Raw genomic sequence first — 55,498 nt, 5'->3', positions numbered from 1 at the left:
TGCGACTGGGCACAACCGGTACAACATCGGAGTAACTATGCTGATTCGGCAAGGCGCGCTGACGAAGTGGACCAAGTCCTCATACTCAGCAGTGAACGGTGACTGCGTAGAAGTCAAGGCACGAGGAAACAGCACGATCGCGGTCCGCGATTCGAAGGCACCTCAGCGCCCTGCCCTTGGCTTCACCGCGGAGACATGGTCGGCGTTCATCCTCGACGTAAGTCGTGGGCAGGACTGACCGAACCACGCCGACCACGTCACACCGCAGCCAGAGTCAAGCCCTCTCGACTGGTCCGCCGTCCTGGCCGAGAGGGCTGGTTGCTGCCCGGTCGCTCTCGAAGTCCTCGATGAGGCGGCGGGTCTTCAGCGCCACCGGCGCTGGTCATCCCCAGGACTCGCCCGCACAGCGGCAGGTTCCTGCGGGCATGGTTCTCGGCCTCGGCTCGTTCTTTCGCGACAGCCGAAGATGCAGCCAGATTGGTGCGGTCGGGAGCGAGGTCACACAGCACGCGAGCCGCGTCCTGCACCGGCAACACCCCGACAGGATGCAGTTCCGCTCCTCTCCACACGTGCGACGTGCCCTGCCGTGTGGTGACGATGACGGTGCCTTGAGGGCTCGACCGTAACCAGGTGCCTTCGTCGAGCGCCGACGGGTCGTCGGCGTTGTCGAGAACGAGGGCCCATGGTCGGGGCGAGATGTCCAGGCAGCCCCAGGCGAGGTCGCAGGCGGCGCGCTGACCCGCGTGTGCGGAGACCGACTCGGTCTGCTCCGCTTAGCGATCAGCTGCCACGGCGAGCATCCCGGCGGCGGGGCGCGGCCATCGATCCGCCTGTCGGCTTGGCGTGCGCGATCACTGAACTTCGGACAGAGCCGAGCGGAACACCTCTCCCAATCTGATGCTCCGTCAGCTAGACCGGACCCATGACAGACGACGCGACGCACACAGACGAAACCCGCAGCCACCTGTACGCCGAACTGGCCGCCGTCGGCCCCTATGGAGCCGACCTCGGACACGCCCTCATCACCATGGTCGAGCCGCACCTCGGCCGGGAGCGCGAGTACAATCGCTGGTACGAAGACGACCACTACATCGCCGGCGCGATGGCCATGCCGTGGATGTACGCCGGACGCCGGTGGGTCGCCACACGGGACCTGCAGCTCCTGCGCTACCCCGAGAAGTCTGCCCTCGCGCAGCCGGTGACCGCGGGATGCTACATATCCGTCTACTGGATGACCGCCGGCCGCTATGCAGACCACATGCGGTGGACCGTCAGCATCAACAAGCGCCTCAACCGCGACCACCGCGTCTTCCAGGACCGTACACACATCTTCACGGCTTTCCAGGACCACGCGGGGACCGTCTACCGCGACGGCGACCGAGGCCCGCGCGACATCCACGCCCTCGACCACCCCTACGCCGGGCTCGTCGTCCAGGTCATCGACGCCGACTCCCCCGGCAGGCGTGGGGAACTGCTCGCGTGGCTGCGCGACGACCACCTTCCGAAACGGCTGGCGGGCTCCCCTGCGGCCATGGTGACCGTCTTCACTCCGACGCCGCTGCCCCTGGACCGGATGACCTACGTCAAACAGGTCGAGGGGGTCCGGACCCGACTGACCCTGCTGTGGTTCCTCCAGCACGATCCCCGAGACCACTGGCGGGAGCACTTCACGGACCTGGACACGGCAGTGGCGGCTTCGGGACTGGGCTGCGTGCAATTCGTCGCACCGTTCATCCCCACCGTGCCCGGGACGGACCGTTACGTGGACGAGCTGCGGTGAGCCTTCGGGCGACTGTCGCCGCCAGAAGCCGTCACGCCGGCACTGACCCGTGACCGGTCCACACGCCGGGCACAACTGGCCGGGGCACTTCCACCTCGAACCAGCGCCTGGCGTCGTCGAACGCCACGATCCCCGCCGGCCGCTACGGCGAGCCCGCCGAATTCGGCGCCGCCGCCCTTCTGCGCAGCGCCCAGGCGTCCGGTCACAGCGCATGCCGGCCGCGGGCAGTGATGACCGAGGACCGGCCACGGCACCACCTGGCGGCATGGACACCCCCGCTTCTCGGGACCGCCGTCTGCGAGGTTCCCGGCGCCCACCCGGACCCGGTCGGCGCCGGCGCCGTTTCAGGCCACCTCGGCCTGGACCCGGTCTGCTGCCGGCTCGTCCAGCGCGGCGGCCAGTTCGTTCAGCCCGGGGCTGGTGTGGGAGGTCACGTCGGCGAGCATCGCCGTCCGCGCGAGGGCGACGACGTCGTGAGGCGAGAGCGCCGACAGCCGGTCCTTCAGATGCGCCAGCATGCCGGCCGCCCGGGCCAGGAGCGCGTCGTCGTCGACCGGCCGCGACTCGATGCGGTATCCCTCCAGCAGAGCCTGCTGCAGCGCCTCATACAGGTGGACACCGCCCACTTCCCTGACAGCCAGCGACAGGTGAACGGACAACCCGCGCTCCCCCGTGGCGTAGTGCGCGAACCCACGGGGGACATAAAGAACCTCGCCGGTCCGCAGCACCTCGGACAACAGCGGCAGCCCGTCGTCCTCGGTGAGGCCGGGGATCCAGTCCTCGTCGGTGGGTCCGGCGTGGACGCGCCAGTTCTTGCTGCCGTTGAGCTGGACGACGAAGACGTCCGCATCGTCCCGGTGGACACGCAGACCCTGACGGCCGGGTGGGGTGATGATCAGGGCCGCGTCGGCCCTGAGACCCAGCTCGGAGGTCAGGGCACTGGTGAGGGACGCCGTCGCGGCATGCCACTGCTCGAGGCCACGCAGCACGAGTGTGCCGCCGTCGCGGACCAGGTCCCGGATCTTGCCGCCGTCCGCGAAGTCGTGGTGCACGGTCCCGTTGAAGGTACGCGAACTGCAGTACGCCTCCGGCGTGATGACCTTGTCCGCGCGTTGGACCCCGACATACCCCGCTTGCAACGCGCCGAACGCGAGCACGTCGTCGATGTCGGCCACGGTCAACGGCGGCTCGAAGGCCACCTCGGGACGCAGGATCGCCGGGGTACGCCGCCAGATGTTGGCCCGGAAATCGGCGACGTCGCCGACGAGGCCGGCCAGCTTGGAGACAGACATTTGCTCCTCGTTTCTACGGACAGAGCGGATGGACGCCTCATCGGTCATCGAAGGTGAACAGACCGGTGATCGAGGATTTCGGATTGCCGGCGAAGTTGATCACCGCGCCACCGCCGAAAGGCGCAGTCCGAACGTGCCCGCCGTTGTAGCCATTTTCCGAGAAGAACACGCCCCACGCCGGCACGACGTGCTCCAGGCGGCCGCTGTCGGGGTCGACAAAAGGTTCGGGGGTGGGATTCACACGGTACTGGAGGAGGAACGGCCCGCCGGCGCTGCGGCGCAGTAATTTCTCCCAGACATCCCTTTCGGTCTCCCAGCCCGCCACGACACCCATTCCCGATAAACCCGCACCCGGCTTGAGAATCAGATTCTGCTGATTTTCGACCGAGAAGCTCATGAGATCGACTCGCTCATCGTTGAACCGGGTCCAGCCGTCACGCACGAGTCGCGTCCATGGCAGCAACCGATCGATCAGTTCCCGCTCCGCCCCGGAGAATGACTGCCGGTACTCGCCGTCGGACAACAGGGCCAGAGTCGCTTTATCGTCGAAGAGGTCGCTCTGGAGCGGGGTGTGCAGCACGACCTGACCTTGCTCGTGCGCCCGGCAGATCATTTCATTTGCCGCCTGCCCGTGCGCGTCGTCGACGATCTGGTTGAGGTTGTAATACCGCAACACGAGATCGAGCGGCTTGCCGTCGAGATGGATGCGCCCGTTCTTCCGCTTCAACTGGCCGAGTTCTCCGAGTGCAAGCTCTATGCCATATCCCGCCACCGAGCTCTGCATGGAGCGAAAACCATCCCCATAGCCCTCGAGCGCCCCGTCCGCCTCGATGAGGGCGATGACGGGCTCGCGGCTTCCCGATACCCTCGCGGCCGCATCGCGGAACTGCCCCGCCCTTATCGCCATGATGTCGGTGTATGCGAGATTGAATTCTCTCGCGAACTCGGCGAACGGTTCCGCCGCCATCAAGGCACGGCACAACTCAACTATGTCCGCGCCACCGCTGAACCCTGTGTTCACGTTGAACTCGAGAAGCTTGAAGTCCGTCCCGTCCCGATACAGGTCCGCACGTCCGGCGCGCGGCGGCTCGACATCACGCAGCCGGCTGATCAGCGCCGCGCGATGCTCCGTGATTCCTATGGAGGCGCAGAACCTGCCGAGGTCGCCGTCGAACAACCGGTCAGGCAAGGAGACAACGATGTCGAAAAGGCTCTTGACATCGGCACCCAGGGCATCCATCGACTTCCGGTCGGCGAAGATCGGTCTCGGCAGATGCCTGCCTTTCCACGATCTTTGGAACGATGGCGGCAGGTGACTGGTCAACATCACCGACCGCAACCGCTGATCGGCGTGACACCGCCTCATATATTCGCTCGTGACATGATTCATCGTCATGTTCTCCACCGTTCACTCCGGGGTGATTGACACACTGATCCCGCTCTTGACCTCAGCGAGCCGGTCAACGACCTCACGTGAGTCCCTGCCGCAGACGGTCGCGATCGCGACGGCGTCCACGGACTGCGTGGACGGCTTGACGAGGTCACCCGGGCGGTAAGGCGTCGTGAGCTCAAGCAGCCAGTCGGCCTGCGGAAGCGCGTCGTACCCGCGCCAGCGGCCCAGCAAGGGCGGGTAGATCATGGACCAGCCGGTGGCCGCCTGGTCCCTGCGCGCCTGAGTGCCGCCGTGCGGTACGTCACGCCCGACCTGGGGCAGGACGCTGGCCAACAGCAGCGAGATCCCGTGGCGATACTGGAACGCGGCCTTCACTCCGGCGCCGCCGGGGCGGCCGGCCAGCTCGCAGAACACCGGCCGGCCGTGGTCATCGAGGAACGCCTCGAGGTGCGCGGCGCCGCTGAACCACGGGATGCACCTGAGTACGGCACGGTTGAATCCTTGCAAGAGCTCGAGGTCCGGACCGTCGTCGAGGGTGTGGGACCGGATCTGCCCGTCCAGCGGAAAATCTTCGTGCGAGTCCAGATACTGCGAGACGGAGACAGCGACCGCCACGCCGTTGCTGACCACGCTGTCGATGTGGAACTGGCGACCCGCGATGAACTCCTCGGCCTCATACCGGTCGAAACCGGTGAGTCGCCGCCGCTGCAAGGCGATCAGCTCGTCATGGTCACGGACGATGTGCACATCGACGGAACCGGCGCCGGCCACCGGCTTGATCACAATGCGGCCGAACTTGTCGAGCAGCTCCGCCGCCTGGAGGGGTTCGGAAATCTCCATGAACTCCGGAACCCGGATTCCCCGCGCCGAGAAGTGGCGCTTCATCGCCACCTTGTCACGGAGCAGCAGCGTGTGCTCCGTGCCCATGCCGCCGGCGCCGAGGGCGTCGCGCAGACGCGCCGCCGCCAGCAGCATCCGCTCATGGGTCGCCACCACCCAGTCGAATCCGGCGCCGCCGACCAGTTCGGACAGCGACGCCGTGAACTCCACGCGGTCGTCGATGTCCACAGGGATGCAGCGGCTCACCTGGCCGGGAGTCACCCGAGCGATATCACAGGGTCGTGCGAGCAGCGTGATGTCGAATTCGTCCGGATGCAGGAAGGGGCTGCCATCACGATGGCAATAAGTTTCGTAACCAACGTGACTCACGAAAGCTACCCGTTGGCGAGTCATTCCTCCTCCACCTTCACGGCGCGATGGATATCGATTGCGGTACACCTGTTTTGACATCACTGGCCCGGTGCGGACGAGGACTTCATCGAGATCAGCGGACCGGTTCAATCACGAGTTCCACGGTGTCGCGGACCGTGGCAAGCCGCTGGACCAGTTCCTCGCGGTTCGGCGCGGACACACTCACCATGACCGGAATGGTCCGTATGCTGTCCGTCGTCGGCACCAGGTCGCCCGTCCGGTAGCTCACCACCAGCTTGTCAACGCCCGGTAGCCGCTCGACCGTGTCCAGCCCGCGGATCTCCACCAGACGACCGGCCGGCCCGTCGTTGCGAATGGCGTTGGCACCGCAGAAGCTGTCGAACCTCACCGGTGCGCTCGCGATCTTCGGTGCCTCGCCGAGCCGACAGGCCAGGGTCTGGCGGTGCGGGTCCAGATCGCTGTGCGCGAGAAATGCGTCGATCATGGGGTAGGCGGGCAGACGAGCGCCCACTTCAATGAGGTACGCGTCGCCGGCCGAAATCTTGATCTCGGTGTGACTGGGGCCGATACGCACACCGAACGCGTCGAGCACCTCCCGGACGTAGTCGGTGGCGGTCTGCCAGTCGGGGTCGTCCGGGGAGATCTGCGCCCACTCCCAGTAGGGGAATGAATAGTCCCGGCTGTCGGGCTGCCGGTACTCCCAGACGTCCACGACGTGGTGGAGGCCGTCGTGCGAGAAGGCGTTCACGCCTAGCTCGCGGCCACGCACGTACTGCTCGACCAGCCACGCCTCCACCGGCTGTCCGAAGTGGTCCGTCCGGTGCAGGGCCGAGAGGTCCTCGGCATCCTGGGGCCGGCTCAGCAGCCGGACGCCGTGCGACCCGCCGCCGGTCGTCGGCTTGACGAAAGCGGGGAAGCCCACCTGACGCGTGGCACCGGCGATCTCGGACACGTCCTCGACCTGCACATACCGGGGAATGCGAACCCCCGCGAGCGCGGCGGTCTCCCGCATCACGGACTTGTCCCGGCGGGCGAGGGCGCGCCGCGCGCCGTTGCCGGGCAGGGCGAACTCCTCGGCCAGAGTGTCTGCCTTGTCCACAGACGCGTCGGACGTGGGCACCACCGCACGGATGTCGGCGCCCAGCTCGGCGAGTCGCGCCCGGATCTCGCCGAGTTCCGCGGCGTAGATGCTGACCGTGTCACCCACCGCGTGGTCGGGCCACCGGGTTCGGACGTGCCCGGGAGGCATTGTGTAAACGGAGATCACGGCCATTCCACGCTCGTCCACCTGGGGTTTGAAACCGGTGTTCGGCCCAAAGGGATCCATCAGCACGACGGCAGGTGTTCCGCTCAGTGACCTGGTCATGAGGCTCCTTGTAGCTTCTCGTGCAATGCCGAGGGGTCAGGGGTGCCGGTGCCGGTGTCGGTTCACATCGAGGCGACCAATTTCTTCTCGGAGGAGTGCAGAAGCAGGGGGGTGGATGAACACCACCGGTCCGGCGGACCCCTGGCAGTCGACGATCGCCGAGTCGTCCGGTCCCACGTCAGCCGGAGACGAGACCTTGCCCACGAAATGGCCCGCCGGCTCGTGCTGGAACAGGCCGTGCCATATTCCGTCGACGACACAAAACCCGTTCTCGCGAAAATATTCGATCTGGCTCTGGCCGAGGATGCTTCCCATGGGCCCCTTTTACACACTGGCCTCGCGGTTCCGTGAAGTTGGCCCTCCCATTCGTACACGTCGCCGTCGCATGCCCGCAAGACATGCCTCGCCGTTCGGGGAGGCAGTTGAGCCATTCATTGCCCAACTATTCTGCCGGTCTTCTGCCGCCGGCGGACTTCGTGATTCCCGTGCCGCACGTCGCACCGGAATGCTTCGCATCGACTTGACCGACGAGGTGAGTGCCGCGGCGGGTCGGACCTCGCGGACCTGTCTGATTCCGAGGGCGACTGCGACAGGGCGATGGCGGTCGGCTACAAGACGTTCTCGCGACTCCCCGACGACGAATGGGGACTGATCCTGGACTTCGGCCGGCACGCCGACGTACCTGGCGTGGCGCTCGTCGGCGATCTGCCCGTCGATCCGATCCTGCCGCCGACCCCGTCGAACGGCAGCCCGTGCACCGGCAAGCCGAGTCACGTGGCGGAAGGGGGTGCTGCTCGGGCTCGCAGTGCTGGGTGGACCCGTCTTTTTCAGGACGGAGAAGGACGGGACGGCCGGATCGTGCACGACATCATCCCGACCGGAACCGGGGCGAAGACCCACGGTGCAGGCGCTGCGTTGCGGCCGCGGCGCGCTCCACCGCGCTGCGGCCTCTCGGCCGTGGTCCTGCCGGACGTGTCCGCGGGGAAGAGCTCCGGCCCTCCTCGGCCTCCGACGGCGACGCCCGGTGCCACCGCGGCCCGGTCGGCAGGCTAGGGGGTGTTTCGAAAGTCCTGTGCGGTGCCCGCGGTGTCCGGTGCGTGCTCTCGGCGTGCCGGACGAAAGCCCTCGTACTGGACGTACTCGGGGTTTCGGCCGGTGCGGCGAGTGGGGGTGCCCCCTGCTCGAAGAGCCTGGGGGAGCGTGCCGGACACCGCGGGTGCTGTGCGGGACTTTCGAAACACCCCCTAGGCCGAGTCGGGCGCGATCTCCAGGCGGAGCCTCTCTCGCGCCATGGCGAGGGTGCGGAGCACGGTCACTCTGTCCGGGCCGTGCACCGAGGCGCTGACCGGGAGACGCAGGTTGTCACGGGTGATCGGCACGTGGTCCCCGGGCCGGAACCCCACTTCCACATCTGCGACGCCAGGCAGGCTGCTCAGCTCGTCCAGCCCGTGTATGGCCACCAGCGTGCCGGGGGTGTCGTCGTTGCGGATGACAACGGAGCCGAGCACGGACCTGAACCCGTGGTCCCCGTCGATCACATGCGGACGGCGGCCGAGGTAGCACTCCACGGCGTCGTGGAACGGCCGCAGGTCGGAGTGCCTCGTCCACATCTCCACTGCGGGCCCGCCCGAGAACCGGGCTGCGAGCTCGATCAGGTAGACGTCGTCTCCGTCGCCACCGCATTTGACCTCGATGTGGCTGGGCCCCCGACGAATGCCGAACGCGTCGAGCGTCTGCCGGACGAACTTCTCCACCCGGACGTAGTCGGGATGATCGCCGCCGATCTGGATGATGTCCCACAGGGGGAAGTCGTAGTCGCGGTCGTCGGGCCGCCGGTACTCCCAGATGTCGACCAGTCGGTGCGCGTCGTCGGCGCTGTAGAAATTCACCGCGTACTCGCGCCCGCGTATGTAGCGCTCCACCAACCATTCGGTGACCGGCCGGCCGAGCATGTCCACTGTCACCACCTTGTTCGGCTCGTCCAGAGCCGCCGCGTCACCGATGACCGAGACACCGTAGGACCCCGTTGCCATCGTCTGCTTCACGATGACGGGAAAACCGATGTCCCGGGCAGCCTCGGCGACCTCTTTGACGGAGTGGACCAGCCGGAACTCCGGAACCCGGACCCCCGCCCGCGCGGCCCTGGCCCGCATCGCGGCCTTGTTGCGCCGCGCCAGGCCCAAAGTGGGGTCGTTCCCGGGCAGGCCGAGCCGCGCCGCGATCTCGTCGCCCACGTGGAGGCTCGTCCCGTTGGCGGGGACGACTGCTCGCAGGTCGAACTCGGCTGCACGGATCTGCCGGATGGCGTCGTCGACGTCGCTGGCTTTCAGCCACCTCTCGCCGTTGGGTTCGGTGGGGGGCTTCGCGCCTCTGGAGAGACCCGTGAACAGAGAAACCACGCCGAAACCAAGATCGCGTATGGCGTTCTTGTAATCGCGCCCGGTCCCGGTGACGGTAGGAGGGTCGATCAGCAGAATCACTGGGTCTCTCGGTTCCAAGGAGACTCCTCTTGGTCAGGCGTGCGAACGGTCAGGGGCGGGCGAGGACGAGCAGTCGCGCTCGCGAGGTCACCGACGTACGAAGCAACGAGAACCAGTGCCCCGGCAGGCGACGTCTGCCCGTCGAGGAGCGGCGTCGTGGCGGCACCGCCCGCGCGAGCGCGGCCGGGCGTGGGGGAGCGCGCTCTTTGCGTGCCGGCGGGCACCGCACAGGACTTTCGAAACACCCCCTAGCGCGCGTCCATCGCGCTCGCGGTTTCCATCACCATGTCCTCTGCGGGATTCACCCGGTCGATATCGGCGACTGCGTCCATCAACTCGAACACGTCGACATTCGCGATCCGGGCACACTTGCTGATCAGCGGAAAGAAACTGGAGTGCATTCCAGTGACACCACCGACAAGCTGATACGTGCGGTCGTCATGCAGCCGCTCCAACGGGCGGACGACGGACTCGCTCAGCTCCCCAAGAGCCCGGAAGTCGTATCTGCCGCGATCGCCCAGAGCGTAGAGGGTCGCCGCAAACGCCTCGGTAACGGTGTTCCCTGCTCCCCGACCGATACCGTCGAGCGTCGTATCGACGAACTGTGCTCCGCTCGTCGCCGCCGCCAGCGAGTTGGCATTGGCCAGGCTCAGGTTGTCGTGCCCGTGGAAGCCCAGCGGGATCATCACCGACTGACCGACCTTCTCGAACAGCTCAGTGACATCCGACGGCAGGTAACCACCCACCGAGTCGACGAGGTAGACAGCGTCAGCACCGTACTCCACGCACTGCCGGACCGCGTCCGTGACACCGTCGACACCGAGCACGTTCGTCTTCATCAGATTGGCGAACGCCCTGATCCCGAGATCCTTGGCGAGGGCGATGAAAGCCTCGGCCGACGCGACGTCGGAGATGTTCACACCGACCCGGACGAACCGCATACCGGACGCCACCGCCCGCCTGAGGTGATCCAGCTCGGCGATTCCAGGGATACAGAACATCCCCCAACTCGCGCTCGACAGCACCTCGGACGCGATACGGAAACACCGCGCGTCGGAAACACGAGTGGGATGCCCCGTGCGCTCGGCGGCGTTGAGCCCCAATCCGTGACCCAGCTCGATGAACCGGATACCTGATCCCTCGAGACCGCCCAGGACGCTCCTGATCGCACCCTCGGTGAACTGGAAGTCCACGGCATAACTACCGTCGCGCAGGGTGCAGTCCAAAATTTCCACTGCGAATGGTCGCTGGTCCTCGGCGGCCACCGGCGATGTCTCTGACATTGAACACCTCAAGCAGACAAGTATCAGGAAAACGCTGCCTCGACACTAACCGAGAAGCGCACATCAGCCAGCGGCAGAAGCCCGGCAGAAGAGCGCACATTGAACGGGCTCAACTGCCTCCCCAGGCAGTGAGTTTCAATTCAGCCGAGGCCAACACCGCGCAATCTGCCCTTGCGGCCGTGCTCATCAAGGACTGACACATCACCGCCCGCCGTCAGCAGCCCCGGTGGCCTGCCGACGGCGGGTACAACCCCCGCAAGACCAGTGCGGCGCCGCACCAGGAACAGCCCTCAGCCGTGGTGAAGCAAGGAGGTTCTGCCTCTCAGGCCAGCACGGCCAGTGCCCGTGCGGGCGCCCCGTCGCCTCCGCAGACGTTGAGCACACCGACGAACAACGTGCACCACTGGCCCGAGATCTCCCGCAGCACGAGGTTCTCCACGATCGGCGTGCCGGCACCCAGCAGTGTGCGGTGCACATCGTAGGAGAAGTTCGGCGGACGCATGCTCATCGGCAGATCAGGGCTGAGGGTGTCCATGCCGATGAGCCGAAGTCCGGTGGCCACAGCCCATTCGGCCGCGTCGACCGCGAGGTACGGATGTCTGTCCACATAGGCCGGTTCCGTGTAGCGGTCGTCCCAGCCGGTGCGGATCAGCAGCGCGTCACCGGGTTCGAGGTCAACGGCGGCCTTCAGGTCGTCCGCCGTGATCGGATCGGGACCATCCCGCAGTACCTCAAGGCAGTACGCCCGGCCGACCAGCGCCGACAGCGGCAACCGGTCGACCGTGGCACCGTCCTCGACGAAGTGCGACGGGGCGTCCAGGTGGGTGCCGATATGGGTCGGCACATCCAGTCGCATGACCCGCATCCGGTGTTCCGCCCATGTACTGGTGGGCGTGAACCGGGGGGCCGGGACCGTGCGCGCGTGCGGCATCCCCGGTTCCAGCGGGCGTGAGAGATCAACGGTACGTGGCATGCGGTGCCCCCTCCTTCGACTTGACGGACGTGCTCGGCGGTTCGGACTCCCGCAGCACAAAGGCCGGCCTCGGTTCAATGGGCTCGTGCATCGCCCTGTACCCCGTAGATCCGACGCAGCCTGCGGCTGGCGGTGGACTCTTGGAACGGTCGGCGGCCGTGGAGCATCCGCCGGTTGTCCCACAGCAGGCCGACGCCGCGTTCGAGGAGCACGTCCGCCGCGCTTTCCGCCGCGGAAGAAGAGACCTTGTCGAATTCGTCCAAGGCCGCAAGAAGCCCGGGCGGCACCGGCGTGTCCTCGGCGGCAAACCCCTGTTCAATGTACATGCGGACGTAACGCAGGTCGTAGCCGTTGCCTGTGTGCGTGAACACGGGCTGCCGTTTGACTTTGACTCCCGCCGTCTGGCCCTTCACGTCGAATGGTACGGGTTGACTCAGTTCGTCGACGTGCGCCGGGTTGATCTCGGCAAGCTGCTGAACCAGGCTGTTGACGTCCATCAGCAGCGTCTCCCCACCAGTCGCCGCGGACAGACCGAACAGAAATGCAACGTCGGGTAGTTCCGGCAGCAAGGTGCCGTCGGTGTGATAGCCACCCGCTTTGCTCGAATTCGAGTAGTGACTGGTCTCCGCGGCCCCGGACTTGACCTCGACGGGATAGATGAGTTCGCCGGAGCTGTACTGCGGGACCGGGTGGAAGAGCGCCGTGAAGAAGTTCCAGTAGAGGGTGGAGATGTCGTGGTCGTCGAGTCCTTCCGGGGCGACGCGTACGACGACGCCGCCCGAGTCCCCGCGGATGGCTGCCAATATTTCGTCACCCAGCGTCGAGATCTCCGGGTCAGCCGTCCGGAACGTCTCTGTCGGCCATTTGTCCAGTGGAGTGTCCGCGGCTACGCTCCGTGCCAACAGCGCTGAGGCCGCCGTGTTGGGGATCGTGAATTCCGGGAGCTTCAATTCATTTGCCATCTTGACTGTCCATTTCTGAGACGAGATGAGGTACGAGAGTGTCCGTCGCGATCGCCTCGGCCAAGAGTTCCCGCGGGTGGATATCGTTCACCCATCGAGCGGCCACTTCTGATAATGACCCGACGGTATGCGCAGCACGTCACGTTCGACGAGCTGCCAGTCGCTTCGCACGGGTGGTTCCTCGGTCCTGCGACGTTCGCTCATCCGGCTCCGGTGGAATTCGATCACGTCGGAGCTGAACCTGAGCCGGCCGGTGTTCAGGTAACGCACCGCGCCCCGGACGTCCCGGGCCGTCAGCACCTCGCCACGGTTGTAGACGCTGGGCGAGAAGGGAACGTCCAGGTAGCCGAGAGCGAATGCCTTCATCACGCCGTCCGTGAGGCTGCCGCCGCCGGCGACCAGAACGCTCTCGAGGATCTGATCCACCTCCGCCCGGAGGATGGTGGCCTCCTCGCGAACCGCTCGCTCGTCCACCTCGATGCTGTTCGCCTCGCTCGCGCCCAGCCGGCTCAGGCGCAGCCCCTCCTGGTTGTCGGACACCGACGGAATGGTGGTTGCCTCGACCGGTGTCTTGACGATCAGCCGTGAAGCCCCCGACAGCCGGCCGGTGGCGGCCGAGGCCACGATCAACTGCTTCGCCCGCGCCCGCTCTTGTGGAAACGCGGCCATGTGCTGGTGGAACACGATGTTGACCTGAACTCCTGGATATCCCAGGCCTGCCAAGTACTTCTGGCCCAGTTCGCGCAGGACCCTGATCGCCGCGATGTCCTGGGATCGATTGCCTTGTTCGGCGTATCCGAGTGAAACCGAGCCAACACCCTGATTGGCCGCCAGCATCGCCTCGATCACATTGACGACGATCGCCAGACTCGGTGGGATCAGGACCGCGGTGAGGGTGCCGAAGAACTCACGGTCGATCACCACGCCGAAATTCTCCCGGTAGAGGCCGACCAGTCGGTCGACGTACTGCCACCTTCTGAGCGACTGGGCCAGCGAGTAGTCCTTGAAGTAAGGAATGTTGTACGTAATGGCGCCACCCTCGTAGCCGGTGACGCCGCCGGCACTCGAGATCTCGGCGAGGAGTCGTGGGTCGCGTGTACTGTGGCGGGTTTGCAGCGGCGTCCGCACCTCTGAGATCATCTGCCGGAGGACGTCGACCCCGTGATTCACCATGGGGAATCCGTTGAGCCTGGAGGCACCGCGTTCCCGGCTCTCCGCGATCGCGTCGCCGGCCTTCTGGTAGTCGTTGTTCCTGGTGAGAGAATCGATCTGGTAGGAAAGGACGTCCGCGCCGGCCCGACGCAGAGCCATGAATGCCGTGCGCTGCTCGGCGGCGAGCGCCACGCCTGAACGCGGCTGCACCAGGAACGGTGGTTTTGCCCGGCGCCGCGGTGAGTGCGCGTGAGCGAACGACGGTTGCCGGTGGAGAAACGCCGCGTTGTCCGCCAAGTCCCTCGCCCGCGCGCCGGTTGGCCACGATTCCAGAACCGCGGGTCGCTGCCGCTGCAATTCGGCCACGGTGAGCCGCTGGTCGGGCGGCGCCGTGTCCGTCTGGGTGGGCCAGGGGGAGGCAGTGGGTCTGCCGCGTATCGCGGGTCCCCTGGTCAGGAGGTCCTCGGCCAGGACCGAGAGAACGGTCGGAATGTCGACATACGTCGGGAAGACCCGCCGAAAGCCCAGGCGGCGCGCCTCACCGCGTATTCGTTCGGAACTGCCCACATCGAGGTTGCCGCCGGCATACCAGATCGCATCGATGTCGGGATACCTGAGCATCAGGTCGGGAAACGCCTTCAGATAGTGGCACAGATGGCCGTCCATACACGAGATCATCACAACATCAGCGCCGGCCGCATGCCTGAAGAAGTCGTCGAGGTTGTTCTGCGTGCCCAGGAAGTCGACCACGTGGCCTGCCTCGCTGATGGCGTGTTTCAGCAGGGTCAGACCGACCGAATGAGCGTCGGCGCCGATGCCGCCCAGCACGATCGATCTTGGCGTCGGCAATCTCATGGTTCTTATCCGTTACCTTTCGGCAGTGCGTGAGCGGCGGCAATCACCGCACCTGAGCAGTACCGGCGTGACACGTTCGCTCGACGGCAGGTGCAGTGCAGTGATCCCAATTCGGGATCGCGTCGGCACTGAGCTCCCCGGACACCGGTGCCACGCGGCGCAGTCCGTCGCAGCGACACGGCTGCGGCGAAAACGCACACCGACCCGGACCGGATACTCGTGACACGACCGGTCATTCACCGGCGGCACCATGATGGCGGCGAGGAATCAGGGGCCGCATATGGGGTCCACCCATCACAGAGGTGCGCGAGACGATTCGTGCCTGGTCCTCGATTCACCGATCGTGCACCATTCCGCTGGAGGGTTGTGATCGGTCTGCGGCCAGATCGAGTACTGCCTCTCGTGGTTGATGACCACGACGTATTCGGACTCTTCTGAACGGACCGCCGGCGAGGTGCGCACGCCCCCGATTGTCAGTCGGAGCTCATACTGCAGTTCCACGAGGCGCTGCGGAAGATCCGCGAGGCTGTCTCGGCGACGCAGGAAAACGCAACCATAGGCGGTGGCTTCGACATTGAATACCTCAAGCGGGGAGTATGGGCAAGCGTTGTATCGACACTAGCCAAGAAGTGCACATCCGCCAGCGGCAGAAACCCGGCAGAAACCCGGCAGAAGAGCGCACGTCGAGTGGCCCAACTGCCTCTGTGGACGGCTAGGCACGCCTTGCAGCAGGTGACGGTGACGTGTACGAATTGGAGCGCAAGATTCTGCGGGAGCCAAATGGTCACTGACTGTACGGAAGGGGTATTCGATGGGCGGCATCCTCAGCCAGAGCCAGGTCGATTTCTACCGTGAGAACGGGTTTTGCGTCGTGGCCGGGATATTCGACACCGAGCTGGTCGAGAAGGCGCGATCCGTCGTCGACGGCCTGCTTTCCTCCGCCGACCTGACCAGTGTGGCCGAGGCGGAGCCGGAGGACGGCACCAAGGCTCGCCGCATCTGGGCTCCGACCTCGCGGGACGAGATCTTCGCCGGCATCGCGGAGGACACCCGGCTCCTCGACGCGGTGGAGCAGCTGATCGGCCCCGACATCGTGCTGCAGTACTCGAAGCTCAACGTGAAGGCGCCGCACGTGGGCAGCCCCGTCGAGTGGCACCAGGACTTCGCGTTCTACCCGCACACGAACACCGGCCTGGTCGCCTCGCTGATCTATCTCGACGACGCGACCCGGGAGAATGCCTGTTTGCGGGTCGTTCCCGGCTCGCACCGGCACGGCCTGTTCCAGCACGAGTCGGCGGGCCATTTCGTGGGTAAGGTCCCGTCGCCGGCCGACGTGGGTCTGGATGAGTCGGCGATCGTCGACTGCCAGGGGTCAGCGGGATCGGTGGTGTTCATCCACCCCCTGCTTCTGCACTCCTCCGAGAAGAACCTCTCGGACATGTACCGCCGCGTCTTCATCCCGGCCTACCGGGCGGCCGACGCCCTTCCCGTCTACTACGGACCGCACGCCGCGCACAACGAGCCGACAGCGAAGCTCGTGCGCGGCAGTGCGGCCAGGACCGTCCGCAGCGAGGCCGGCCTGTGGCGGCTCCCGATCGCGGCGGCGGAGTTCAACTCCCTGTACCAGGTTCAGGAAGGTTCCCACGTCGGCGACGGCACGAAGTCGTCGACCGGATACTTTTCGCACGAGGAGGGCGTGAAGGACACCTCGGGCGCCAGCGCCTCGATGTGAGCCGACGTCGGCTGCCGATGACGGGACCTGCCGGGGCAGTCGCGCTGCGGCGTCGGGCACGCCGCAGGAGCCGCCGGGACGCATCCGCGATGCGGGAGACCTCCGCGAACGCAACGAGCTCCTGTCGCTCTTTCAGCGACATCCTCGGTGAGTTTCCATGGCCGGTAAATGGATCGGGGTGCCCTCGGCGACGACACGGCGACTGCCGTCCTCATTGGTGGTGCGGGCCGACCCGGCGAAAGTTGCGGAATGCATGAAGTTCTTGTCCTCGTATCGACAGCTCTTCTCTCTGCCGAAATTCGGCTCATCTCTGTTCGCGGGTGTCGCGGGTAAGCTGAAGCTGGGAATCTCCTCGGTCGCCCTCCTGCTCGAGGTCGCGCATCATCGGGGTTTCAAGCAGGCGGCCATCGTGGTCTCGGTGTCCGCGCTGGCCGGAGTCACCGCCCCGCTGAGGGGCAGGCTCATGGACCGCTACGGCTATGCCCTGGTGATGTGCCCGTCGCTCGTGGCCTATCTGGGCGCGCTCACCGTCCTGGTCCTGAACGAAAGCGCGCATGGACCGTTCGCCACCACAGTCGTCTGCGCGTTCGTCGCATCGACGTCGATTCCCCCCATCCAGATCGTGACCCGGCTGATGTGGGGCGCGATGACCACGGGCAGGCTCCGGACAACCGTCCTGTCGCTGGATGCCGTGTTGACCGACGTGGGGTACATCGTGGGGCCGACCGTCGCAGCCTTCCTGGTGGCGGCCGTGGCGCCCTGGGCCGGCCTGGCCGCTTCCGCGCTGCTCACCACCAGCGCGACCCTCCTGCTGCTCTCCCGCAAGCTGCCGCACCAGCGCGGACAGCCGCGGTCCGCAGAGCGCCACTGGCTGGGCTCGCTGCGCAACCGGGCGTTGCGCACGTTGATGGTTGCGGTGGTGTGTTTCTTCATGGCGGTCCGCGCGATCGAGCTGGCCCTTCCCGCCTGGGCTCAGCAGCACAAGTCACCGCTGATGGGTGGAGTGCTCCTCAGCTGTATGTCGGTGGGAAGTATGGCGGGCGGCCTCATCCTGGGAGCGTTGCCGACGCGGAGGTCGGCCCGGGCCACGTTCCCAGTCACGCTGGCCGTGCTCTGCCTGGGGACCTCTCTCGTGGCGGCGGCCAGTTTCGTCTGGACGGCCGTCCTGATCGTGGCCACGGCGTTCATGGGAATCGCGGTGGGGCCCAGCTTCGTGGCCCTGTACGCGACGGCCGGCGATCTGGCTCCGGCGAACATGGCCGCGGAAACGCAGTCGTGGATCGGTTCCTCCGTGTCGTTGGGCGGAGCAGCCGGGGCAGCGGTCAGCGGTGTGGTCATCCAGGCATGGGGGCCAGGGGCGTTGCTGGTTCTCGCGGCGGCGTCGTCCGCCGCCGCGTCCGGGCTGGCATGCGGGGCCGTCAGAGCCGGACCGGTGACATCGGAACAGGTCCGGGAATCGATACCCATCGCGCCGTGAACACGCAGATGCAGTGACTCATCGGTGAGCCCCGGGGTTGCGCAGGCGAATCCGGCTACCCGGCCCAGCCACCACTCCGATGTGGGCCGGGTAGCGGCCCTGGGGCAGGCAGGACGCTCGGCTCCGGATTATTGGGCGGGCTTGAGCCTGACGGTGTTGCAAAGGTCGCCGACGCCCTCGACACGGGCTTCCACGGTGTCCCCGTCGTGGATGACGCCGGCACCGGGGGTTCCCGTGGCGATCACGGTGCCGGCTTCGAGGACCATGCCGCCGGAGAAGTAACCGACCTGCCAATAGGGGTCGTACATCATCGCAGACACCTGGTTGGACGCGATCGTCTTCCCGTTGACGACGGTGGAGATCCGCACTGCGGAGAGGTCGGGGATCTCGTCGGGGGTGACGACCCAGGGGCCGATGCTGCAGAAGGTGTCGAAGGCCTTCGCCCAGGGAATGTGGCGGGGGTTGACCCGGATCGCGTCCTCGGCGGTCATGTCCAGGACGGTGGTATAGCCGAAGATGACGGACTCGGCGTCCTGAGGTGACACGTCTCGGCAGGTGGTTCCGATGACCACGCCGAGCTCGGCTTCGGCGGTGACGCGCTGGGACTGGCTGGGGAGCAGGATGTCGTCGCCGTGTCCGATCACGGCGGAGGGCGGCCGCAGGTAGGAGCCGGGGGCGTCGGTCGGCTGTCGTACGCCCAGGTCGTCGGCGTGGCGCACATAGTTCAGGCCCACACCCCACAGCTTCGGCGGACACCGGTAGGGCGGCCCGAATACCGGCCCGCCCCGCGAGGCCGGCACGCCGGGGTCGGGCAGGGCGGCAACCGTCGCCGCGAGCGCGACCGCCTCGCCCTTCAGGATGATGTCCAGCATCGTGGGGCCGTACGAGGTTCCCGCGGTCGCATTGATGAGGCTCAGTGTGGCGATCCCGCCAGGGACCGACACGCCGACATCCTCACCGGTCTCGGTGCGAAGAGTGCAGAGTCGCACTGTTTCATCCTTCCTGGTGGTACTTGGGTCACGCGGCTGCGTTCTGTCCGGCGACGCTGACAATGTTGAGCACCCTGAACATCGCCACGTCGTGGTGGTCGACACGGCGAAGGATGCCGAGGATAAGGAGGTGGTAGATGTCGTCGGCGCATTCCGCAGCCGTCAGGCCCATCTTGTCCGCCACCCCCGGCACCGACCAGTAGCCGTCCATTTCGCCGGACGATCCATGGGACATGGTCGCCAGCAGGTCGCGTTGGCGGCTGCTCAGTGCGGCAACGGTGTCGTGGACCGACGCGTAGGCGTCCGGCTGCCGATGGCCGCCGTGGGGGCGCCGCGCGACGGTGAGCGGCTCGGTGGCGATTTGGTGGGCGAGCTCCCGCAGGGAGTAGATCAAGCTCCAGTGGGCGGCGGATTCGAGAGCAGCGGGAAGGCCGTCGAGTGCGCGGCAGATCCGGGCGACGTCCGCGAGAACATGCGGGTCGGGACGGAAGGCCGGCTGAATTCGCTTCGTCTGGGCGAGCAACAGCGCCACCGACGCCACTTTGTCCAAGTCCGCCGGCTCGGTGTCGGATGGGGGCACGGGAAGCGGTGCCAGGGGGAAGAGGGTGTCGAGGGGCATACCGCCGGGGTTTCGCGTCGTGACGAGAATCCGCAGCCGGGGGCATGCGGCCAGGAGATGGGCTGTGATGTCCACCAGCTCGTCCTCCGGCCGGGCACCGTCGAGGACGAGGAGGGCGTTCGACCCCCCGATGGTCTCGACGAGACGCCGACGGCTGTCGGGCCCGGAGTGCACGACCTCACGCAACCACGTGGGTTGCCCCGGAGCCCCCACCAGCGCCCTTCCGCTCCGGAGCTGGCCGTCGTCGGGGGGCAGCCAGAGGGCCGTCCAGTGCTCGGCTGCCTCGAGTGCGCGCGCCACCTCCAGTGCGAGCCGTGTCTTGCCGACACCCTCGATCCCGATGATCGTGACCAGGCGGTGGTGTTCGGCGCCGAACATCGTGGTCAGCGCCGCCAGCTCCTGCTCCCGGCCGATGAACGGGCCGCTCCCGGCCGGCTCGGCCGTCCCCGCCAGGAAGCCGAGCGCATGGTCGTTCGCCAGCCGGTTCATCTGGGGGGCGCTGAGACCAAGGGCGTCGGCGAGCAGGCGCAGGGAGTCTGCCCTGGGCTGCCGTACCCTCCCGTTCTCCAGATCGCGTATCGCACGGACACTGAGCGTGCTGGAGCGCGCCAACTGCTTCTGAGACAGTCCCATCTGCAGTCGCAGGTTGCGGAGTCGTCGGCCGAAGGGCGCAGCCCCAATCCCGCCGCCGTCGGCCCAGTTCTGAAGGAATCCGGTCGGAACGTTCTGCCTGATCGACTCGCCGGCGGCGACAATCGGTTCGCGGCGCAGGGGCATCGGCGTCTCCCGCCCCGAAAACCGAGTGGGGATCCGGCCAGCCTCTGACACAGATGGTGTTTCCATGGCATGCTCCTCGGGGCGGCTGCCGCGACCCGGTACAGGGCCGCAGCAGCCAGATACTCAGGGGCGCAGCAGGTCGAACATCTCGGCCCGGAGTGCGGCGTCCTCGCCGAAGGCCCCGCGGTAGGCCGTCGAGGTCATCTGGGCTGCCGCCTTGATGCCGCGCATCGTCATGCACATGTGCTCGCCCTTGGCGACGACGGCCACATCCTTCGCCCCGCTGAGCACGGCGATGTCGTCGGCGATCTCGGAGACCAGCCGCTCCTGCACCTGGAGCTTGTGCGCATGCCGGTGGGCGATCCGGGCGAACTTCGACAGGCCCAGCAACTGGTTGGCCGACCGATAGGCGATCGTCACCGAGCAGTTGAACGGCAGCAGGTGGTGCTCGCAGAGGGACCAGACCTGGATGTCCGAGACGATCACCAACTGTTTGGTGCCGACCGACTCGAACAGGGTGCCGACCGAGCCCGGCTCGTAGTTGATGAACTCGCGCCACCAGCGGGCGAACCGCGCCGGCGTATCGCGCAGCCCGTCGCGGTCGGGGTCCTCCCCGATCTCCTTCAGGAGCTGTCGGGCGATTCCGACCAGTGGGTCTTCCTCCCGCGGCTTCTCCGAGTCGACGTCACCCTCCTGCACATACGTCGTCACAGGCATACAGACACCTCTCCAGTCCGACCGGCACGGCCGTTGCTCGATTCCGATGAACGGGCGGCTGGCTCCTCGCCAGCCGGCCGGCGTTTCAGGGCCGGTACTCGGCCCATGTCTTGGGGGTTTCCGAGATGCGCACGGATGTCAGCTCCGGGAACTGCTTCGACCAATGCTCGTAGAGCCACACCGCCAGGTTCTCGGCGGTGGGATTCGTGTCCACCAGGTCATTGAGGTGACGGTGGTCGAGCGTCTGGTCGAGCCATGACTTGAAGGGGGCCAAGTCGCCGTAGTCACGCACGAACCCCGTCGGAGGCAGTTCCGTCAGATCGGCGCTCAGCTCCAGCTCGACGACATAGTTGTGGCCGTGCAGCCGAGCACACTGGTGCCCTTCGGCCAGGCCGGAGAGCTGGTGGCTGGCAGAGAACTCGAACTTCTTCGTAATGCGCAGCGTCATGTCTCCGATTCACCTTTCTCGTTGGATTCAGCCACGCGTTCAGACACCTCGTGTGTCGCCCCACAGCAAGGTGTGCAGGCGTGTTGTGAGATTCCAGCCTCGTGCGATCACCGCATCGGCCAGCTCGGCCATGTGCCGGCTCACCTCGGCGCCCGTCTGCCCCTTCGGCATGATCCAGACCGAGCCGAGGCCGAACTCTTCGACCAGTCCGGCCACCTCGTCCAGGTCGCCGGTGTTGCGGCAGACGAACTTGAACGTGGTGCCTTCCGTCACCGCGAGGCTCTTCAGCGCGTCCGGCACGATCCGCCGATGTTCCGGATCGCCCGAGTGGGCCAGCTTCGGCGAGACGTTGAAGCGGACTCCGGCCGAGACCAGTGCCGGGTCCGCGGCGTGCGTGCCGTTGGTCTCGATCTCGATTTCCAGGCCGTGCGCCGTCAGCAGCTCGACCAGCGGGACCAGTCGGCTCTGCTGGCCGAGCGGCTCGCCGCCGGAGATGACGATCAGCTCTACGCCGAACGAGAGGAGCTTCTCGGCCACCTTGCGGACGTGACAGCGATGCAACTCCCTGCGGGGGTCGTACCTGACTCCGGATTCACCCGCTCCGGTCCAGTCCCACGTGTAGGGCGTATCGCACCACGTACAAGACAGGTTGCAGCCACCGAGCCGCAGGAACGCGCACCTGCGGCCCATGGACCGGCCCTCTCCCTGGACGGTCGGGCCGAAGATCTCGTTGACGACGAGTTCCGGTTCCACGCGGCACCGCCTCTTTCCGTGTCGGGGCCACCCATGAGGCGGCCGGCACCGGTCACTGCGGTCTCGGTGCTTCGCGATAGACCGTCGGGTCCGTGATGCCCAGGTCCGCGAACGCCCCGCGCCGCTCCGCACACGCCGCACACGCACCGCAGTGGATGTCCTCACCGCGGAAGCACGTCCACGTCTGGTTCCAGGGCACACCGAGCTTCTCGCCGAGAGCGACGACTCCGGTCTTCGGCAGTTCGATCAGCGGCGCGAGCAGTTCGACCCCGGGCGCAAGCGAACCCTTGGTCGCCACCCGCTCCATCTCGAGGAACAGCCGCAAGAACTCCGGAGAGGTGTCGGACGGACCGACGTCCTCGGCCATGACGCCGAAAGCAACGGCGTCCGCCTGCACAGTGACCGCCAGCGCGAAGGCCACCGACAGCAGCACGGCGTTACGGTTCGGCACGATGTTCGGGTTCCGGCCGCCGACCAGACGGTCCGGGCGGGGCACCGCCACGGACGGATCCGTCAGCGACGATCCGCGCATGACGCTCCGCAGCGAGCGCAGATCGACCTCCTCGTACGGCGCACCGAGCCGTTCCGCGGCAGCAGCGGCGAACTCAAGCTCCTTGCGGTGGCGCTGACCGTAGTCGATGGACAGCACCTGAACGTCGTGGCCCTCGGCGGCGAGGTGATGCGCCATGGTCACCGAGTCGATCCCGCCGGACACCACAGCAACGGTCCTGCGCATGTCTCAGACCCCCAGGAAGGAGTCGGGCGTGACACCGAGCTTCTCGAGGACCGTCCGCCGCGCATACGCCGGCGACAGCCCCCGGCCGCCACCGACCGGTGCGGCCAACGGCTCGATCAGCGTGTCGGGGTCGGTCTCGAAGAAGAAGACCAGCGACAGCAGTTCCTCGTCCGGAGCCACCGGGCTGGGCGGCAGCACACGGTGCTTCAGCGCCCGCCAGCGCCCATCGGTCCACAGCTCCATCAGGTCACCGAGATTGACGACGAGCAAGTCCGGGCGGTACGGCGGCGAGAACCAGCCGTCCGCCTTGTTCCACGCCTGCAGCCCACCCACACCTCGCTGACGGCTCAGCAGTGTGACGGTGCCCAGGTCGGTATGCGGCCCGTTGCGGAACTGGCCGCGAGCGACCTCTCCGATGCTCGAGTACGACGGGTACCAACTGGCATTCTGCGTCCACGTCGCCATCCGCGCCCGCGAGGTGAAGAAGTCCTCCGGCAGCCCCAGCGTGACGGCAAGCACCTCGTTGACCGCCTGCACCACCCGCAGCATATGCGTGGTGTACGCATCCGCGGCTGCCCGCAACTCCGGCAGCTCGACCGGCCAGCGGTTCGCCGGATAGTTGAACCGGTCCCGCTGCTCGTCGCCGGTACGGAGACCAGGCCCCACGTAGAACGACTCGTGAAGATCCGGTGCGCTCGGGGCCTCCTCGCCCTCGCGCACCGGCACCCCGACCCCACCGGGGGGATGCATCTCCAGCCACCCGCCGTCGTACGCGGCCTCGATGGCGTACTGAGCCTTGACCTCCTTCCGCAGGGCGAAGAACCGCTTGGCGGTGGCCCGGAAGTCGTTGATCACGGCTTGCGGCACACCGTGCCCGGACACGAGGAACATACCGGTGCTGCGCAGCGCGGCGTCCAGCTCCGCGGCGACGGGGGCGCGATCAGCCCCGGATGCCTTGCGCCATGCCTCGAGGTCGACTTCGGGAATTGTGCCTGGCACAGCGGTGACCTCTCACTTGCTCCGCGCGAGCACCGCGCCCACGCACCGACGGATGATGTCGAGACCTTCGTCCAGGTCGTCGTTGCTGATGGTCAGCGGGGGCAGCAGCTTCGCCACGTCGGCAGCCGCACCGGACGTCTCCATGAGCAGGCCGCTCTCGAAGGCCGCGACGCACACCGCGCGGGCCGCGCCGGGCGTGGCGAACCGCAGTCCGGCCGCGAACCCCCGGCCCCGGACCTCCAGGCCCGCCTCGGAGTGATCGTCGGCAATGGCGCCCAGGGCCGCCGCGATCCGCTCCCCTCGCTCTCGGGTGGACTTCTCCAGCGTCCCGTCGCTCCAGTAGGAGCGCAGCGCCTGCGCTCCGGTCACGAAAGACGCGCTGACACCGCGGAACGTCCCGTTGTGATCGCCCGGTTTCCAGACGTCCAGTTCCGGTCGGATGAGAGTGAGAGCCAGAGGAAGACCGAACCCTCCGATGGACTTGGACAAACACACCATGTCCGGAGTGATCCCGGCGTCCTCGAAGCTGAAGAACGGTCCTGTGCGGCCGCAGCCCATCTGGACGTCGTCCACGATGAGCAACACCTCGTGCCGTTTGCACACGTCGGCGAGCTCGCGCAGCCACCCTGCGCCGGCGGTCCTCAATCCGCCCTCGCCCTGAACCGTCTCCACGATGACGGCAGCGGGCCGGTCCAGCCCGCTGCCCCCGTCCGACAACAGCCGGTCGAGATGGCGCGGACCGGTTTCCCCGATGCCCGGATAGCCGTCGTAGGGCATCGCGGTCGTCAAGGTCAGAGGCACCCCGGCGGCCGCCCGTTTCGTCGCATTGCCGCTGACCGCGAGGGTGCCCAGAGTCATCCCGTGGAAGGAGTTGGTGAAGCTCACCACCGACTGCCGTCCAGTAACCCGCCGGGCGAGCTTCAGAGCCGCCTCGACCGCGTTCGCACCGCCCGGACCGGGGAACACCACCTTGTACTGCAGCCCTCGCGGCGTCAGGAGAACGTCCTGAAAGGTCTCAAGGAAGTCCCGCCTCGCCACGGTGAGCATGTCCAGCGCGTGCGAGACCCCGTCCCGGACGATGTAGTCCAACAACGCCTGCTTGAGGAACGCGTTGCTGTGACCGTAGTTGAGCGCACCCGCGCCGGCGAAGAAGTCCAGGTAGGTCCGACCGTCCTCGGAGAACAGCCGGCTGTTCTCCGCCCGGTCGAACACGACCGGCCACAGCCGGCTGTAGCTGCGGACCTCGGACTCGAGATCGGAGAAGATCGTCATGCCGCCGTCCTCGCCTGAACCACGAACCAGTGCCGGTCAAGCCGGACACCACGGTCACTGCCGGCCGATGCCACATAGCGCTCGAACAAGTCCCGGTCCGCCACAGTGTCGTAGTCCTCGAAAATCGGCACCTGGCGCAGGAACCTGTCGAGCTCGACCGGAGAGTGGTAGAACTCCACGGTCCGGAAGGACTTCTCCAGCACCACCGTGAAACCGGACCCGGTGAGTTCTTCCACCACCTCGTCCATCACCGGCCTGCCGTCCCAGCGGCCGAAGAACTGGCCCCGGCCGAAGGTCTCCTTCAGCTCGCGGACATCCGTCTCACCGATGCCCATGTAGATCAGGTGACCGCCGGGTCTGAGCACCCTGAGGAACTCTCCGGGGAACAACGGCCCACGCCGGGACGTGAGCACGTCGGCCTCCCCGTCGGGAAGGCCGGTCCGGGAGGCATCACGCCGCTCGAACCTGACGTTGCCCAGCCCGACCTTCTCAAGCCTCCGCTCGGCGGACTCCAGCATCGACGGCGACATGTCGATGCCGAGCACGCTGCCGAACACCGGGGCGATCCTCAGCAGGCTGCGTCCATCGGCGCAACCGACATCGACCAGCCGGCCATCCGGATCGCCCAGACCCCTCGCCAGCTCGTCGAACGCAGCCTCTGGATCACCGTCCGGGAAGACGTCGGTACGCAGCCCCCCGCTGGTATATTCGCCGAACTCGTCGGCGACCCGCGAGTAGAATTCCGGGTTCATCATCACCTACCTCGGTTTCGTCGATGCGGGAGATACGTACGGAATCCGTCCGGCATGTAGGTCGCATTGCATCCGACCGCCTACGGAAGAACCGTTCCAAGGCGTTACCGGCCACACCCTGTAGTTACGCTTAGCGATTTTTGCCAGGACCGGCATCGTCAACAATGTCCGTCCGTACGGACCTCTCGTGCAAGGCACAGCCCAGGCTGGTGCAGGTGACCTGTGCCGCAGGGGCAACTGCCCAGGTCCCGGGGAATGTTCGCGCTCGCCGGGACTCGGATCGCGCATCTGCAGCGCGGTACGACCCACACCCCGCGCTCACTTCAGCCGACCGACGAGAGCACCGCCGAACTGACCGTGCGGGTCGGCTTCGACCAGGACCCCGCGACCGAGGCCACCCACGCCTCCGACCGGATACGCGGCCCGCTCGCCCCGTTCCACCCCGGCCCGGAGCGCGCCCTTGGCCCCCGTCCGGACCATCAGGCCGTGTCCTGGCTGCCGGAACGCCACGGCGCGGTCAGGACCGCCACGCGGTAGGCCTCACGGAGGGCCGGGGTGCGCCCCGGCCGTCGAGGTCGGCGATGGGGGAACGCGCAGGCCCTGGGTGCCGGCGCACACACGCGGCCGGCATCGACGGACGGAACACATGCGGCGGGTCCGCCGCCCGTGTCGGAGCATCGATATTGAGACAGACCACCCCTGGGATGTATCAGATGATAACGATGTCAGACGGCAACGGTCCTGTCTCCTGCGGCAGTCGAGGCGTGACGGGCGAAGAGCGAGAGGACCGAGTTTTCCTCAACAATTGCCACCATGAATCTGGCGACCAATGGGCTGATGTCCCATTCGGCTCGTGCTTTCAAAGGCCGCCCGGGGCGTGATCCGGGCGAACCGGCGAGGTCCACCGAAAACCACCCTGTTTCGGCCACCTGTTCACAAGGGGTCGGTTAATGTGGCGCGGAGCCGAACGAACATAAGCGCTCGAGTCCGGCAGCACTTGCGATCACCGGGCACTCATAGGGAATCTCGCCCACAGCAAAGGACACCCATGGCACGGCCCAGCCCCTCGCTGCACGACCACATCCCGGAGCGGCCCGTACCGGAGCCGACGGCACAGGTGCCGCCCTTACCGCACGTGCAGGCGCCCGGCCTGACTGTCGCCTTGTACGGCGGCGATCCCCTCACCCGGGCGGGCGTCACTGCCCAGCTGGCCCAGCACCACGACATCGAAGTGATCCCGCGAGCGGAGGATTCGCCGGACTTCACCAAGGACGTCGCCATCGTATTGGTCGACCAATTGGACGTAGAGACGGGGGTCCAGCTGCGCAAACTGGCGGCGGGCTACAAGAGACGCGTGGTGCTGGTGGTCGGCGAACTCGCCGACCACCAGCTGACCCTGGTCCTGGAGGCGGGGATCTCGTCCGTCGTCTGGCGCCACCAGGCCAACTCGGACGGGTTGGTGAAGGCGGCCCGCGTGACGGCCCGGAACGAGGGGGACATGCCCGGGGACCTGCTGCGCCGGCTCCTCGCCAAACTCGAACGCCGGGACCGTGGCACGGTCATGAGCACGGTGCAGCACGATCCGCCCACCCGGCGCGAACTCGATGTCCTGGAACTGGTGTCACAGGGACTCGGCACCAAGGAGATCGCCGATCAGCTCAGCTACTCCGAGCGGACCATCAAGGGGATCCTGCGCGACGTCATGATGCGCCTGAACGTGCGCAACCGGGCCCATGCGGTGGCCCACGCCATAAGGGAGGGTTACATCTGAGGCGGTCGCCGTCTCGCCTCGATCTCGTACACGCCGGGGAAGTACCGCTCAGTGAATGGAGTAGCAGCGATGGACCTCGGCATCACCGGCAGAACCGCAATCGTCTGCGCGTCCACGTCCGGCCTGGGCAGGGCCACGGCCGAGGCGCTGGCTGCGGAAGGCGCCCGGGTGATCGTGTGCGGTCGCCGCGCGGACGTGGCCGAAGAGGTCGCGGCCGGCCTGCCGCGCGCGGTGGGAGTCGGCGTGGACCTGCTCGCCGCGGACGGGGCCGACCTGCTGATGCGGGTCACGCGGTCCGCATTCGGCCCTGCGGACATCCTGGTGCTCAACGGGCCGGGGCCACGACCGGCCCGTGTGACGGAGATCGATGAGCCGGAACTCGGCACCGCTGTCGAGTCACTGGTGACCGCCCAACACCGCCTGGTGTCGCTGGCCCTGCCGCACATGCGCGAACAGCGATGGGGGCGGGTTCTGGCGGTGGGTTCGGGCGCCGTCGTGGCCCCCATCCAGGACCTGGCGCTGTCCGGCATCGGGCGCACCGCGCTCGCCGCGTACCTCAAGATGCTGGCGACAGAGGTCGCGGGTGACGGCGTCACCGTCAACATGCTGCTGCCCGGGCGCATCGCCACGGACCGGGTGCGGCGGATCGACGCCGCCCGCGCCGCCGAGTCCGGCGCCACGGTGGAGGAGGTGACCGCCGCGTCTGCAACGCGGATCCCCCTCAACAGGTACGGCGAGCCGGACGAGTTCGGCGCGGTGGCCGCGTTCCTGTGCAGCGAGCGCGCCTCCTACATCACCGGCAGCGCAGTGCGTTGCGACGGGGGCCAGAGCCCCGTTCTGTGACGCGCGGACCGCGGCGCGCGGAGCGAAGTGGGCCTTCCCCGCCGTGGGGAATCACCGTCCCCGTCGCGGACGCAATGCTCACCCCGGCCGCCCACCCCGGCCGCCCACCCCGGCCGCCGCCGTCAGCTCGACCATCGACGTCCGCCACCCCGGCGCAGTGGTGACCAGGCCACGAAGGCGCCAGCCGGGGCGTGGTGAGGCGAGCACGTCGCCTACCGTCGCCCCGGACGGCCGCCCAACCGATGGGCGACGGCCGCCCGCCATGTACCTCCGAAAGGAACCATCGTGCCGCACGCCACGGCCTCGGACGGAGTCCGCATCGCCTACCAGGTCCGCGGTGACGGCCCTCCGCTCGTGTTGCTCGCCGGCCAGGCGAACAACCATCACTGGTGGGACGGGGTCCGCGACGACTTCGCCGGCTCCCGGAGCACGGTCACGATCGACTACCGGGGCACGGGCGAGAGCGACAAGCCCCACCTGCCCTACTCCACCGAGCGATTCGCCAACGACGTGGTCGCGGTCCTCGACGCACTGGCCGTGGACCGGGCGGACGTGTACGGCACGTCCATGGGCGGGCGCGTCGCCCAGTGTCTGGCCGCCCGCCACTCCCGGCGGGTGCGGGCCCTGGTGCTCGGCTGCACCTCGGCCGGCGGTCGGCACAGCGTCGACCGCGGCGGCGAAGTCCGCAGATCCCTGAGCCGGCCCAATCCGGTCGAGGCGCGACAGGCTCTGCTGGAGCTGATGTACACCCCGGCCTGGCTCGCGACGCACCCGGTCCCGCACCACACGCTCGGCGACCGGAGCATGCCGGCGCATGCCCGGCGTGGCCACCTGGTCGCGAGCGACGCGCACGACGCGTGGGACGCGCTGCCCGGCATCGTCGCCCCGACCCTGGTGCTGCACGGCACCGACGACCTGCTCAATCCCGTCGCCAACGCACCGCTGCTGGCAGCCCGCATCCCGGGCTCCCGGCTGGAGCTGATCGAGGGCGCCCGGCACGCCTACTTCGAGGAGTGCCGCGACCTCGCCAGCCCGCTCGTCCTCGATTTCCTCGACCAGACGGTGCTCTCCCGGTGACCCACGCCGGTGATCTCCCCGTTCGGGACGAGCTGCGCGGCCAGACCCCTTACGGCGCTTTCGAACTGGCGTCTCCGGTACGCCTGAACGTCGACGCGAACCCCTGTCCGCCGCCGGAGCCGCCGGTGCGGGCGATGGCAGAACGGGTGCAGGAGGTGGCGGGTTCCACCGCTGTCCGGACCGGAACGCACGGGAGCTGAGGCAGGGCCGGCCGGGCCCGTGACACGGGCCACGGTCTCCCGGTGGACGCCCGCCCGAGTGCGGCGGGAACGCAGGCGTCGAGGCTCTCGCGGGCGATGATGCGCCGGCCGAGGACGAAAGCCGCCTCCGGAATGTCCTGGGGACGTCCCGGCCCCTGAGCCTGCGGCGTTCCGTCGCTGGGCGCCGAGCCCGGGCCGGGGTGCGGCTCGTGTCCGCCGCCCGGTGCTCCGGTCGCGGCCGGGAAGGCCGTGCCGGTGCTCGGTACGACTGCCGCCGTGGCCCGGACGGCCGCCGTAGGGCCCCACGGCGGCCGGTTCCGCGTACACCTCGCCGCGCGTGTCCTCATCCATGCCGTTCCCTTCCGTATCCATGCCGTTCCCCTTCCGTCCTCGGCCGGTCACCCATAACCTGACGCTCCGTCAGGCAATGCGCCAGAGCCGGGCCACGGGGAAGGGGAGGTGTCCGATGACGCTGCTCCAGGGCAGGACCGTCGTCGTGTCGGGGGTCGGCGCGGGGCTCGGCCACCGGGTCGCCGCAGCCGTCGTGCGCGACGGCGGCAACGCGGTGCTCGGGGCGCGCACCCGGGCGCATCTCGCCAAGACCGCCGCCGCACTCGACCCGGACCGCGCCCACACGGCGTACCGGGCGACGGACATCACCGACGAGGCGCAGTGCGAGGCGCTCGCAGCGCTCGCCGTCGACCGGTTCGGGGGGATCGACGCGGTGGTCCATGTCGCGGCCTGGGACAGCTACTTCGGCGGACTGGAGGACGCCGACTTCGCCACCTGGCAGTCGGTCATCGATGTGAACCTGCTGGGCAGCCTGCGGATGACGCGGGCGTGCCTGCCGGCCCTGAAGACGTGCGGCGGCTCGGTCGTGTTCATCGGCACGCAGTCGTCGGTGGCCGCGCCCTCGCAGGTGCGGCAGGCGGCCTACGCCGCGTCGAAGGGGGCGCTGACCAGCGCGATGTACTCGCTGGCACGGGAACTGGGCCGGTACCGGATCCGCGTCAACACCGTGCTGCCCGGCTGGATGTGGGGGCCGCCCGTCGAGGCGTATGTGCGCTTCACCGCACACGGCGAGGGCGTGCCGGAGGCGGAGGTGAAACGGCGGCTGACCGAGCGGATGGCGCTGCCCGACCCGGCCACGGACGGCGATGTCGCGGACGCCGCGGTGTTCCTGGCCTCCGACCGGGCGCGGGCGGTCACGGGCCAGTCCCTGCTCGTGAACGCCGGCGAACTGATGCGGTAGCCCGGCCGGCCCGCTCCGCTCCAGCCCCTTTGGGGTCTGACGGCCTCCGTGCCCGCGGGCACGGCCCCTACGCCCGCGAATACGGCCGCTACGCCCGGGGATACCTGGCCAGCCACCCCGGTGAGGACCCGCTCGGCCCGTGCAGCGCGGCGCCCTGCGTCATCTCGATGGCGAAGTCGTCGGCCAGCACCAGCATCGTGGGACGGCCCTCCAGTTCGGCCAGCCAGGCCGGCGGGAGGGCCGTCTCACCGTGCAGGGCACCCAGCAGCCCGCCGGTCAGCGCGCCCGCCGCCGCCGACGGCCCGCCGTGGTTCACGGCCAGGCGCAGCCCGTGCCGGACGTCCTCGCCCACCAGCGCGCAGTACACCGCGACGGCCAGCACGTCCTCCGCCGTGCCGTCCCCGGCCAGCTCCTCGATCCGCTCGGCCGTGGGCATCCCCTGCCGCACCGCGCCCAGCGCGCGCTGCAGCGCGTCCGCGACCGGCTGCTGCCCCGGCCTCGGCGCGAGCAGCGCCAGGGCCCGCTGCACGGCCCCGTCCAGGCTCTCGCCCCGCGCCAGCGCGTGCACCACGACCGCGTACGCGCCCGCCGCGAGATACGCCGTGGGGTGCCCGTGCGTCTGCGCCGCGCACTCGACCGCGAGCTGCAGCACCAGCTGCGGCTCCCATCCGACCAGCAGCCCGAACGGCGCGGAGCGCGCGGCGGCCTCCGGCCCCTGCTCGCCGGGGTTCTTGGGCGCGTCGAGCGTGCCCATCGTGTCGTCGCCGAGGCCCAGCAGGCACGAGCGGGGCGGGGACCGGCGGGCGTACAGCCACTCCTCGCGGGCCAGCCACCCGTCGTCCTGGCGGCGTTCGTCCGGCCCCCAGTCCCGCTGTGTGGCCGCCCAGCGCAGATACGCGCGGTGCACATCGGTCGGCGGATGCCAGGCGCCGGTGTCGCGGCGGACCTGCGCGCGGACGAGCCCGTCGAGGGAGAACAGGGCGAGCTGGGTCAGGTGCGTGATGGCGCCGCGCCGGCCGCACCCGGACCCGAGGCCGACAAGCCCCTCGTGACCGTGCGCCGCGCGGATCTCCGCCAGTGCGAGCCCGTCCAGGGGTGCGCCGAGGGCATCGCCCACGGCCACACCGAGCAGCGTTCCGCGCACCCTGCTGCGGAAGTCCTGCTGCTCGGCCCGGCCCCAGACGGCACCGGCTGTCGCACCCACCCATGCCTCCTCATGGCACCGTTCGCACGTCCGTCCAGCACTGTAATCGAACGGAGACGCTGAGTTGAGGGGGACACGTCACGGTGGCGTGGAAGCGGCGTGCAGGCAGCCCCTAGGGGGTGTTTCGAAAGTCCTGTGCGGTGCCCGCGGTGCCCGCGGTGCCCGCGATGTCCGGTGCGTGCTCCCGGCGTACCGGACGAAAGCCCTCGTACTGGACGTACTCGGGGTTTCGGCCGGTGCGGCGAGTGGAGGTGCCCCCTGCTCGAAGAGCCTGGGGGAGCGTGCCGGGCGCCGTGGGTGCTGTGCGGGACTTCCGAAACACCCCCTAGTCCTCCAGCACCGGCAGCAGCTCCGGCAGATGCCCGTCCGAGGCCGCCGCCGCGCGCCGCCGCTCCTGGGGGACCTCGCCGTACAGCGTCGTACGGGGCCTGGCGGGACGGCCGGCCGCCTCCGCCACCGCGACGAGTTCCTTGACCGACTTGTACGAGCCGTACGACGAACCCGCCATACGGGAGATGGTCTCCTCCATGAGGGTGCCGCCCAGGTCGTTGGCGCCGGAGCGGAGCATCTCCGCCGCGCCTTCCGTGCCCAGCTTCACCCAGCTCGTCTGGATGTTGGGGATGTGCGGATGCAGCAGAAGCCGCGCCATCGCCGTCACCGCGCGGTTGTCGCGCGTCGTCGGCCCCGGGCGGGCGATGCCCGCCAGATACACCGGGGCGTTGGTGTGGACGAACGGCAGCGTCACGAACTCCGTGAAACCACCCGTCTCCTGCTGGATGCGGGAGAGCGTGCGGAAGTGGCCGAGCCAGTGGCGGGGCTGGTCCACATGGCCGTACATCATCGTCGACGACGAGCGGATGCCCAGTTCGTGCGCGGTCGTCACCACCTCGATCCATGTCGCCGTCGGCAGCTTGCCCTTCGTCAGGACCCAGCGGACCTCGTCGTCCAGGATCTCGGCCGCGGTGCCCGGGATCGTGTCGAGGCCGGCCTCCTTCGCCGCCGACAGCCACTCGCGGACCGACAGGCCGGTGCGGGTCGCGCCGTTGACGACCTCCATCGGCGAGAAGGCGTGGACGTGCATGCCGGGCACGCGCTCCTTCACCGCGCGGGCGATGTCGAAGTACGCCGTGCCGGGCAGGTCCGGATGGATGCCGCCCTGCATGCAGACCTCCACCGCGCCCACCTCCCACGCCTGCCGGGCGCGGTCGGCGACCTGCTCCAGGGAGAGCGTGTACGCGTCGGCGTCCGTGCGGCGCTGCGCGAACGCGCAGAAGCGGCAGCCCGTGTAGCAGACGTTCGTGAAGTTGATGTTCCGGGTGACGATGTAGGTGACGTCGTCACCCACCACCGACCTGCGCACATCGTCCGCCACCCGGCACAGCGCGTCCAGCGCCGGCCCGTCCGCGTGCAGCAGCGCCAGCGCCTCCCCGTCCGTCAGCCGCGCCGGGTCGTCCGCGGCCGTCCGCAGCGCCGCCCGGGCGTCCGTGTCGATGCGCTCGGGCGCCATCCCCGGGGCCGCCGCCTCCCTGAGCGCCTCCCAGTCGCCGTACACCTCGTCGAAGTCGTCCCGGCGGTCGCCCGTGCGGCCCTCGGTGTCGATCGTGCGGTGCAGGTCCGTGCGGCCCGAGGACCGGAACGCCTCCTCCGGCTCCTGCCACGGGTGCCCCTGAACGACCGCGTCCTCGCGCGCCAGGCCCGTCTCCCCGTCAGCCAGCGCCCGCACGTGCGGCAGCAGCCGCGGATCCAGCCACGGCTCGCCGCGCCGCACGAACTCCGGGTACACACACAGCCGTTCACGCAGCTCGAAGCCCGCCGCCGCGGAGCGCTCGCGCAGCAGCTCGATCTGCGGCCAGGGGCGCTCGGGGTTCACATGGTCGATGGTCAGCGGCGAGACGCCGCCCCAGTCGTCGATGCCGGCGGCGATGAGCCGCTCGTACGCGTCGTCGACCAGGTTCGGCGGCGCCTGGAGGCAGGCGCTCGGGCCCATGATGTGCCGGGCCACGGCCACGGTGGCCACCAGGTCGTCCGGTTCGGCGTCCGGCGTGCCGCGCATCGCCGTGTCCGGCTTGGCGCGGAAGTTCTGGATGATCAGCTCCTGGATGCCGTGGTAGGCCCGCGCCACCTTCCGCAGCGCGAACAGGGACTCCGCGCGCTCCTCGTACGTCTCGCCGATGCCGATCAGCAGCCCGCTGGTGAACGGGACCGAGGAGCGGCCGGCGTCCTCCAGGACACGCAGCCGCAGCGCCGGTTCCTTGTCCGGGGAGCCGTGGTGCGGGCCGCCCGGCTCGGACCACAACCGGGTGGCCGTGGTCTCCAGCATCATGCCCATCGAGGGGGCGACGGGCTTGAGGCGCTGGAAGTCCGTCCACGACATCACCCCCGGATTGAGGTGGGGCAGCAGGCCCGTCTCCTCCAGGATCCGGACCGAGACGGCCCGCACATAGGCGATCGTGTCGTCGTACCCGTGCGCGTCCAGCCACGCCCGCGCCTCGGGCCAGCGGTCCTCCGGCTTGTCGCCGAGGGTGATCAGGGCCTCCTTGCAGCCGAGGGCGGCGCCCTTGCGGGCGACGTCCAGCACCTCGTCCGGGGACATGAACATCCCGTGCCCGGCCCGGCGCAGCTTTCCCGGCACCGTCACGAAGGTGCAGTAGTGGCACGTGTCACGGCACAGGCGGGTGAGGGGGATGAAGACGCTCTTCGAGTACGTGATGACACCGGGGCGGCCGGCCGCCGCGAGACCCGCGTCCCGCACCCGGACCGCGGACGCGGCGAGGTCCTCCAGGTCCGCGCCGCGGGCCTGCAGCAGCACCGCGGCCTCGGTGACATCCAGGGCGACGCCGTCACGGGCTCGTTTGAGGGCTCGACGCAGGGAGTTCTCGGTGGGGCCGGTTCCGGAGGTCGCGGAAGTCGTCATCCTCCGAGCATACGTTCGCAGTGATCAGGTCATACAGGGCCGACCTGTACGGGCGCCCCCGTGCGGCAGCCGCAACCCGTCGTTACCCCGACGCGTGGCTGCCGATCGGCTTCCCTTGCGCGGCAGTTCACGGCTCAGTACCAGAGTGCCACGCACCACCCCTGCACCACCCCTGTCATCCGACACCTTGGGAGCGGCAGCATGTGCGAGGACGACCACGGCATCGGCAGACGCGCACTGTTCGTGACGGGAGCGGCCGCCGCGCTTACGTTGGGAACCGTGAGCTTTGCGAGCGGCGCCTTCGCGGCGGACGGGGCCGGCCAGGACACGAGGACCGTGCGCGGCACCCTGCCCCCCGGCTCGCCCGATTTCGTCTACCTCCCCGTCGAGGTCCCCGAAGGCGTCCGGGAGATCAGGGTCGCCTACACCTACGACAAGCCGTCCGTCCCGGCCGGCACCCCGGGCAACGCCCTCGACATCGGCATCTTCGACGAGCGCGGCACCGAACTGGGCGGCGAGGGCTTCCGCGGCTGGTCGGGCGGCGCGCGCCCCGAGTTCTTCGTCCGCGCCGACGACGCGACCCCCGGCTACATCCCCGGCCCGGTGGGCCCCGGCACCTGGTACGTCGCGCTGGGCCCGTACACGGTGGCGCCGCAGGGCCTGGCCTACGAGGTCACCGTCACGCTCGCCTACGGCGACCCGGGCGAGACCCCCGCTCCCGTGTACCCGCCGTCGCGGGCGAAGGGCCGGGGCCGCGCCTGGTACCGCGGCGACTGCCATCTGCACTCCTGGTACTCCGACGGCCGCCGCACGCCCGCCGAGATCGCGGCGCTGGCCCGGGCGGCCGGCCTCGACTTCATCAACACCTCCGAGCACAACACCCACTCCTCGCACCCGCACTGGGCCGACCAGGCGGGCGACGACCTGCTGATCATGCTGGGCGAGGAGGTGACCACGCGGAACGGTCACGTGGTGGCGCTGGGCACCGACCCCGGCACGTTCGTCGACTGGCGCTACCGGGCCCGCGACAACCGCTTCGGCCGGTTCGCCCGACGCATCCACCGGGCGGGCGGCCTGGTCGTGCCGGCCCATCCGCACGCCACCTGCGTCGGCTACGGCTGGAAGTTCGGCTTCAACGACGCCGACGCGGTCGAGGTGTGGAACGGCCCGTACACGCCGGACGACGAGGTGGCCCTGGCGGAGTGGGACAACACGCTGGTGGCGTCGGTGCGCGACGGGCGCGCCCGGTGGCTGCCGGCGATGGGCAACAGCGACGCGCACCGCGACCCCGACGCCGTGGGCACCCCGCAGACCGTGGTCCTCGCCGACGACCTGACCCGTGAGGCCGTCCAGGAGGGCATCCGCGCGGGCCGTTCGTACGTCGCCGAGTCGAAGAACGTCTCCCTGGCCTTCACTGCGTCCGGCGGGCGCGGCGAACACGCGGGCATCGGCGAGCGGCTGCGGGTGGACCGCGACACCCCGGTCACGGTCCGCCTTCGGGCGCAGGGGGCGCCCCGCTGCACCATCCGCCTCGTCACCGACCAGGGAGTGCTGTTCACCAGCGACCCGCTGCCGGTGTCCGGGGCAGGCACCGCCGAGTGGCACACGACACCGGCCTACGCGGCGTACGTCCGGGCCGAGCTGCGGCACGAGACGGCGGTGGGCCCGCTGCCGGGGGCGCTGGCCGCGTTCACCAACCCCATCTTCCTGGGCGGGGCGTGAGGCGATGTGTGAGGCGCGTGTGAGGCGGCCGGTGCGGCCGCCCGTGCGGGGCTCGTGCGCCCGCGCCCACCCGTCCGGCCCGCGTGACGGCCGCACCGGCCGGCCGCCGGCCCCGCCGCACGGACCCGCGCCGCCTCCCCCGCGCCGCGCCGTGGCGCGTCCCCCGGCGGGTGGGATCCTGCAGGCAGCCCGGAACCGACACAGAGGAGTACGGGAGACCATGACACGCAACCCCGACCTCAAGTACCGCGTGGTCTCGGCGTTCCAGCGCCGGATCGGCAATCCGCTGCTGCGCCGGATGCCGCTCCAGACCCTCCTGGAGACGACGGGCCGCGTCTCGGGCCTGCCGCGGCCCACACCGGTGGGCGGCCGCCGCGTCGGCGACTCGTTCTGGCTCGTCTCCGAATACGGCGAGAGGTCCCAGTACGTCCGCAACATCCTGGCGAACCCGCGGGTCCGGGTCCGCATCCGGGGACGGTGGCACACGGGCACGGCCCATCTGCTCCCGGACGACGACCCCCTGGCCCGGCTGAAGACCCTGCCCCGCCTCAACAGCACGGCGGTGCGGGCGCTGGGCGCCGGGCTGCTGACGGTGCGGGTGGACCTGGACGGCTAGGGCGGCCTCCCTCACCCCGGCCACACGATCGCCTGCAGCTCGCTGTAGGCGTGCAGGGCGTAGGAGCCGACGTCGCGGCCGACGCCGCTCTTCTTGAAGCCGCCGAAGGGGGCCTCCATGTTGCGGCCGACGGTGTTCACGCCCACTCCCCCGGCCCGCAGCCGCCGAGCCACCCGGAAGGCGCGGGCCACGTCGCCGGACCACACGTAGTCGATCAGGCCGTAGTCGCTGTCGTTGGCGAGGGCGATCCCCTCGTCCTCCTCGTCGAAGGGGACGACCACGACGACGGGGCCGAAGATCTCCTCGCGGACCACCCTCATGTCGGCGGTGCAGTCGGCCAGGAGGGTGGGGGCGACGTAGAAGCCACGGTCGAACCGCGGGCGTTCGCCCCCGGCGACCACCCGTGCCCCCTCCTTGCGGCCCAGTTCGACGTACGACTCCACGCGGTCGCGGTGCGCCGCCGAGATCACCGGGCCCACCACCGTCGCCCGCTCGCGGGGATCCCCGACCGTCAGACGGCGGGCGTAGGCCGAGAGCCGGGTCACCAGGCGGTCGTACACGCCGCGCTGCGCGATCACGCGTGTCGGCGCCGTGCAGATCTGCCCGCTGTAGAAGGAGAACGTGGTCCCGATCCCGGCCACCGCCGCGTCCAGGTCGGCGTCGTCGAAGACGATCGCCGCGCCCTTGCCGCCCAGTTCCATCAGCTGCCGCTTCATGGACCGGCCGCACACCTCGGCGATGCGCTGCCCGACGGCGGTGGAGCCGGTGAAGCTGACCATGTCGACGTCGGGGCTGTCCACGGCCGCCTCGCCGGCCTCGGGGAGGGATGCGCTCACGACGTTCACGACACCGGGCGGCGCCCCCGCCTCCTGGAGCGCCTCGGCCATGCGGTAGACCGACAGCGGGTCCTGCGGCGCCGGTTTCACGACCACCGTGTTGCCCATGGCCAGCGCGGGGGCGACCTTGCCCGCCGGGTTGGCCCACGGGTTGTTGTACGAGGTGATGCAGGTGACCACGCCGACCGGCTGGCGCACCGCGAGCGCGCCCATGACGGCGGCCGGGCCGAACGGTCCCGCCTCGTTGATCTGCGGCGGCAGCGGCACCTCGGCCGGTTCCACCCGCGCGTACCGGCTGAACCGGGCGGCCGCGACCCCGACCTGCATCCCGCGCGCCGTTTTGGTGGTGGCGCCGCTCTCCGCCCGGGCGAGGTCGGCGTACGGCACCAGGTTGCGCCGCATCACGTCCGCCGCGCGGGCGAGGACGGCGGCGCGTTCCTCCGGTGCCGTCCGCGACCACGGCCCGAAGGCCTCGCGGGCGGCGGCGCAGGCCGCGTGCACCTGCTCCCGCGATGCCTCCGGCGCCCACCCGACGGTCTCCTCGCTCGCCGGGTCGACGATCTCGTAGTGGCCGCCGTCGGGCTCGACCCACGCGCCGCCGACGAACAGCCGCTGCCGGTCGCTCACGTGGTGCTCACCGTCCTGGTGTCCCGCCCGGAGCGCAGCACCTTCCCGGGCACCGCCCCGGTGACCAGGTCGTCCCGGATCGCCTCGACGCCGTTGACCCACACCGCCCGTACGCCGATCGCCCGGGAGTCCAGCCGCGGGCTGTCCCCCGGCAGGTCGTGCACCAAGGTGGCCGGACCGGCGTCGATCCGCTCCGGGTCGAACAGGACGAGGTCCGCGTGGAACCCCTCCCGCACCCGGCCGCGCCCGCGCAGCCCGAACAGCCGGGCGGGATCGTCCGTCAGCATCCTCACGGCCTGCTCCAGCGGCACCAGCCCGCGTCCCCGCAGGCAGTCCCCGAGGAAGCGGGTCGTGTACGGGGCCCCGCACATGCGGTCCAGATGCGCGCCCGCGTCCGAGCCGCCGAGCATGACGTCCTCGTGCCGCCAGGTCTCGGCCCGCAGCGCCCAGGAGCCGGGGTCGTTGTCGGTGGGCATGGGCCACAGCACCGTGCGCAGCCCGTCGTCGGCGCAGATCTCGACCAGGCACGCGAAGGGGTCCTGGCCGCGTTCGGCCGCGATGTCCTTCACCACCCGGCCGGTGAGGCCCTCGTTGCGCGGGCTGTAGGTGTCCCCGATGACGTACCGCCCGAAGTTCGCCAGCCGCCGGAAGACGCCCGCCTCCTTGGAGTCGGCGCGCCGCAGCATCTCGGCGCGGACGCCGGGATCGCGCAGCTTCCCGATCCGCTCCGGCACGGGCAGGCTGAGGATCGGCCCCCACCCGGGGATCAGGTTGAGCGCGCAGAACGTGCCGAGCGACATGTTCATCGGCGTGAGGATCGGCATGGTCAGGGCCACCACCCGGCCTCCCGCCTTCCGCGCGCGCTCGCTCGCGCTCAGCTGGCGCGGCACCCGCTCGGGGACGGCCGCGTCGATGGTCAGGACGTTCCAGTTCAGGGGGCGTCCCGCCGTCGCGCTCATCTCGACGAACAGGTCGATCTCCGCGTCGCTGAACTGGTCCAGGCAGCCCGCGACGATGGCCTCGATCTGGGTGCCCTCGTGCTCGCCGACGGCACGCGACAGCGCCAGCAGTTCCTCCGGCCGCGCGTGCCGGGAGGCGACCGGCTCGCCGTCGCCGTCGGAGTGCGTGGAGGACTGGGTGGTGGACAGGCCCCAGGCGCCCGCGTCCATGGCCTCGTGCAGCAGCCGGACCATGGCGTCCAGCTGCTGCGGCGTGGGCTGCCCGCCGACCGCGTCCGGTCCCATCACGTACCGCCGCAGCGCGCAGTGCCCCACCATGAAGCCCGCGTTGACGGCGATGCGCCCCTCCAGCGCGTCCAGGTAGTCGCCGAAGGTGTGCCAGTTCCAGGGTGCGCCCTCCTCCAGGGCGACCAGGGACATGCCCTCCACCCTGGCCATCATCCGGCGGGTGTAGTCGGCGTCCTCGGGCCGCGCCGGGTTGAGCGGGGCGAGGGTGAAGCCGCAGTTGCCGGCCGCGACCGTGGTGACACCGTGGTTCAGGGACGGGGTCGCGTACGGGTCCCAGAACAGCTGGGCGTCGTAGTGGGTGTGCGGGTCGACGAAGCCGGGGGCGAGGACGAGGCCGGTGGCGTCCTCGCTGCTCGCGGCCTCCTCCGTGATCCGGCCGACGGCCGCGATGCGGCCGTGGCGTATCCCCACGTCCGCGGTTTGGGCGGGCGCGCCTGTCCCGTCCACGACGGTCGCGCCCCTGATGACGTGGTCGAGCATGACGCCTTCCTCCTTCGGCCGCTCTGCGCGCCGCTTGTCGGTTCTCCGGTCTCCGGCCCGCCCGGCCGAATCCGGCTCGGTCCGCCTGTCTCCGTCCCGACCCGACGAACCCGACTCGATCGGCTCGGCTCGCGACCGGCTCGGGTCAGCGGGTCAGCGAAGGCCGGTGCCGTCCGGCAGCGCCCCGAAGGGGCACGGGGCGGGGTCGGTGTGCGGCTCCGCCCCGCGGGCGCGACCGGCCTCCCCGAGCTCTCAACCACGTTCGGGCAGGGAACACCCCCATCGGACCCGCGGGTGATGCACCGGACTTCCCCCGGAGCGCTCAGGCGCTCTGGCGGAATCGGGTCGTGCGGTGCACCGGGTCCGTGTCGATCTTCGGGATGACGTGCTCGCCGATCAGCCGGATCGTCTGGAGGGTCTCTTCCTTCGGGATCCCGACCGGCAGGCCGAAGCTGAGCTGGTCGGCCCCCGCCTGCTCCCACCTCTTGCACTGGGTGAGCACCTCGTCCGGGTCGCCGCAGACGAGCAGTTCCTCCTCGATGAGCAGTTCGAGGAACTCCTCGGTGTACTCGGGGAGCGTCTCGGGCCAGACGGGGAAGCCCTCGGGGCGCGGGAAGGTGTCGTGGTAGCGGAAGACGAGGGACGGCAGGTAGTGCAGTCCGCCGTTCATCGCGATCCGGATCGCCTCCTCGTGGGTGGGCGCGCAGACGGCGGTGGTCGTCACCATCACGTTGTCGTTGACGAAGTCCCCGACGGGTTCGGCGTCGACGACCGCCGTCTTGTACTGCTCCAGGACCCACTCCATGTCGGAGACCTTCTGCACGCTGAAACCGAGCACCCCGAGGCCCTTCTTCGCGGCCATGGCGTACGAGGGCGGCGACCCGGCGGCGTACCACATCGCGGGGTGCGACTTCCCGTACGGCTTGGGCAGCACCTTGCGCGGCGGGAGCGACCAGTGCTTGCCCTGGAAGCCCTGGTACTCGTCCTGGAGCCACATCTTGGGGAACTCGGCGATGGTCTCCTCCCAGATCTCCTTGGTGTGGTTCATGTCGGTGATGCCGGGGAGGAAACCGAGGATCTCGTGGCTGCCGGCGCCTCGGCCGCTGCCGAACTCGAAGCGGTTGCCGGAGAGGTGGTCGAGCATGGCGACCTTCTCGGCCACCTTGACCGGGTGGTTGACCTGGGCGAGGGGGTTGAAGATCCCGGATCCCAGGTGGATGCGCTCCGTCGCGTGGGCGAGGTAGCCGAGGTAGACGTCGTTGGCGGAGAGGTGCGAGTACTCCTCCAGGAAGTGGTGCTCGGAGGCCCAGGCGTACTTGAAGCCGGACTTGTCCGCCTGGATGACGTACTCGGTCTCCTCCATCAGCGCCTTGTGCTCCGCGAGCGGATCGGTCTCGGCCCGCTTGCCCACGTATCCCTGTACAAAGAGCCCGAATTCCAAGGAGGTTCACCGTCCCCACGAGTTTTCGAGTTTCTGACGTATCGTCAGATTCAGCTGCCGCCGACTGTGGCACCGCCCGGTTGGAGCGTCAATAGCTGACGCCAAGTCAGATGACGGAGACGCCGGCCAGCCATCCGCCGTCGATCACGAACGGCTGCCCGGTGATGTAGGAGGAGTCGTCGGAGGTGAGGAAGAGCGCCAGCCTCGCCACCTCCTCCGGCCGCCCGACCCGGCCGAGCGGCACCAGCCTGCGGTACAGCTCGTCCAGGGCGCGGGAGGTCTCCTCCGGGTCCGCGTCCGGATCCAGCCGGGACGGGTTGGACATCGGCGTGTCCACCGCTCCCGGGCACATGGCGTTCACCCGGATCTGCTGCCGTGCGAGTTCGAGGGCGGCGACCCTGGTCAGCCCGAGAATGGCGTGCTTGGTCGCCGCGTACGTGCCCACCGCCGCCATCCCGGTCATCGCGGTGTACGAGGCGGTGTTCACGATGGTGCCGCCGCCGGCCGCGGCGATCTCGGGCGCCACGGCCCTGATGCCGAGGAAGCAGCCGACCTGGTTGACCTGGACGACGCTCATGAACTCCTCCAGGGGTGTGTCGAGGAGCGCGTTGAAGCGCAGGATCCCCGCGTTGTTGACCAGCCCGTCGATACGCCCGTACGCCTCCTTCGCGGCGGCCACGGCGGCCGTCCAGTCGGCCTCCCGCGACACGTCGAGGTGGACGTACGGCTGGCCCAGCTCCTTGGCCAGCGCCTCACCCTGGTCGTCGAGCACGTCCGCGACCACGACCCGGGCGCCCTCCGCCGTGAACAGCCGTGCCTCCTGCTCGCCCTGTCCGCGCGCCGCCCCGGTGACGATGACGACGCGCCCGTCCAGCTTGCCCATGGCTCTCCTCAGTCCAGGTGGGGGGCGACCTCGGCCCCGAACGCTGCTATCTGGTCCGTGAGTTCGGTGCGGCCGCGGCTGCGGAACCGCACCTGGATCTGGTGCACGCCCATCGCGCCGTACGCGCGCAGCGACGCGGCGACCGCCTCCGGGGCACCGCTGAGCGTCCGCCGCCCGACGTCCCAGCCCGGCTCGCCGACGTACAGCGGCTCGGTGATCGCGCCGACGGTGAGGGGCTCCTCGATGCCCGCCTCGTCCCGCAGCCGCCGCAGCCGGCCGATCTGCCCGGGCAGGCGCTCACGCGGATCGCCCTGCGGCAGCCAGCCGTCGCCCTTGAGCGCGGCCCGGCGCACCGCGGCGGGCGAGGACCCGCCGACCCACACGGGCACACGGGGCTGGGCGGGCCGGGGCCGCTGCCCCAGTCCCGCGAAGTCGTACTCCTTCCCGTGGTGTTCCGGGAACTCCTCCGGTCCCAGCGCCGCCCGCAGGGCGTCGATCGCCTCGTCGAGCACCGCCCCCCGCCGCCCGAAGTCCACCCCGAGCACCTCGAACTCCTCCCGCACGTGCCCGGCCCCCACACCGAGGACGAGCCGTCCGCCGGAGAGGTGGTCGAGGGTCGCGTACTGCTTGGCGGTCACCAGCGGATGCCGCAGCCCGACGATCGCGACATGGCTGAGCAGCCGCACGCGCTCGGTGACGGCGGCGAGGTGGGCGAGGGTGGCGACCGGGTCGTACCAGACCGTGCCCATGGCGGGCGCGAGCCGCCGCGGGACGGCCACGTGGTCGCAGCTCGCGATGTAGTCGAACCCGGCACGCTCGGCGGCCCGGGCGACCGCGACCAGTGCCTCGGCACCCGCGGCCGCCTCCCAGGGCTCGGCGTACATCGTGCTCTGGGACTGGACGGGCAGCTGCATCCCGTACCGCAGAAACCCGCTCACCGGGGACCGCCCCCGGCCGGCCCGGCCCACAGGCCGTCCTCCGTCAGCCCCAGCAGCTCGATGGCGTTGCGCCGGACGATCCGGTCGACGACGTCCGCGTCCAGATGCCCCATCTGCGCCTCCCCGACCTCCCTGGACTTGGGCCAGGTGGAGTCGGAGTGCGGGTAGTCGGTCTCGTACAGCACGTTGCCGGCCCCGATGGCGTCGAGGTTGCGCAGGCCGAAGGCGTCGTCGAAGAAGCAGCCGTAGACGTGCTCGGCGAACAGCTCGGACGGCGGGCGGTGAACCTTGTCGGCGACCCCGCCCCAGGCCCGGTTCTCCTCCCAGACGACGTCGGCGCGCTCCAGGATGTACGGGATCCATCCGATCTGGCCCTCGGCGTACATCACCTTCAGGTCCGGGAAGCGTTCGAACTTACCGCTCATCAGCCAGTCGACCATCGAGAAGCAGCAGTTGGCGAAGGTGATGGTGGAGCCCACGGCCGGAGGGGCGTCCGCGGACGTCGAGGGCATGGTGCTGCTGGAGCCGATGTGCATCGCGATCACGGTGCCGGTCTCGTCGCAGGCGGCGAGGAACGGGTCCCATGCGTCGGTGTGCACGGACGGCAGCCCCAGCCGGGGCGGTATCTCGGAGAACGCGACGGCGCGCACACCGCGTTCGGCGTTGCGTCGCACCTCGGCGGCGGCGAGCTCGGCGTCCCAGAGCGGGATGAGGGTGAGCGGTATCAGCCGGCCGTGCGCCTGGGGCCCGCACCACTCCTCCACCATCCAGTCGTTGTAGGCGCGCACCCCGAGCAGACCCAGCTCGCGGTCCCCGGCCTCGGTGAACGTCTGGCCGCAAAAGCGCGGGAAGGTGGGGAAGCAGAGGGCGGACTGCACGTGGTTGACGTCCATGTCGGCGAGGCGCGAGGGGACGTCGTACGAGCCGGGCCGCATCTGCTCGTAGGTGATGATCTCCAGCCTGATCTCGTCCCTGCTGTACCCGACGGCGGTGTCCAGGCGGGTGAGGGGCCGGTGCAGGTCCTCGTACACCCACCAGTCGCCGAGCGGGCCGTCGTCGCCCGGTCCGCCCATGACGGGAGCGAACCTGCCGCCGAGGAAGGTCATTTCCTTCAGCGGCGCGCGGACGATGCGCGGGCCGACGTCCCGGTACTTCTTCGGGAGCCGGTCCTGCCAGACGTTCGGGGGCTCCACCGTGTGGTCGTCGACGGAGATGATCCGGGGGAAGGCAGCGTTGGTCCGTGAGGTCTCCATGCGGGTCACGGTAGCGCTGATCTGACGACCCGTCAGCTCCCTGTCGGCTACCCGCTCGGCTGCCCGCTCGGCTAGGCGATGCCCTCGGCTTCCACAGGGCCCGCAGGGGGCGGGTAGAGCATGTGTGAACCTTGTGACGCACCGCACGGCGGCCTGTGATCGCCGTCTCGCACAGCTGACGTATCCGCCATGAACAAGGCAAACTGGCCTCTTGGTTGTGAAGGTCTCGGCAGGGTGCCAGGGGGCAGCGATGGACGGTGTACCGCGAGTGCCGGAGCAGCGGGGTCCCGAGGAATCGGCGACGCTGCGCTTCGGCCTGCTCGGACCGGTGCGCGCCTGGCGCGGGGAGGAGTTGCTGGCCACCGGCTCACCGCAGCAACGCGCCCTGCTGTCCGCCCTGCTGCTGCGCGAGGGACGCACGGCGACGGCGTCCGAGCTGATCGACGCGCTGTGGGGCGACGAGCCGCCGCCACGCGCGCTCGCGGCCCTGCGGACCTACGCCTCCCGGCTGCGCAAGGTCCTCTCCCCCGGGGTACTGGTCAGCGAGTCGGGCGGATACGCCCTGCGGCTGGACGACGCCCGCGCCCTGGACTTCGCCGCGGCCCAGGACCTGGCCGCCGAGGCGGAGAAGGCCAAGGACTCCGGGAACCTGCGCCACGCCCGGCGGGCGCTGAACGACGCGCTGGCCCTGTGGAACGGCGAGCCGCTGGCCGGCGTGCCGGGCCCCTACGCGGACACCCAGCGCACGCGCCTGGAGGAATGGCGCCTCCAACTCCTGGAGTCCCGCCTCGACATGGACCTGGAGCAGGGCTGCCACGCGGAGGCGGTCTCGGAACTGACCGCCCTGACGGCGGCGCACCCGCTGCGCGAACGCCTGCGCGAACTGCTGATGCTGGCCCTGTACCGCTCCGGCCGCCAGGCGGAGGCCCTGGCGGTGTACGCGGACACGCGCCGCCTGCTGGCCGACGAACTCGGCGTCGACCCGCGCCAGGGGCTGAAAGAACTCCAGCAGCGCATCCTGCGGGCGGACCCGGGCCTGGCGGAGCCCTCGGCCCCGGCCCCCGAGCCCGCCTCGGCCCCCGTCCGCCCCGCCCAGCTCCCCGCCACCGTCCCCGACTTCACCGGCCGGGCGTCCTTCGTCGCCGAGCTGAGCGAGGCCCTCGCCTCCGCCGAGGGCCGGGTCATGGCGGTCTCGGCGCTGGCCGGCATCGGGGGCGTCGGCAAGACCACCCTCGCCGTCCACGTCGCACACCAGGCCCGCGGCGCCTTCCCCGACGGCCAGCTGTACGTGGACCTGCAGGGCGCGGGCGCCCGGGCCGCCGAGCCGGAGACGGTCCTCGGAGCGTTCCTGCGCGCCCTGGGCACCGCGGACTCGGCGATCCCGGACTCGCTGGAGGAACGCGCCGCCCTCTACCGCTCGGTCCTGGACGGCCGCCGGGTCCTGGTCCTGCTGGACAACGCCAAGGACGCCGCCCAGGTACGCCCGCTGCTGCCGGGCACGGAGGGCTGCGCCGCCCTGATCACCTCCCGGGTGCGGATGGTGGACCTGGCGGGCGCCCACCTGGTGGACCTGGACGTGATGTCCCCGGACGAGGCGCTGGCGCTGTTCACGAAGATCGTGGGCGGGGAACGGGTGGCCTCCGAACGCGAGGCCGCCCTCGACGTGGTGGCGGCGTGCGGCTTCCTGCCGCTGGCGATCCGCATCGCGGCCTCCCGCCTGGCCGCCCGCCGCACCTGGACGGTGTCGGTCCTGGCGGCGAAGCTGGCGGACGAACGCCGCCGCCTGGACGAACTCCAGGCGGGCGACCTGGCCGTGAAGGCCACCTTCGAACTGGGCTACGGCCAACTGGAGCCGGCGCAGGCGCGCGCCTTCCGCCTGCTGGGACTGGCAGACGGGCCCGACATCTCCCTGACCGCGGCCGCGGCGCTCCTCGACCTGCCGGTGGAGGACACGGAGGACCTGCTGGAGTCCTTGGTGGACACCTCCCTCCTGGAGTCCGCGGCCCCCGGCCGCTACCGCTACCACGACCTGGTCCGGCTCTACGCCCGCGCCTGCGCGGAACGCGACGAACACCCGCCGAGCGAGCGGGATGCGGCGATGTCGCGGCTGCTGGACTTCTATCTGGCGACGGCGGTGGGGGTGTACGCGATCGAGCGGCCGGGGGACCGGCTGGTGGACCACCTTGCGGAAACGACGTATCCGGGGATGAAGTTCCCGGGCCGGAAGGTCGCGCTGGACTGGCTCTATACGGAAGCGAACTGTCTGCTGGCCTTCACCCGCCAGTGCGCTGGCACTCCGGAGGCTCTCCGGCGGGCCATCGATCTCCTGTGGGCCGCACTCGACATTTCGGAGTCGGGAGCCAACTCCAAGGAGTACGAGGCCACCGCGCAGGCACTGCTGGAAGCCGCACGGCAGGTCGGTGTGGAGCAGGTCGAGGCCCGTGCGCTGATGACGCTGGCCCATGCACATGTAGACGGGGGCCGGTTCACGATGGCCGACCAGGAAGCGGAGCAGGTGATACGACTTGCCGGTGCGGCCTCCGACCTCTTGCCGGTCTGCTGGGCCCGCAACGCCCGAGGCATCATCGCGCTGTACCAGAACCGCAATGCGGACGGCGAGCAGCACCTCTCTCAGGCGATCCAGCACTTCCGCACCCTCGGGGACCGCCCTGGCGAGGCCAGCGCACTCTGCAACCTCTCCCGCATCCACCTGGCGACCGGGTTGACCCAAAGCGCTGTCACTCTGGCCCAGGAAGGCATCGCGATCTACGACGCTATGGGGAACTCCATGCGCGGCGCGAACGGCCGCTACGCACTGGGCATGGCTCTCACCCAGAGCGGCCAGCTCGACTCCGCGACCGAAAGGCTCCTTGAGGCTCTGGAGGTCTTCCGCGAGAGCCGTCAGCGGCTGTGGGAGGGCATGACCCTCTTCCGCTTGGCGGAAGTCGACATCGCGGCACGGCGCTCCGCTCAGGCCGCGGCCAACGCCGAGATGGCCCTGACCGTGCTGCGGGGTATCGGTGGGGAGTGGCGCCGCGGGAACGTCCTCACGGTCCTCGGCCACGCGCTCACCGGCATCGGGCAAACAGACCGCGCGCAGGTGTGCTGGCGCGAAGCTCTGTGTATATACGAAGAGTTGGGGGCCTCGGAGGCCACCGCGGTGCGTGAGCTACTAAGTCCCCTACAGGCAGCATGAGACCGCTGCCGAGCCGTTCATCATTCGTTTATCGCCCCACGCCATCCTCTACTCAGTCGATCCGTCACGGCGGGGGAGAGGCGGGTCGCCGCAGAGGGCCTTTCGCTGACGAACTAGGGTGAGCGGCCCAGAAGGGCCCGTCCGGCCACCCTCGGGGGAGTGACCGGGCGGGCCCCTGCCGACCTACTGAACGAACACACCAAGCGGAGCAGGACATGAGCGACGAGTCGGTCATCAAGCCGCAAGACATGCACGCCACCGGCACGACGGATGGCGAAGCCGTGGCTGACCTCACCGAGTCCACCGACAGTGAAGTGACCACGCAGGACATGCACGCCACCGACGAACCCATCACGACGAAGGACATGCACGCCACGTCGGACCCCTTCACGCAGACGAACTAAGCCTTCTCGCACGGGGATCGGCCGCGGCGGCGCGGAGGGGAGCCGCCGCGGCCGAGGTGCGTCAAGACCGGATTTCGCGCCATTTCATGGCCCGGACCGCTCGATGGTCTCGAATATTCGACCCCTGGACACCAGCGTCACTTTTGCACGGAACTCGCCGCCATGTGCGCGGAGTTGGGTTGTCCAGCGCCAAGAAGATCCTCGTTACCGTCGCCATCGCCGTCGCCGCGGTGGGCGGAACCTCGGCCTCAGCGTTCGCCAATACGCACATCACGGTTACGCCTGACAACAGCGCGTCCGCGTAACTCTCCGCACGCCGCTCCACTCACTGCACGACGGGGCCCGCGCCGCAGCTCGGGCCCCGTTGCCATGCCCCTCCGTCGATATCGCCCCAGCCACCCCTTCAGCGCCTCCGCGGCACCCCTCGTGGCACTATTCCGCTTCCTCGGCGCTGAACCGGCCCGGCGTGCAGGCGAGGCGCGCCCGCGCACCACTCACCCACCGCATGTCGCTGAACCGGCCCGGCGTGCCTGCGAGGCGCTGATGCGCCGTCCGCCGCCGGGCACCGGCCAGCCCACCCCACCGCCAACACCGGAAGGACCCCCGCTCCTCCCCCGGCCGCCCGCTCGCTTCTCCCCCGCGCTGGAGCGGGCCGGGTCAAGGGTGGCCCGGAGGGCCATCGGCGAAGCCGACGCGGAGTGGAGCGCAGCGGAACGCAGCGCCCTTGACGCGGACCGCGGAAGCACGACACTGACAAAGAAGCGGGCGGCCCAACCGTCACTCAAGGCCACCGGCCCACAACAGCCACACCCCCGGACGGCGCCCTTCTCGGGCGCCTATCAACCTCCCCCGGACACCCCTTCCCGGCAGCCTGCGGCACCTCCCCCGGACACCGATCCCCCGGCTCAACCCCCAGCCGATACCTCGCTCCCACCCCCGCCGGTGCGCCGGCGCAGTTCCCCCTTCAGCACCTTCCCGCTCGCGTTCCGCGGCAGTTCCGGCACGAACTCCACCGTCCTCGGCACCTTGTAGTTCGCCATCTCCCGGCGGGACCAGGCGATCAGGTCGTCCGCCGTCAGGACCGCCCCCGGGCGGCGGACCACGTACGCCTTGCCGACCTCCCCGAGCCGTGCGTCGGATGTCCCGACCACCGCGACGTCGGCCACGTCCGGGTGCAGGCCCAGGAGTTGCTCGATCTCCGCCGGGTACGCGTTGAAGCCGCCGACGATGAACATGTCCTTGATGCGGTCGGTGATGCGGAGGTTCCCGGAGTCGTCCAGGACGCCCACGTCGCCCGTGCGGAGCCAGCCGTCGGTGGTCAGGGTCTGCGCCGTGGCCGCCTCGTCCTCGAAGTAGCCCCGCATGACGTTGAAGCCGCGGACCAGCACCTCCCCCGGGACCCCGGGGGCCTGCGGTGCTCCCTTCGAGTCCACCACCCGTACCTCGGTGCCGGGGATCGCGCGGCCCGATGTCGACGCGATCATCGACGGGTCGTCGCCCCGACGGCACATCGTCACGAAGCCGCCGGCCTCCGACAGGCCGTACGCCGTCAGGACGGTTTCCACGCCGAGTTCTCCGCGCAGCCGTTCCACCAGCCGCAGCGGCACCACGGCCGCGCCCGTCACCACCAGGCGCAGGGTGGACAGGTCATGGGCGTCCCGGGACGGGTGGTCGAGGAGGGACTGGTGCAGGGTCGGCGGGCCGGGAAGGACGGAAATGTGCTCCGAGGCTATGTTCGCCAGCGCCGTGTCCACGTTGAACACCGGCTGCGGAATCATCGTCGCGCCTCGCATCAGGCACGCCAGGACCCCCGCCTTGTAGCCGAACGTGTGGAAGAAGGGGTTCACGATCAGGTAGCGGTCGCCTCGGCGCAGGCCCGCGAGGTCGCTCCAGATCGCGTACGCCCGCAGGGTCTGCGCGTGCGTGATCACCGCGCCCTTGGGGCGGCCCGTCGTACCCGAGGTGAAGATGATGTCGGACGGCAGGGCGCCGGTGAGGGACGCGGCGCGCGCCCGGACCTCCGGCTCGCCGACGCCCTCCCCGCTCGCCAGGAAGCCCTTCCAGGTGCGGAAGTCGGCCGGGGCGTCGTCGGACAGGACCACCACCTGGTCCAGGTGAGGAAGACCCGGGAGGGGGCCGTCCCCGGGGCCCTGCCCGGCCGCGCGCCGCAGCGAGGCGACGTACGACGTTCCGAGGAACGTGCCTGTGACGAAGAGGAGTTTCGCGCGGCTCCGGTTGAGTACGTACGCCGCCTCCGTGCCCTTGAAGCGCGTGTTGAGGGGGACCAGGACGGCGCCCGCCGACACCGCGCCCAGCGCCGAGACGATCCAGTCGAGGGTGTTGGGCGCCCAGACCGCCACCCGGTCGCCGGCCCCGACGCCGTTCGCGATGCAGGCCGCTGCCGCGCGCTCGACGCGGGCGCCCAGTTCGGCGTAGGAGACGCGGGTGCGGCCCTCGACGACGGCCTCGGTGTCGCCGTGGCGACGGGCCGCGCTGCGCACCAGCCCCGGAATGCTGCCCCATTCGACGTCACCGCGCACAGCGACCTCCCGGCACATGGCCATCGACGGCAAGCCGACCATCAGCCGACCACCTTGGCTACCTGACTATCCGTCAGATTAGCTGTAGCCTGACGCCCTGTCAGCCGCCAGGGCTCCAGTGCGGAGGTGTGCGTCATGGCAACGGCAGGGACGGGGACAGGGACAAGGGCAGCAGGGGGGCTCAAGGACGCCACCGCCATCGTCGGGATCGGGCAGACCCCCTTCGCCCGGCGACTCGACGGGTCCGAGAAGGCGTTGGCGTGCCGGGCGATCCTCGCCGCGCTCGACGACGCGGGCATCGCGCCGGGCGAGGTCGACGCGCTCGCCTCGTACACCATGGAGGAGACCGACGAGGTGGAGGTGGCCAAGGCGCTCGGGCTGGGCGACCTCACCTTCTTCAGCAAGGTCGGCTACGGGGGCGGGGGCTCCTGTGCCACCGTCGCGCACCTCGCGGCCGCCGTCGCCGCCGGGCAGGCGACCGTCGGCGTCGCCTGGCGGTCGCGCAAGCGCGGCAGCGGGCCGCGGCCGTGGAGGAACACAGCCGTCCAACTGCCCACCCCCGCCCAGTGGACCCGGCCCTTCGGGCTGCTGCGGCCGGTCGACGAGATCGGGATGCTCGCCCGGCGGTACATGCACGAGTACGGGGCGACCAGGGACCACCTGTTCAACGTCGCCCTCGCCTGCCGCAACCGGGCCAACCAGAACCCCGCCGCGATCATGTACGACCGGCCCCTCACCCGGGACATGTATATGACCTCCCGGTGGATCAGCGAACCGCTCTGCCTTTTCGACAACTGCCTGGAGACGGACGGGGCGCTGGCGTGCGTGGTGGTGTCCGCCGAGCGCGCCCGCGACTGCCGGCACCGCCCCGTCTACGTCCACTCCGCGGCCCAGGGGCTGCCGTCCCAGCACCACGGCATGGTCAACTACTGGAACGACGACCCGCTGACCGGCCCGGCCTGGACGGCCGCCCGGCACCTGTGGAAGCACGCCGACATCACCCCGGACGACGTGGACGTGGCACAGATCTACGACGCGTTCACGCCCCTCATACCGCTCTCCCTGGAGGGGTACGGCTTCTGCGGCCGGGGGGAGGGCGGGGCGTTCACCGAGGGAGGCGCACTGGAGATCGGCGGGCGGCTGCCCGTCAACACCGGGGGCGGCGGGCTGTCCGAGGCGTACGTGCACGGCTTCAACCTCATCACCGAGGGTGTCAAGCAGCTGCGGGGGACCAGTACCGCCCAGGTCCCGGGCGCCGCCACCTGTCTGGTCACCGCCGGCGAGGGGGTCCCCACCTCCGCCCTTCTGCTCAGGAACTGAAGGAGTCGAGCCATGTCCGACACCGCCATGTCCGACCCCCTGCTCGCGCCCGTCCACGACGACGACGGAGCGCCCTTCTGGGAGTACGCCGCCCGGGGCGAGCTGCGCGTCCAGGCGTGCGCAGACTGCGGCGAGCCACGCTTCCCGCCGCGCCCCTGCTGCCCGCACTGCCAGTCGTTCGCGAGCGAGTGGCGGCGCACGAGCGGGAAGGGGAGGATCTGGTCGTACGTCGTGCCGCATCCGCCGCTGCTCGCGGCGTACGCGGCGCAGGCGCCGTACAACGTGATCGTGGTGGAGCTGGCCGAGGCGCCCCGCATCCGGCTCGTCGGGAACCTCGTCAGCGGCCCCGGCGCGCCCCTGAACTCGCTTGCCCCCGACCGTATCCGCATCGGTGCGAAGGTCCAGGTCGTCTTCGACGGGGACGGGATGCCCCGGTGGGTGCTGGAGCGGCCGTGAGCGGAGGGCTGCGGATCGCCGCCGACCAGGACACCGGTGTCGCGGTCGTCACGTTGGACCGGCCGGCGAGGCTGAACGCCGTCGATCTGCCGCTGGCCGGACAACTCGCGGACTGCTGGCATGCGTTGCGGTTCGACGACTCTGTGCGGGCCGTGGTGCTCACCGGCGCGGGGGAGCGCGCCTTCTGCACCGGCATCGACCGCGACGCGGACGTACCGCAGCCGAACTCCCCGTACATGGTGGACGATCCGCTGCTGCGGATCGGCCCGAAGACGAACGACCTGTGGAAGCCGGTGATCGCCGCCGTGCGCGGCATGGCCTGCGGCGGGGCGTTCTACCTGCTCGGCGAGAGCGATTTCGTCGTGGCGGACACGACGGCGGCCTTCTTCGACCCGCACACCACGTACGGCATGGTCAGCGCGTACGAGTCCGTCCACATGGCGCACCGGATGCCGTACGGGGAGGCGGCGCGGATGGCGCTGATGGGCACCGCCGAGCGGGTCTCCGCGCGGCGGGCGTACGAGATCGGCCTGGTGTCCGAACTGACCGGGCCGGGAGGTGCGGTGGAGGCGGCGGTGCGCTGCGCCGCCGTCATCGCCTCCTACCCGCCCGAGGGTGTACAGGGCACCGTGCGGGCCCTGTGGGCGGCGCAGCAGGCGGCCCGGGCGGAGGCCTTCGCGCTGGCGCCGTCGCTCATCGCGCTCGGGAACCTGCCGGCGCAGCGGCAGGCGGAGCTGTTCGCGGGGCGGCGGGCGGGGGGGTTCCGGGTGCGGTAGCCCCGGGCCGCGGCCCCCGTCTCCCGCGCGACCGCCGCCACCGTGTGGCACATCGCGGGTACCGGGCGTAGCGTCATGGCAGGCGGCCGCCGTCCGGAGCCCCTTCCGTGAGGTCCGTACGACGGCCGTCCAGGGCCGTGCCGCTCAGGCGGTCCGCGCCGTCCCCGTGCCCTTCTCCGCGTCCAGGGCGTACACGCAGCGGTCCTTGCTGCATGCGTAGACCACGCCGTCCTTGACCACCGGCGCACCGGTGATCTCGCCGCCGGTCGCCAGCTTCCAGCGCAGGCGGCCGTCGTCGGCCTTCAGCGTGTACAGCAGGTGGTCCATGGAGCCGAAGTGGATGCGGCCCTCCGCCACCGCCGGGGAGCCCACGATGTCGCCGCCCGCCTGGAAGCGCCACTTCGGGGTGCCGGTGACCGCGTCCAGGGTGTAGAGGCCCTTGCCGCTGCCGACGTGGACGTGCCCGGCGGCCACCAGCACCGGCTCGGTGGAGGCCCGGGACTCCGTCGCGATGCGCCAGCGGTCGCGGCCGTCGGTCGCGTCGAGGGCGTACACCGTGCCCAGGTAGTCCGCCAGGTAGATGCCGCCGCCCGTGACCGCGGGACCGGGCGCGAAGGCCGGCGGGCACAGGAAGACCGCCGGCGCCTCGAAGTGCCAGCGCACCAGACCGCTCGACACCTCGATGGCCAGGACCCGGGTGCCGGCCGAGACGTACACGTAGCCGTCGGGTGCGTGCGTCAGGCGCACGGGGACGCCGCCGCACGACGCCGTGTCCCCGATCGGGTACGACCAGCGTTCCTCGCCGGTGCGCGCCTCCAGGGCCCGCAGCCGCGCGTCCCGCCACACGTACACCGTGCCGTCCTGCAGCACCGGTCCGGCCTCCGGCGTCTCGAAGTCGGTCTGCGCGCCGCCGACCTCCCACAGCCGCCGGCCGTTCGACGCCTCCCACGCCTGTACGCCGCCACCGCGCGTCCCGGTGATGACCGTGCCGCGGTCGGCCTTGAGGGAGTACACCCAGCCGTCCGTGGACACCCGCCACAGGTCCGTGCCCTCGCGGGCGTCCAGCGCGAAGAGGGTGGGGCCGTCGGAGGCGTGGACCCGGCCGTCCGCGACCGCCATCGACCAGGCCACGTCCCGGGTCTTGAAGCGGCGGCGGCCCGTGGCCACGTCCAGGGCGTGCACCTCGAAGGATGTGACGTAGACGAGGTCGTCGGCGACCGACGGCGTGCCCCAGACGTCGTTCGACATGCGGAAGCGCCATGGGCGCCAGCCGGCGGCGCTCTCGGGTGCGGTGGCCGGCGGCACGACGGCGGGGGCGGCCCCGGCCATGCCGTTGACGCCGGTGCCGGGCCGGGACCAGGAGGCCACGAGGCCGGCCTCGGGGGGAGGCGCCTTGACCGCGGCGGCCCGCGCGTCGGCGACGCGCGGACCGGGGCCGATCGGCACGGACACCCCCGCGAGCCGCACCGGACCGCCGTCGGGC

At 69.8% G+C, this 55,498-nt stretch carries 45 protein-coding genes and 1 pseudogene; 16 read left to right on the top strand and 30 right to left on the bottom strand.

Features of this window, described 5'->3' with window-relative positions:
• Together ACFSL4_RS22360 and ACFSL4_RS22355 are read left to right on the top strand one after the other, a co-directional pair.
• On the top strand, window positions 1-238 hold a 238-nt coding region (locus ACFSL4_RS22360; protein WP_381085708.1), incomplete at its 5' end, for a DUF397 domain-containing protein.
• A 684-nt stretch (window positions 239-922) separates the two neighbouring features.
• Window positions 923-1,780: a hypothetical protein gene (locus tag ACFSL4_RS22355; protein WP_381085705.1), complete on the top strand. Its 858-nt coding sequence runs from the start codon at window positions 923-925 to the stop codon at window positions 1,778-1,780.
• A 344-nt stretch (window positions 1,781-2,124) separates the two neighbouring features.
• Here the strand turns inward: ACFSL4_RS22355 and ACFSL4_RS22350 are convergent, their stop codons facing one another.
• The 11 genes from ACFSL4_RS22350 to ACFSL4_RS22300 form a co-directional block, all read right to left on the bottom strand.
• Window positions 2,125-3,072, bottom strand: coding sequence for a JmjC domain-containing protein (locus ACFSL4_RS22350; RefSeq protein ID WP_381085702.1), 948 nt, complete (start codon window positions 3,070-3,072; stop codon window positions 2,125-2,127).
• Between the two features lie 37 nt (window positions 3,073-3,109).
• Window positions 3,110-4,477, bottom strand: coding sequence for a hypothetical protein (locus ACFSL4_RS22345; protein ID WP_381085699.1), 1,368 nt, complete (start codon window positions 4,475-4,477; stop codon window positions 3,110-3,112).
• 3 nt (window positions 4,478-4,480) lie between these two features.
• Window positions 4,481-5,698: an ATP-grasp domain-containing protein gene (locus tag ACFSL4_RS22340; protein WP_381085696.1), complete on the bottom strand. Its 1,218-nt coding sequence runs from the start codon at window positions 5,696-5,698 to the stop codon at window positions 4,481-4,483.
• A 91-nt stretch (window positions 5,699-5,789) separates the two neighbouring features.
• A complete protein-coding gene (locus tag ACFSL4_RS22335; RefSeq protein WP_381085693.1) occupies window positions 5,790-7,043 on the bottom strand; it encodes an ATP-grasp domain-containing protein in 1,254 nt (417 codons plus the stop codon).
• A 36-nt stretch (window positions 7,044-7,079) separates the two neighbouring features.
• On the bottom strand, window positions 7,080-7,358 hold the full coding sequence (locus ACFSL4_RS22330; protein WP_381085691.1) for a hypothetical protein: 279 nt from the start codon (window positions 7,356-7,358) through the stop codon (window positions 7,080-7,082).
• Between the two features lie 929 nt (window positions 7,359-8,287).
• Window positions 8,288-9,541 carry an ATP-grasp domain-containing protein gene (locus tag ACFSL4_RS22325; protein WP_381085688.1) on the bottom strand — a complete coding sequence of 418 codons (1,254 nt, stop codon included), beginning with the start codon at window positions 9,539-9,541 and terminating at the stop codon, window positions 8,288-8,290.
• A 230-nt stretch (window positions 9,542-9,771) separates the two neighbouring features.
• Window positions 9,772-10,788 carry a beta/alpha barrel domain-containing protein gene (locus tag ACFSL4_RS22320; RefSeq protein WP_381085686.1) on the bottom strand — a complete coding sequence of 339 codons (1,017 nt, stop codon included), beginning with the start codon at window positions 10,786-10,788 and terminating at the stop codon, window positions 9,772-9,774.
• Between the two features lie 340 nt (window positions 10,789-11,128).
• Window positions 11,129-11,779, bottom strand: coding sequence for a cyclase family protein (locus tag ACFSL4_RS22315; protein ID WP_381085683.1), 651 nt, complete (start codon window positions 11,777-11,779; stop codon window positions 11,129-11,131).
• Between the two features lie 74 nt (window positions 11,780-11,853).
• Entirely contained in the window at window positions 11,854-12,741 is an 888-nt protein-coding gene (locus ACFSL4_RS22310) for a TauD/TfdA family dioxygenase (protein WP_381085680.1), read from the bottom strand.
• An 87-nt stretch (window positions 12,742-12,828) separates the two neighbouring features.
• Window positions 12,829-14,748 carry a methylaspartate mutase subunit E gene (locus ACFSL4_RS22305; RefSeq protein ID WP_381085677.1) on the bottom strand — a complete coding sequence of 640 codons (1,920 nt, stop codon included), beginning with the start codon at window positions 14,746-14,748 and terminating at the stop codon, window positions 12,829-12,831.
• Between the two features lie 294 nt (window positions 14,749-15,042).
• Window positions 15,043-15,210 carry an MbtH family NRPS accessory protein gene (locus tag ACFSL4_RS22300; protein WP_381085674.1) on the bottom strand — a complete coding sequence of 56 codons (168 nt, stop codon included), beginning with the start codon at window positions 15,208-15,210 and terminating at the stop codon, window positions 15,043-15,045.
• 349 nt (window positions 15,211-15,559) lie between these two features.
• Between ACFSL4_RS22300 and ACFSL4_RS22295 the strand changes: the two genes are divergently transcribed.
• Both ACFSL4_RS22295 and ACFSL4_RS22290 read left to right on the top strand, forming a co-directional pair.
• On the top strand, window positions 15,560-16,480 hold the full coding sequence (locus ACFSL4_RS22295) for a phytanoyl-CoA dioxygenase family protein (RefSeq protein ID WP_381085671.1): 921 nt from the start codon (window positions 15,560-15,562) through the stop codon (window positions 16,478-16,480).
• Between the two features lie 157 nt (window positions 16,481-16,637).
• Window positions 16,638-17,957 carry an MFS transporter gene (locus ACFSL4_RS22290; protein WP_381085668.1) on the top strand — a complete coding sequence of 440 codons (1,320 nt, stop codon included), beginning with the start codon at window positions 16,638-16,640 and terminating at the stop codon, window positions 17,955-17,957.
• A 128-nt stretch (window positions 17,958-18,085) separates the two neighbouring features.
• Here ACFSL4_RS22290 and ACFSL4_RS22285 read toward each other — a convergent pair whose 3' ends face one another.
• The 9 genes from ACFSL4_RS22285 to ACFSL4_RS22245 all read right to left on the bottom strand — a co-directional run bounded on the left by ACFSL4_RS22285 (window position 18,086) and on the right by ACFSL4_RS22245 (window position 26,022).
• Window positions 18,086-18,901 carry a fumarylacetoacetate hydrolase family protein gene (locus tag ACFSL4_RS22285; protein WP_381085666.1) on the bottom strand — a complete coding sequence of 272 codons (816 nt, stop codon included), beginning with the start codon at window positions 18,899-18,901 and terminating at the stop codon, window positions 18,086-18,088.
• A gap of 73 nt (window positions 18,902-18,974) precedes the next feature.
• Complete coding sequence (locus ACFSL4_RS22280) at window positions 18,975-20,342, bottom strand: helix-turn-helix domain-containing protein (protein WP_381085663.1); 1,368 nt, start codon at window positions 20,340-20,342, stop codon at window positions 18,975-18,977.
• 123 nt (window positions 20,343-20,465) lie between these two features.
• Window positions 20,466-21,059, bottom strand: a complete 594-nt coding sequence (folE, locus tag ACFSL4_RS22275; RefSeq protein WP_381085660.1) for a GTP cyclohydrolase I — start codon at window positions 21,057-21,059, stop codon at window positions 20,466-20,468.
• A gap of 85 nt (window positions 21,060-21,144) precedes the next feature.
• Window positions 21,145-21,507, bottom strand: a complete 363-nt coding sequence (locus ACFSL4_RS22270; protein ID WP_381085657.1) for a 6-pyruvoyl trahydropterin synthase family protein — start codon at window positions 21,505-21,507, stop codon at window positions 21,145-21,147.
• Between the two features lie 39 nt (window positions 21,508-21,546).
• Entirely contained in the window at window positions 21,547-22,260 is a 714-nt protein-coding gene (locus tag ACFSL4_RS22265) for a 7-carboxy-7-deazaguanine synthase QueE (RefSeq protein WP_381085655.1), read from the bottom strand.
• A 52-nt stretch (window positions 22,261-22,312) separates the two neighbouring features.
• Window positions 22,313-22,996, bottom strand: a complete 684-nt coding sequence (locus ACFSL4_RS22260) for a 7-cyano-7-deazaguanine synthase (protein WP_381085652.1) — start codon at window positions 22,994-22,996, stop codon at window positions 22,313-22,315.
• Between the two features lie 3 nt (window positions 22,997-22,999).
• Window positions 23,000-23,995, bottom strand: coding sequence for an isopenicillin N synthase family dioxygenase (locus tag ACFSL4_RS22255; RefSeq protein WP_381085649.1), 996 nt, complete (start codon window positions 23,993-23,995; stop codon window positions 23,000-23,002).
• A gap of 12 nt (window positions 23,996-24,007) precedes the next feature.
• A complete protein-coding gene (gene ectB, locus ACFSL4_RS22250; protein WP_381085647.1) occupies window positions 24,008-25,267 on the bottom strand; it encodes a diaminobutyrate--2-oxoglutarate transaminase in 1,260 nt (419 codons plus the stop codon).
• Entirely contained in the window at window positions 25,264-26,022 is a 759-nt protein-coding gene (locus ACFSL4_RS22245) for a class I SAM-dependent methyltransferase (RefSeq protein ID WP_381085759.1), read from the bottom strand. Before ACFSL4_RS22245 ends, ectB begins: the two co-directional genes overlap by 4 nt.
• A gap of 276 nt (window positions 26,023-26,298) precedes the next feature.
• Here ACFSL4_RS22245 and ACFSL4_RS22240 point away from each other — a divergent pair.
• From ACFSL4_RS22240 to ACFSL4_RS22220, 5 genes and pseudogenes are all read left to right on the top strand, one after another.
• A pseudogene (locus tag ACFSL4_RS22240) lies at window positions 26,299-26,553 on the top strand (IS110 family transposase); the annotation flags it as partial.
• A gap of 514 nt (window positions 26,554-27,067) precedes the next feature.
• Complete coding sequence (locus tag ACFSL4_RS22235) at window positions 27,068-27,790, top strand: helix-turn-helix transcriptional regulator (protein ID WP_381085645.1); 723 nt, start codon at window positions 27,068-27,070, stop codon at window positions 27,788-27,790.
• A gap of 69 nt (window positions 27,791-27,859) precedes the next feature.
• Complete coding sequence (locus tag ACFSL4_RS22230; RefSeq protein ID WP_381085642.1) at window positions 27,860-28,633, top strand: SDR family oxidoreductase; 774 nt, start codon at window positions 27,860-27,862, stop codon at window positions 28,631-28,633.
• A gap of 285 nt (window positions 28,634-28,918) precedes the next feature.
• The gene (locus tag ACFSL4_RS22225; protein WP_381085639.1) at window positions 28,919-29,710 is read left to right on the top strand and encodes an alpha/beta fold hydrolase; all 792 of its coding nucleotides are present in this window, start codon (window positions 28,919-28,921) and stop codon (window positions 29,708-29,710) included.
• 666 nt (window positions 29,711-30,376) lie between these two features.
• Window positions 30,377-31,162, top strand: coding sequence for an SDR family oxidoreductase (locus ACFSL4_RS22220; protein WP_381085636.1), 786 nt, complete (start codon window positions 30,377-30,379; stop codon window positions 31,160-31,162).
• 88 nt (window positions 31,163-31,250) lie between these two features.
• Here ACFSL4_RS22220 and ACFSL4_RS22215 read toward each other — a convergent pair whose 3' ends face one another.
• Both ACFSL4_RS22215 and ACFSL4_RS22210 read right to left on the bottom strand, forming a co-directional pair.
• Complete coding sequence (locus ACFSL4_RS22215; protein WP_381085633.1) at window positions 31,251-32,366, bottom strand: ADP-ribosylglycohydrolase family protein; 1,116 nt, start codon at window positions 32,364-32,366, stop codon at window positions 31,251-31,253.
• Between the two features lie 325 nt (window positions 32,367-32,691).
• Window positions 32,692-35,280 (bottom strand): bifunctional FO biosynthesis protein CofGH, encoded by a 2,589-nt coding sequence (locus ACFSL4_RS22210; RefSeq protein ID WP_381085630.1) that lies wholly within the window; start codon window positions 35,278-35,280, stop codon window positions 32,692-32,694.
• 201 nt (window positions 35,281-35,481) lie between these two features.
• On the opposite strand from ACFSL4_RS22210, the gene ACFSL4_RS22205 reads away from it, so the two are divergent.
• Entirely contained in the window at window positions 35,482-37,002 is a 1,521-nt protein-coding gene (locus ACFSL4_RS22205) for a CehA/McbA family metallohydrolase (RefSeq protein WP_381085627.1), read from the top strand.
• Between the two features lie 220 nt (window positions 37,003-37,222).
• On the top strand, window positions 37,223-37,618 hold the full coding sequence (locus tag ACFSL4_RS22200; protein ID WP_381085624.1) for a nitroreductase/quinone reductase family protein: 396 nt from the start codon (window positions 37,223-37,225) through the stop codon (window positions 37,616-37,618).
• 11 nt (window positions 37,619-37,629) lie between these two features.
• Here the strand turns inward: ACFSL4_RS22200 and ACFSL4_RS22195 are convergent, their stop codons facing one another.
• The 6 genes from ACFSL4_RS22195 to ACFSL4_RS22170 all read right to left on the bottom strand — a co-directional run bounded on the left by ACFSL4_RS22195 (window position 37,630) and on the right by ACFSL4_RS22170 (window position 45,323).
• A complete protein-coding gene (locus ACFSL4_RS22195; RefSeq protein ID WP_381085621.1) occupies window positions 37,630-39,081 on the bottom strand; it encodes an aldehyde dehydrogenase family protein in 1,452 nt (483 codons plus the stop codon).
• A complete protein-coding gene (locus ACFSL4_RS22190) occupies window positions 39,078-40,808 on the bottom strand; it encodes an N-acyl-D-amino-acid deacylase family protein (RefSeq protein ID WP_381085618.1) in 1,731 nt (576 codons plus the stop codon). Before ACFSL4_RS22190 ends, ACFSL4_RS22195 begins: the two co-directional genes overlap by 4 nt.
• Window positions 40,809-41,130: 322 nt before the next feature.
• Window positions 41,131-42,249 (bottom strand): LLM class flavin-dependent oxidoreductase, encoded by a 1,119-nt coding sequence (locus ACFSL4_RS22185; protein ID WP_381085615.1) that lies wholly within the window; start codon window positions 42,247-42,249, stop codon window positions 41,131-41,133.
• A 106-nt stretch (window positions 42,250-42,355) separates the two neighbouring features.
• The gene (locus ACFSL4_RS22180; RefSeq protein WP_381085612.1) at window positions 42,356-43,132 is read right to left on the bottom strand and encodes an SDR family NAD(P)-dependent oxidoreductase; all 777 of its coding nucleotides are present in this window, start codon (window positions 43,130-43,132) and stop codon (window positions 42,356-42,358) included.
• Between the two features lie 8 nt (window positions 43,133-43,140).
• Window positions 43,141-44,046, bottom strand: coding sequence for a TIGR03619 family F420-dependent LLM class oxidoreductase (locus ACFSL4_RS22175; protein ID WP_381085756.1), 906 nt, complete (start codon window positions 44,044-44,046; stop codon window positions 43,141-43,143).
• 20 nt (window positions 44,047-44,066) lie between these two features.
• Window positions 44,067-45,323 carry an amidohydrolase family protein gene (locus ACFSL4_RS22170; RefSeq protein WP_381085609.1) on the bottom strand — a complete coding sequence of 419 codons (1,257 nt, stop codon included), beginning with the start codon at window positions 45,321-45,323 and terminating at the stop codon, window positions 44,067-44,069.
• A 250-nt stretch (window positions 45,324-45,573) separates the two neighbouring features.
• Between ACFSL4_RS22170 and afsR the strand changes: the two genes are divergently transcribed.
• Both afsR and ACFSL4_RS22160 read left to right on the top strand, forming a co-directional pair.
• Complete coding sequence (gene afsR, locus ACFSL4_RS22165; RefSeq protein WP_381085606.1) at window positions 45,574-48,519, top strand: SARP-family global regulator AfsR; 2,946 nt, start codon at window positions 45,574-45,576, stop codon at window positions 48,517-48,519.
• A gap of 215 nt (window positions 48,520-48,734) precedes the next feature.
• Entirely contained in the window at window positions 48,735-48,923 is a 189-nt protein-coding gene (locus tag ACFSL4_RS22160) for a hypothetical protein (RefSeq protein WP_381085603.1), read from the top strand.
• A 905-nt stretch (window positions 48,924-49,828) separates the two neighbouring features.
• Here the strand turns inward: ACFSL4_RS22160 and ACFSL4_RS22155 are convergent.
• Window positions 49,829-51,505, bottom strand: a complete 1,677-nt coding sequence (locus ACFSL4_RS22155) for a FadD3 family acyl-CoA ligase (RefSeq protein WP_381085600.1) — start codon at window positions 51,503-51,505, stop codon at window positions 49,829-49,831.
• 93 nt (window positions 51,506-51,598) lie between these two features.
• Between ACFSL4_RS22155 and ACFSL4_RS22150 the strand changes: the two genes are divergently transcribed.
• The 3 genes from ACFSL4_RS22150 to ACFSL4_RS22140 are packed head-to-tail and all read left to right on the top strand — an operon-like array spanning window position 51,599 to window position 54,015.
• Complete coding sequence (locus ACFSL4_RS22150; protein WP_381085597.1) at window positions 51,599-52,783, top strand: lipid-transfer protein; 1,185 nt, start codon at window positions 51,599-51,601, stop codon at window positions 52,781-52,783.
• 39 nt (window positions 52,784-52,822) lie between these two features.
• Entirely contained in the window at window positions 52,823-53,239 is a 417-nt protein-coding gene (locus tag ACFSL4_RS22145) for a Zn-ribbon domain-containing OB-fold protein (protein ID WP_381085753.1), read from the top strand.
• Window positions 53,236-54,015: an enoyl-CoA hydratase/isomerase family protein gene (locus tag ACFSL4_RS22140; protein WP_381085594.1), complete on the top strand. Its 780-nt coding sequence runs from the start codon at window positions 53,236-53,238 to the stop codon at window positions 54,013-54,015. Before ACFSL4_RS22145 ends, ACFSL4_RS22140 begins: the two co-directional genes overlap by 4 nt.
• Window positions 54,016-54,159: 144 nt before the next feature.
• Here ACFSL4_RS22140 and ACFSL4_RS22135 read toward each other — a convergent pair.
• On the bottom strand, window positions 54,160-55,498 hold a 1,339-nt coding region (locus tag ACFSL4_RS22135), incomplete at its 5' end, for an outer membrane protein assembly factor BamB family protein (RefSeq protein ID WP_381085591.1).

The organism is Streptomyces caeni, assembly GCF_042678285.1.
In the GTDB taxonomy this organism is placed as follows: domain Bacteria; phylum Actinomycetota; class Actinomycetes; order Streptomycetales; family Streptomycetaceae; genus Streptomyces; species Streptomyces caeni.
The sequence above is the reverse complement of the archived record's forward strand: the minus strand, read 5'-3'. Positions and strand labels throughout refer to the sequence as shown.

What these genes read in the sequence shown, in the direction of transcription:
- ectB (WP_381085647.1), bottom strand. Translation starts at nt 25,267, where the DNA reads ATGACGATCTTCTCCGATCTCGAGTCCGAGGTCCGCAGCTACAGCCGG.
- ACFSL4_RS22315 (WP_381085683.1), bottom strand. Translation starts at nt 11,779, where the DNA reads ATGCCACGTACCGTTGATCTCTCACGCCCGCTGGAACCGGGGATGCCG.
- ACFSL4_RS22280 (WP_381085663.1), bottom strand. Translation starts at nt 20,342, where the DNA reads ATGCCCCTGCGCCGCGAACCGATTGTCGCCGCCGGCGAGTCGATCAGG.
- ACFSL4_RS22175 (WP_381085756.1), bottom strand. Translation starts at nt 44,046, where the DNA reads ATGCAGCTGCCCGTCCAGTCCCAGAGCACGATGTACGCCGAGCCCTGG.
- ACFSL4_RS22190 (WP_381085618.1), bottom strand. Translation starts at nt 40,808, where the DNA reads ATGCTCGACCACGTCATCAGGGGCGCGACCGTCGTGGACGGGACAGGC.
- ACFSL4_RS22270 (WP_381085657.1), bottom strand. Translation starts at nt 21,507, where the DNA reads ATGACGCTGCGCATTACGAAGAAGTTCGAGTTCTCTGCCAGCCACCAG.
- ACFSL4_RS22235 (WP_381085645.1), top strand. Translation starts at nt 27,068, where the DNA reads ATGGCACGGCCCAGCCCCTCGCTGCACGACCACATCCCGGAGCGGCCC.
- ACFSL4_RS22160 (WP_381085603.1), top strand. Translation starts at nt 48,735, where the DNA reads ATGAGCGACGAGTCGGTCATCAAGCCGCAAGACATGCACGCCACCGGC.
- ACFSL4_RS22260 (WP_381085652.1), bottom strand. Translation starts at nt 22,996, where the DNA reads ATGCGCAGGACCGTTGCTGTGGTGTCCGGCGGGATCGACTCGGTGACC.
- ACFSL4_RS22170 (WP_381085609.1), bottom strand. Translation starts at nt 45,323, where the DNA reads ATGGAGACCTCACGGACCAACGCTGCCTTCCCCCGGATCATCTCCGTC.
- folE (WP_381085660.1), bottom strand. Translation starts at nt 21,059, where the DNA reads ATGCCTGTGACGACGTATGTGCAGGAGGGTGACGTCGACTCGGAGAAG.
- ACFSL4_RS22305 (WP_381085677.1), bottom strand. Translation starts at nt 14,748, where the DNA reads ATGAGATTGCCGACGCCAAGATCGATCGTGCTGGGCGGCATCGGCGCC.
- ACFSL4_RS22180 (WP_381085612.1), bottom strand. Translation starts at nt 43,132, where the DNA reads ATGGGCAAGCTGGACGGGCGCGTCGTCATCGTCACCGGGGCGGCGCGC.
- afsR (WP_381085606.1), top strand. Translation starts at nt 45,574, where the DNA reads ATGGACGGTGTACCGCGAGTGCCGGAGCAGCGGGGTCCCGAGGAATCG.
- ACFSL4_RS22210 (WP_381085630.1), bottom strand. Translation starts at nt 35,280, where the DNA reads ATGACGACTTCCGCGACCTCCGGAACCGGCCCCACCGAGAACTCCCTG.
- ACFSL4_RS22295 (WP_381085671.1), top strand. Translation starts at nt 15,560, where the DNA reads ATGGGCGGCATCCTCAGCCAGAGCCAGGTCGATTTCTACCGTGAGAAC.
- ACFSL4_RS22230 (WP_381085642.1), top strand. Translation starts at nt 27,860, where the DNA reads ATGGACCTCGGCATCACCGGCAGAACCGCAATCGTCTGCGCGTCCACG.
- ACFSL4_RS22355 (WP_381085705.1), top strand. Translation starts at nt 923, where the DNA reads ATGACAGACGACGCGACGCACACAGACGAAACCCGCAGCCACCTGTAC.
- ACFSL4_RS22330 (WP_381085691.1), bottom strand. Translation starts at nt 7,358, where the DNA reads ATGGGAAGCATCCTCGGCCAGAGCCAGATCGAATATTTTCGCGAGAAC.
- ACFSL4_RS22340 (WP_381085696.1), bottom strand. Translation starts at nt 5,698, where the DNA reads ATGACTCGCCAACGGGTAGCTTTCGTGAGTCACGTTGGTTACGAAACT.
- ACFSL4_RS22290 (WP_381085668.1), top strand. Translation starts at nt 16,638, where the DNA reads ATGGCCGGTAAATGGATCGGGGTGCCCTCGGCGACGACACGGCGACTG.
- ACFSL4_RS22205 (WP_381085627.1), top strand. Translation starts at nt 35,482, where the DNA reads ATGTGCGAGGACGACCACGGCATCGGCAGACGCGCACTGTTCGTGACG.
- ACFSL4_RS22200 (WP_381085624.1), top strand. Translation starts at nt 37,223, where the DNA reads ATGACACGCAACCCCGACCTCAAGTACCGCGTGGTCTCGGCGTTCCAG.
- ACFSL4_RS22335 (WP_381085693.1), bottom strand. Translation starts at nt 7,043, where the DNA reads ATGACCAGGTCACTGAGCGGAACACCTGCCGTCGTGCTGATGGATCCC.
- ACFSL4_RS22350 (WP_381085702.1), bottom strand. Translation starts at nt 3,072, where the DNA reads ATGTCTGTCTCCAAGCTGGCCGGCCTCGTCGGCGACGTCGCCGATTTC.
- ACFSL4_RS22155 (WP_381085600.1), bottom strand. Translation starts at nt 51,505, where the DNA reads ATGGTCGGCTTGCCGTCGATGGCCATGTGCCGGGAGGTCGCTGTGCGC.
- ACFSL4_RS22310 (WP_381085680.1), bottom strand. Translation starts at nt 12,741, where the DNA reads ATGGCAAATGAATTGAAGCTCCCGGAATTCACGATCCCCAACACGGCG.
- ACFSL4_RS22150 (WP_381085597.1), top strand. Translation starts at nt 51,599, where the DNA reads ATGGCAACGGCAGGGACGGGGACAGGGACAAGGGCAGCAGGGGGGCTC.
- ACFSL4_RS22245 (WP_381085759.1), bottom strand. Translation starts at nt 26,022, where the DNA reads ATGATGAACCCGGAATTCTACTCGCGGGTCGCCGACGAGTTCGGCGAA.
- ACFSL4_RS22220 (WP_381085636.1), top strand. Translation starts at nt 30,377, where the DNA reads ATGACGCTGCTCCAGGGCAGGACCGTCGTCGTGTCGGGGGTCGGCGCG.